Source organism: Parafrankia discariae (assembly GCF_000373365.1).
In the GTDB taxonomy this organism is placed as follows: domain Bacteria; phylum Actinomycetota; class Actinomycetes; order Frankiales; family Frankiaceae; genus Parafrankia; species Parafrankia discariae.
In genome coordinates, this window is the sequence record NZ_KB891115.1 from 1 (window position 1) to 55505 (window position 55505).

Genomic DNA, 55505 nt, shown 5'->3' on the forward strand with positions numbered 1-55505 from the left:
AACCTGAAGATGGTCTCGGTCGAGAGCGGCATCGGCTGGATCCCCTTCATGCTCGAGGCGATGGACTACGAGCTCGAGGAGAACGCGCCGGAGTACTTCCACAAGCTGCAGAAGCTGCCGTCGGAGTACTTCGCCTCGAACTGGTACGCGACCTTCTGGTTCGAGAAGGGCCGCGGCGACCTCCAGCACCTCGTCGACACCGTCGGCGAGGACAACATCATGTTCGAGACCGACTTCCCGCACCCGACGAGCCTGCACCCGAACCCGCTCGAGATGGTCGCCGAGCAGGTCGGCTCGCTGCGTCCGGAGACGCAGCGCAAGGTCATGGGCGAGAACGCCACCAAGCTCTACCGCGTCTGAGGCCCTACCGCGGCTGAGGTCCGAGGCCCGGCCGGGATCCGGCCGACCGGCTCCGTGCCGGCCGGATCCCGGATACCGGCCGCCTGCCGTCCGACGCCCGGGGACCACCGCCCGGTGGTCCCCGGGTTCGGTCAGACCGGTGGGCCCGCCTCGATCCTGCGCAGGGCGGCGTCGTACTCCCCCGGCGCCGGGCGGAAGCCCTCCAGCCACCAGGTCGCGCCGGCCGCCGCGATCGACTCGACCGTCTCCCGGGCCGCCGCCGGCTCGTCCGGCCCGGTCCGGCCGGTGATCACGACGTCGAACTCCGCGCCGCCGGGCCGCTCCCCGCCGACCCGGCACTCGGCGCCGGCCCGGTAGTCGCCGGCGGCCCGGTACTCGCCGACGGTGGCGACGATCTGGGCCACCGCGGCGGCGGTCGGTTCCGCGGAACCGTCCCGCGGGTTGACGATCATCGGCGCGACGCCGTCCCACCGGGCCGCGCGGCGCAGCGGGAGCCGGTTCGGCCAGTTGCAGCCGACCCACACCGGCGGCCGTGGCCGCTGCGCCGGCGTGGGCCGGAACGTCACGTCGGTGGCGGTCAGGTACTCGCCGCGAAAGTCCACCCGCTCCCCCGACCAGAGCCCCGCCAGCACGGCCAGGCCCTCGTCCAGCCGCAGCGCGACCTCCCGGGGCTCGACCGGCTCACCCCAGGTGCCGTACTCCGCCGGCAGCGTCCAGCCGAGCCCCGCGCCGAACACCAGCCGCCCCCCGGAGAGCCGGTCCAACGACGTGGTCTGCCGGGCCAGCGACCCGGGACGCCGCCGCGCCACCGGCGTGACCAGCGGACCGAACCGGATCCGCTCGGTCGCCAGCGCCACCGCGGTCAGCAGCACCCAGGGATCGGCCACCTCCAGCGCCGGCCCGTAGGGGAAGACCACGTGGTCCCAGGCGAAGAAACCGTCCCACCCGGCGTTCTCCGCCCGCCGCGCCAGGTCCGCGACCCGACGCGGATCGACGAACTCCCCGATGTTGGGCACGCAGACGCCGGAACGCACGGGGGGAGGCTACATCGGGCCGGACCGCCCGCGAGCGGTGTTCCCACAGCCGGTCAGCGGCACCGGTGGGTGTTGAGCCGGGCGGCCTGGCGGGTCAGGTGTTCGCGTTCGGCGAGGTTGGGTGCCTTCCGGGCCGCCTCGGCGTAAAGCCGCGCCGCGGTCGCCAGGTCGCCGTCACGTTCGTGCAGGTACGCCGCCACCGCGGTATGGCGGGGCAGTGCGGCGTCCAGCGCCGCGAGCGCCGCCAGGCCGGCGCGCGGCCCGTCCGCCTCGCCGACGGCGACCGCCCGGTTGAGCCGGACGACCGGGCTGTCGGTCAGCCGCACCAGCTCGTCGTACCACTCGACGATCTGCACCCAGTCGGTCTCCGCGGTGGTGGGCGCGTCCGCGTGCAGTGCCGCGATGGCGGCCTGGGCCTGGAACTCACCCAGCCGGTCACGGGAGAGGGCCCGCTGGAGGATGCCGACACCCTCGGCGATCGACCGGGTGTCCCACCGGCCGCGGTCCTGCTCGGCGAGCGGGACCAGGCTGCCGTCGGGCGCGGTCCGGGCGGCGCGCCGGGCGTGGTGGAGCAGCATGAGGGCGAGCAGCCCCGCCACCTCGGGGTGGTCGATCACGGCCGCGAGCTGCCGGGTGAGCCGGATGGCCTCGGCGGCGAGGTCGAGGTCCCCGGAGTAGCCCTCGTTGAAGACCAGGTAGAGGACGCGCAGCACGGTGGCGACGTCGCCGGGCTGGTCGAACCGCACGGCGGAGACGGTGCGCTTGGCCCGGCTGACGCGCTGCGCCATGGTCGCCTCCGGCACCAGGTAGGCCTGGGCGATCTGGCGGGTGGTCAGCCCGCCGACGGCCCGCAGGGTGAGCGCGACCGCGGACGACGGTGTCAGCGACGGATGGGCGCACAGGAAGTAGAGCTGGAGTGTGTCGTCGACCGCGGGCGCGGGGCCGGGCGCCGGCTCGGTGTCAACGAGGTCCTCACGGCGGCGGCGGGCGGCGTCCGCCCGGGCCGCGTCGAGGAACCGGCGCCAGGCCACGGTCACCAGCCAGCCCTTCGGATCCCGCGGCGGGTCGGCCGGCCAGACCCGGACCGCCTCGACCAGCGCGTCCTGCACGGCGTCCTCGGCCGCCGCGAAGTCGGCTCCGCGGCGGACGAGGATCCCGAGCACGCCCGGCGTGAGGCTCCGGAGCAGGACCTCGTCCACCCCGGAGGTCCCTTCGGGACAGTCCACCCCGGAGGTCCCTTCGGGACAGTCCACCCCGGAGGTCCCTTCGGAACGGTCCACCTTGGCGGTCACTCCGTGATGGTGGGCGGCGCGGTCAGGAACGGGCGTACCTCCAGCCACTCGTGGATCGGCTTCCCACCGGCCCCGGGGGCGGCCGACAGCTCCCCGGCCAGCTCGACGGCGCGTTCCTGGCTGTCGACGTCGATCACCATCCAGCCGGCGATGAGGTCCTTGGTCTCGGCGAACGGGCCGTCGGTGACCGGCGGACGGCCCTCGCCGTCATACCGGACCCACATCCCCTCGGGGGCGAGCGCCTGGCCGTCGACGAACTCGCCGGTCCCCTCCAACCGGGCCGCGAAGTCGTTCATGTACTGGATGTGGGCCGAGATCTCCTCCGGCGTCCACTGGTCCATGGACACGTCGTTGGCCGAAGCCGGGGCACCGCGGTAGTGCTTGAGCAGCAGGTACTTGGCCATCGTGCTCTCCTCCATGCTGGTGCGAGCCATTGTGGTCGCGTTCATCCCGGGGACGGAGCCAGCCACGGGTTCTCGACATCGCCGGCCGAGTTTTTTCGAGTCGTCCGAACTTTCTCAGCTGACCCATTTGTCCTGGTAAGTACTACCTGTGAACCTCTTCCCCACGCACCGCATCGACTGCACCGTGGCCGGGGCGTTGTACGCGCTGGCCGCCGGGGTCAGGCGGCGCGGCGCACCGTCCCGGCGCCCGGGCACGGGCCCGCGGCCAGACGCGGGCGCGGACCCGGGCGCCGAGACCGACCGGGCTGACGGGCTGCTGTGCCTGTCCGTGCGGTCCGCGTTCCACCTGCTGCTCAGTGCCGCGCGCCTGCCGACGGGCAGCGATGTCGCGATCTCCGCCGTCACCCATCCGGACATGGCCCGGATCATCCGGCTGCACGGCCTGCGCCCCGTCCCGGTCGACATCGATCCACGCACGCTCGACATCGACCCGGCGGCGCTCGACGCGGCGATCACCGAGCGGACCCGCGCGCTCGTCGTCACCCACCTGTTCGGCGCGCGCTCCAGCCTCGACGCCGCCGCCCGGGCCGCCCGCGCGCACGACCTGCTGCTCATCGAGGACTGCGCCCAGTCGATCCAGGGGCCCGACGACCGCGGTGACCCGCGCGCCGACGTGTCCCTGTTCAGCTTCGGCCTGCTCAAGACGGCCACCGCGCTCGGCGGCGCCGTGGCCTGGATCCGCCCGCGTGACCTCGCCGCCGACATGCGGGCCCGGCAGGAACAGTGGCCCGAGCAGTCGCGGCGCGAGTACGCCAGGCGGGCCCTCGTCTGCGTCGCCGCGCTGGCGCTGTCCCGTCCACTGCCCTACGGCCTGCTCTTCGGCGGTGCGCGGCGGCGGGACCCGCAGGCGCTCCTGCGCTCGCGGGTGCCACGGGACGAACCGGGGTTCACCGGCTGGCTGCAGCGCCGGCCCTGCCCCGCGCTCGCCCGCACGGTGACCCGACGCCTCGCCCGGTTCCCCACGGACCGGCTGCGCCGGCGTACCGCCGCCGGCGAGACGCTCGCCGCCGCGTTGCCACCGGTGGTGTTCCGTCCCGGCGGCGCCGCGGAACACCACACCTACTGGCTGTTCCCCGTCGTCGTGGACGACGCGGCCCGCGTGGTCGAGGCGTTGCGGACGGCGGGCGTCGACGCGGCACCGACCACCAGCCAGATCGGCGCCGTCGAACCCGCCCCGCCGGGTGCCCGGCGGGTTCTGAACGGCCTGGTGTTCCTGCCTGCCTACCCGGAGCTCCCCGCGCCCCGGCGGGACCGGCTCGTCGCCGCGTTCGTCGCCACGCTCACCACCGGACCCGACGCGCCCCCGGTATCCGACGGCACCCGGTGACGATTTTCCCTACAGTCACGACTACCCGAGACCTGGAGGACGGAAATGCCGCTGAGCGGTGTGTCGCATGTGAGCCTGACAGTGCGGGATCTGGACAGCAGCTGCGGCTGGTACGCCGAGATCCTCGGCTGGAAGGAGCTGGTGCGAGGCCGTGGTGAAACCACCTCCTTCGCCCACGGCGTTCTCCCCGGCGGCCTGAGCGTCGTGCTGCGTGAACACGACGGCGGCGGCGCGGAGCCGTTCGACGAGACCCGGCCCGGCCTCGACCATCTGTCCTTCTCCGTCGAGGACAGGACCGATCTCGAAGACCTCGAGGAGCGGCTGACCAGGGCTGGCGCCACTTTCACCCCGACCCAGGAGCAGCCGTTCGGCTGGATTCTCGCCTTCCGCGACGTGGACAACATCGCGCTGGAGGCGATGCTCGGCCGGTAGAACACGGACCCGCCGGCCGAGCACGATTCGCCGTGGGAGGCCGGCAGGTCAGACGATCCGGTCGCCGGTGGGCACCTCGACGAGATAGTTGTTGTCGAGCAGGTACTGGACCTGCAGGTTCCCGGTCGTCTGGTTGCACAGCGGCGGGAACGCCGCCCCCGGGACGAGCGAGCACACGACCTGGTACTGCAGGCCGTTGCCAGGCTGGTCGAACCACGGGCGGATCGCCCCGGCGAACACCCGGAACTCCCGGACCACCTGATAGACGTGGTAGTTGCAGTCACCCGGATCGGCGGTGTCGTCAAGGTTGGACGGCGGGATCGACCGGTTCTCGTAGTCCGTTCCCCGCGGTGAGAGGAAGCTGCCGCGGGGCAGACCGAAGCGGTCGATCTGCTGGCCCGGCAGCAGCGACACCTCGGTTCTGATCGGCGAGCCGTCCTGGTTGATGAAATAGCCGTCCGCCGGCGGGAAGACCCAGTTCCCCGGTATGGCCGGGAACGGCGAGAAACCGGCGGACGGATCCCACCAGGTGCCCAGGAACTGGTCGGTCGAGTGGCCGCCGGTCCGCGAGTAGTCGTCGACCTCCCCGCCGACCTCGCCGAAGAACGGAAGCTTCGCCGGCCCCAGCCGGGGATCGTTCTGGTAGTCCGCCGCCGAACATTCGTCGAAGGGCTGGATCTTCGGCGGTGAGATCGCGCCGGCGGCGACGGCCGGGGCCGCCGCGGAGCAAAGAACTCCTCCGGCCGCCAACGAGACAAGTGTCCTGCGGAAACGCACCTTTTCCTCCCGAAGTCCTGCGCCTGATGCGGCGACTTCGGACGGTAATTAGCTGATCTTCACCTGGAGCGCGGGGCCGGACTGGAGCACTGCGTCGCGTGTCGTCACCTTCGGACGGGTAGGTCGACCGGCCGGATGCCACGTGGCTCACGTCGCGTGAAGGACGTCGCACAGTGGCCGGCCGGGCCCGGGACGTAATCAGAGTGCTTCGCGCGGAGTCGGCGCGGCTTCAGGCTCCGGGCACGACAGGCAGGTGCCCGGGCCCTGGCACAACGAGAGGGAAGCGGGACGATGAGCAGGAAGATGTACAGCGCTCAGGAGATCAAGGAGTTCATCGAGGAGTTCCGGGCCAACGGCGGCCGGCCCGCCGGGAGGTTCGAGGGCGCCACCCTGCTGCTGTTGGACAGCGGTCCGGCGGCCGACGGGTCACCGCACGTGAGCCCGCTGAACTTCCTCGCCGACCGCGGCCGCTACTTCGTGTTCGCGGCCAACGACGGCGCCGATGAGGACCCGCACTGGATGGAACAGCTGCGGGCGAACCCGAACGCCACGATCGAGGTCGACGGCCAGGTCCTCAAGGTCACGGCCACCGAGCTGCACGGTGCCGAGCGCAGCTCGATGTACGCCCGCCAGGCGCGGCGGTACCCGCAGTTCGAGATCCTCCAGGAGGCGACGTCCCGGGTCATCCCCGTCGTCGAGCTCGTCCCCGCCGACGGTTCCTGACCGACCGGTCCGGGCCGCGGGAAGCCCGTGGCGGCCCGCCACGGGCTTCGGGGCGGCCGGGATGTTCACCTTGAGCCCGGTGGGGCCGGGGAGCCCGGTGGGGCCGGGGAGCCCGGTGGGGCCGGCAGCTCGACGGCGATCTCGACTCCGAGGCGGTGACCGCCGACGAGCGGCAGGTCGTCGCCGCTCCAGAACCGGCCCGGATCGTACCAGTTCGGCCGGCGCCCCGGCGCCAGCAGCCCCATCGCCTCGTAGGTGAGCGCGACGACCTCGGCGCAGTAGGCGGACTCCAGCCCGGAATCCGGACCGGCACCGGAATCCGGACCGGCACCGGAATCCGGGCCGGCACCGGAATCCGGGCCGGTTCGGGGCCGCCGGCGCCGGAACGTCCGCGGGGCCGGCAGACGGCCCCCCAGCCACCGGGTGGCGAGCCGGGCCGTCGACGGGAACGGGGTGCCGTCCAGCCGGGCCACCGTGCGCAGGACGGCGTCCTCCGCCGCACGGCCCACGGTCGGCTCGAGCTGGCGCAGCCAGGCCCGCTGGCCGTACCGCGCGCCCCACACGACGACGGCCTCGCGCAGGTCGTGCAGCTGCACCCCGCGGTGGTGGCCGCCGGACCAGACGTCACGCAGCGACCGGCCGAGCTCCGCGTGCCACATCAGCGGCGGCAGGTCGTCGAGGCCGACGGCCATCCCGACGTGGTTCACCGGGCTGTTCGTCGTCAGCTGGATCGCCCGGTCGGCGGGGCTGCGGCCACGGAAGATCCACAAGTCGCCGGTGCGGCTGAGTTCCACCGCCTGGTCGAGGGTCAGCGGAGGTCCGCCCATGTCTCCCAGCGTAGAGGTCACGGCCGTCCGTAGCCTGGACGGATGCAGAGGTGGAAGCCCGGCTTCGGATCGGGCGCGGGCCGATGGTGGAAGGTGCTGGGGCTGGCCGGTGTCGTCGGGGTGGCCGCCGGCGGCGCCGTGCTGGCCCGTTCCGAGCGGACCCGCCGCGCCTACACCCCGGACGAGGTCCGCGCCCGGCTCCTCGAGCGGCACACGGAGGCGTCCGGTGGCGCACCCGGGGCGCCTCCGGCGACCGATCCCCCGCCGGCGTCCTGACCGTGGCGCCGGTGCCGGCGCCCTACCCCCCGGCGCCGCGGCACCGGCGCGCCGTCAGGTAGGGCGGACCAGCCCCTGAACGGAGGCCCAGCGGCCGACGTCGTCGCGGCGCAGCGCCGTGGCCAGCAGCTCGGGGAACCTGTCCGGGGTGCAGGCGAACGCGGGCGCCCCGAGTTCGGCACAGGTCGCGGCGAGCCGGTGGTCGTAGGCGGGGGTCCCGTCGTCGGACAGGGCGAGCAGGACGACGACGCACACCCCGGCGTCGACGAGCGCACGCAGCCGGGCCACCAGCGACGACTGGTCACCGCCCTCGATCAGGTCGCTGATCAGCACGAGGACCGTGTCGGTGGGCCGGGTGACGAGCGAGGCGCCGTAGCCGACGGCGCGGTCGATGTCGGTCCCGCCGCCGAGCCGGACGCCGAACAGCAGGTCGACGGGGTCGTCGAGCTGGTCGGTCAGGTCCACCACCGAGGTGTCGAAGACGATCACCCGGGTGGACACCGCCCGCAGCGTCGCCAGTGACGCGCCGAGCACGCCCGCGTAGACGACGGACGACGCCATCGACCCGGACTGGTCGATGAGCAGGATGACGTCCCGCAGGGCGGCGGTGCGCCGCGCCCGGGTGTGGCCGACGAGCCGATCGACGATCACGGTGCGCTGCTCGGGCTGGTAGTTGCGCAGGTTCGCCAGGATGGTGCGATCCCAGTCGACGTCGGGCAGGCGGGGCGTGCGGGTGCGCGACGTCCGGTCGACCGCGCCCAGCACGGCGCTGCGCAGCGACTGCTCCAGCCGCCGCTCGATGTCCTCGACGACGCGCCGGACCACCACGCGGGCGGTCTCCCGGGTGCGCTCGGGCAGCGCCGAGCGCAGCGAGAGCAGCGTCCCGACGAGGTGGACGTCCGGTTCCGCGGCCGCGAGCAGCTCCGGTTCGAGCAGGAGCTGACCGAGCCCCAGCCGGGCCACCGCGTCGCGTTGCAGCACCCGCACGACCGAGGTCGGGAAGTAGGTCCGGATGTCCCCCAGCCAGCGGGCCACCGACGGCGCCGACGCGCCCAGCCCGCCCGAGCGCCGCCGGCCACCTTCACCCGCGGCGTCCGCGTCGTAGAGGGCGCCGAGCGCGGCGTCGATCTCCCCGTCGGGGCCCGTCAGGGAGATCCGCCCGTCCAGGGCGGGTGCGGCCGGCGCGCCCAGCACCAGGCGCCAGCGCCGCAGCCGCTCCGCGTCGTCGGCGTCGGCGTCGGTGGGGCCGGCGTCGGTGGGGCCGGTGCCGACGGGGCCGGCCTCGTCGACCACCGGAGTGCGCTCAGTCATGGGGGGCCGTCCTTTCCGGACCGGGGATGGCGAGCAGCGCCGCGACGACGGGCAGGACGAGCGTGACCCGCTCGGTGTCCCACGCCGCCGGATCGCCCACCGCCGGGCCGCCGGCCGCCGGATCGTTCGTGGGTGTCGCCGGGCCGGTGGATTCCCCCGCGGTGCCGCCGCCGGGCCGCGGCAGCCCCGACCGGGCCCGTTCGGCGATCATGCGGCGTTCCGGTGCGGTGAAGGCCGCGAACACCCGCCGCAGCGGGGCCAGGACCGCGGTGAACCCGCCGGCGGTGAGCGAGGCCAGCCAGGCGTCGACCAGGCCGAGCAGCCGCGGGTCCCTGGCCAGCACCGATCCGGTGGAGCCGAGGAACCCCTCCAGCCAGCGGGCGGCGGCGGCCGGCGCGACGCCCGCCGCGGACAGCGCCCGGTCGAGGCGGCGGGCCACCTCGACCTGGTCGAGGTCACCGGCGTCCGCGAGGATCCGGACGCACCTGCCGTTGACCAGGCTGTCGGCGCCGTGGACGTCGGCGGCCGCGCGGACGGCGTCGTGCCAGCGCTCGACGTGCCCCGGGTCGGCGATCAGCCGGAACGCACCGTCGGCGCTGTCGATGGCATTGGCCATCGCGTCCGCGGCGTCGTCGCCGAGGCTCACGCAGGCCGGCGGGAGCCCGGCGCAGATCCGCACCATGAGGCTCACGGCGAGGGCGGTGACGCCCGTCGTGTCGGTCGCGCGCACGTCGCCGTACCGGTGGATGCGGGCCAGCGGGGCGAGCGCCGCCATCAGGTGGGCGACGTCGCCGGTGCCGGCGGCGCGGCGTTCCAGCCCGGCCGCGACGACCGCCATCGCCGCGGGCAGCCCGGCGAGCACCGCGGCCTCGAGCAGGGCGGTGACGGCCGGCAGGTCCGCGGCGGCCCGTGTGCGCTCGGCGATGACGGCGGTGGCCGCGTCGGCGACCGTCGAGCCGTACCGGGCGGCGGCGACCACCGCGACGGAGAACTCCGGCTCCCAGCGCAGCGTCCACGCCTCGGCGAAGGTCCCGGTGCCCGACGTCGCCGCGGGTGTCCCCCACGGGACGTCCAGCAGGCGCAGCCGGCGCAGCAGCTGGCCGCGCTCCCGGTCGACGTCCTTGCGCAGGTCCAGCCGGACCCTCTGGTCGTCGGCGGCGGGCCGCAGCCGCAGCCGGCGCTGCAGGCGCGCGAGGTCGGCGGCGAGCGGCACGGTCGGGACGTCCGCGCCGACGGCGCCGAGCACCCGCCCGACGACGAGCTGCTCGCGCACCACCGCCAGCGGCACCTGGTCACCCCCGCACAGACCGGCGAGCACGGCGTCGTTCAGCTCGGTCAGCCCGGGGACGGCCCGTTCGCGCACGGCGGCGAGTGCCTCGGCGAGCCGGACGGTCTCGATCACCGACGCGGAGGACGCGGGCAGGTCGGCGGCGCGCAGCAGCCCCGCCACCCGGGTCACCCAGCGGGTCGTGACCTGGTCCCGCGCGGTCCACAGATGGTGGTACCAGCCGGGTGAGGCCACCCCGGCGCCGTAGCCGGACTCCGCGGCGAGGCGCGCGTGCGTCCACGGCACCCACGTCGTGTCGGTGCGCACCGCCCGCACGCCGCGCAGCGTGCGCTGGTCGGCGGTGGCTGACGTCCGCCCGAGCGCCCCGGTCAGCGCCGGCACGTGCCAGGCGCCGCAGACGACGGCGATCCGGGTGGCCGCGGCCGGCCCCGAGCCGGCCCGGCGGATCTCCAGACGCATGTGCGCCTCGCGCATCTCCTCCCGCCGCCGGTGCTCCGCCCTCGCGGGGGACGTCGGGTCGCTCGGGCCCGCCTCGTCGCGCAGCCCCGCCATCGCGTCGGCGACCGCGGCGAACAGGGCGAGGGCGCCGTCGCGGGCCGGTTCACCCGCGGCGACCCTGGCGAGCCGGCGGTGCTCGACGAGGTCCTCCCAGAAGCGCTCCGGGTCGTCGTGCCCGGCCGCCCGCGCCAGCCAGCCGAGCGGATCGTCCTCGATCAGGTACGCGGGTGTGTCGGTGTCAGTGGTGTCGGTGTCGGTGTCGGCACCGGTGGTGGCGGCGTCTGTGGTGGCGGCCTCAGCCTCGGCCTCGGCCTGTTCCTGACGGCGCAGCGCCAGGGAGAGCCCGAAGGGCAGGTCCATGAAGCGCACCGGGACACCCGTGGCGGCGCCGTGCAGCAGCGCCCGCCACTCCGGGGAGAACTCGGCGAAGGGCCAGAAGGCGGCGTCGCGCGGCTCGTCCCGGGCGTAGACCGTCAGCGCGACCGGCGGGGTGAGCGAGCCGGTGTGCGCGAGGGCGGCGTCGCCCTCCGCCGGGCCCTCGACGAGGACGAGGTCCGGGTCGAGCTCGGCGAGCGCCGCCTCGACGGCCCGCGCGGAGCCCGGCCCGTGGTGGCGGATCCCCAGGACGGTGACACTCACTGGCCACGCGCCTCCGTGTCGAGTTCCCAGCAGGCCTGGTACAGGTCCTTCCAGCCGGCGCGGTCCCGCATGACGCCCTCGAGGTACTCCCGCCAGACCACGGGGTCGGTCGAGGGATCTTTGACCACAGCCCCGACGAGCCCGGCGGCGACGTCCTCGGCCGCCAGCCTGCCGTCGCCGAAGTGCGCGGCCAGGGTCAGTCCGCCCGTGATCACGCTGATCGCCTCGGCGGTGGACAGGGTCGACGACGGGGTCCGCACCGTGGTGCGGCCGTCCGTGGTGACCCCGGAGCGCAGCTCCCGGAAGATCTGTACGACCCGGCGGACCTCGGCGCCCGCCGGCGGCTCGGCCGGCAGGTCCAGGGCGCGGCCCAGCTGGGCGACGCGGCGGCTGACGATCTCGACCTCGACGTCCTCCGTGGCCGGCAGCGGCAGCACGACGGTGTTGAATCGCCGGCGCAGCGCCGAGGACATCTCGTTGACACCCCGGTCCCGGTCGTTGGCGGTCGCGATGATGTTGAAACCCGCGACGGCCTGCACCTCGCCGGCGAGCTCCGCGACGGGCAGCGTCTTCTCCGACAGGACGGTGATCAGCGCGTCCTGCACCTCGGCGCCCATCCGGGTGAGCTCCTCGATCCGGGCGAGCGAGCCCCCGGCCATCGCCCGCATCACCGGCGAGGGCACCATCGCGGCCCGGGACGGCCCCTCGGCGATGAGCCGCGCGTAGTTCCAGCCGTAGCGGACGGCGTCCTCGGACGTGCCGGCCGTGCCCTGCACCACCAGGGTCGAGTCGCCGGAGATCGCGGCGGCGAGGTGCTCGGACAGCCACGACTTCGCCGTGCCCGGGCTGCCGAGGAGCAGCAGCGCCCGGTCGGTCGCCAGGGTGGCCACGGCGACCTCGACGAGCCGCCGGGAGCCGATGTACTTCGGCGTGACGACCGTGCCGTCCTCCAGCGTGCCGCCGAGGACGTAGGTGACGACGGCCCAGGGCGAGAGCCGCCAGGACGGCGGCCGGCGGCGCCGGTCGGTCGCGGCGAGTGCCGCCAGCTCGTCGGCGAACGCCTGCTCCGCGTGTGGGCGCAGCAGCTGGTCGCCGGAGCCCCGCGGGGCGGCGCCGACCGGCCGCGGCGGGACGGCGGTGGCCTCGGGCGCGATCCCGGCGGGCGGCTGGGTCCATGTCGTCATGACGGGCCTTTCCTCGAGCTCGAACGGGAGAGCAGGGTGTCGCGGCGGGCTCGCCGCCGGGCGAGCCCGGCCGCGAGGCGCTGGTAGCCGGCCACCGTCTCGGCCGGCATGGTGGACGGGTCCAGGTCGGGGATGCCGGCGTACGGCTCCAGCCGCCAGGCGAGGTTGGCGAGCAGCGCCCGCACCCGGGCGTGCAGCGTGCGGGCCGTTGCCCGCTGCTGGGGATCGGAGCCCGGTTCGTCGACCGGTGCGGTGACGACGGCCGTGATGGCGGGCCCGGCCGCCCGGGTGAACTCCGCCGACCAGGGCCCGGGTATCCCGGCGAGGAGCGTGATGAGGTTCCCCAGGGCGGTGGGGCCGAGGGCGGTGGGGCCGAGGCCGTGGCCGCCGGACCTGCCGAGGAGCAGGTCCCGGCGCCGCGTGGCATGGCCGGTCCCGCTCAGGGCGAGGTCGAACGCGCGCAGCCGGTCGGGATCGGGCAGGCAGCCGATCAGCACCGCCTGCGAGCGCGGCTCGACCTTCGGGATCAGCGCGAGGACCCATTCCGGGTCACGGTGCCGGACGACCGGGCCGACGAGGTAGGGCGCCAGGGTCAGCGCGGGGAAGCTCGGCGCGGGCTCCCAGATCGCCCTGGCGCTCAGGAACTTCTGCGGGGACAGGCCGGTCCGTTCCGGCCACAGCCGCGGGTCCACCCGGGCGATCTCCGCGAGCAGCATCCGGGCCGGCCCGTCGGCCTGCGATCCGGCGCGGGACGGCCCGTCAGGCGAGACACCGTCCCGCGCCATCTCGTCGGTGAGCACCGCCGGCGGGTGCACGCGCAGGGTGCCGCGATGCACCGTGAAGGCCCGCTCGGTGCGGGCGGCGGCCCGCGCCGCGAAACGGGTGCCGGGAAGTTCCAGCAGGGCCTGGACCACCGCCTCGCGCACGTCGGAGCGCCGGTCGTCCAGGGCCGCCTCCAGCAGCTCCTCGTCGTATGGGCCGAGCCCGGTGCGCAGCGCCTGCACGAAGGCGAGGCGCTCGGCCCCGCCGGCCCGGCGGAACGGGGTGAAGGGAGCCTCGCCGCCGCCGCGCAGCAGCCCGGCGGCGGCGGCCGGGTCGGTGTGCCGCAGCGCGGCGATGAGCGACCGGCGCTGCTGCGCGTTCGCGACCGGCCAGTCCGCGACGCCGACGTGGGTCACCCAGCCGGCGTCCGGGTGGAGCGCGGCGAACCAGCGGCCGCGCGGGCCGAGGGCCCGCAGCAGGCGGGGGCGCAGCTCGGTCGAGCGCCGGCCGAGCTCGACCAGCGCGGGAAGCAGGGTGTCCGGCGGGCGCCAGCCTCCCTCGGCCAGCAGGTCCAGCCATTCCGTCAGCTCGGCCGTCTCGGCGGCGCCCGCCTCGGTCGGCACGGGCACGACCGCGCCCGGCGGGCACGGTGGGTACTCGTCGGCCGCGGCGGGAGCCGGCGCGGGGGCCGCGGCGGCGGCGCCGGCCAGTTGGCCGGCCCGCCGGGCCACCGCGGCCAGCGCCGCGACCCGGAGCAGACGCTCCGGCTCTCCCGGACGCCCGCCGGGGTCGGGCAGCCCGGGAGGCACCGGCGCCGCGCGGCGGCCCACCCCGATCACCGCGCCGTCGACGAGGTCCGCCCACCCCGGTGTCGGCACCGGGGTCACCGGCGCGGCGGCCGCCGCGGCCTGGTCTGCCGCCGCGGCCCGCCCGGCCTCCGCGGCCGGTCCGGACCCGGCTTCCGCCCGGGTGGTGCGCGACGGCGTGGCGGCCAAAGGGGTCAGGGCGAACGAGTCCCATTCGGCCACCACGTCGAGGCCGGCTCCCCCGCCGGCCGCGAGCAGGTGCCAGCCCCACCGCGCCACGGCCTCGTCCGCGAGCGGCAGCGCCTCGCCGGCGGAATCCCGCAGCAGCCACGGACCGCTCCTGGGCAGCGGACCGGCCCCGGTGCCCGGCGGCAGCACCGTGACACCGCGGACGGTCAGCGCGGCGACGTCCGCGAACGGGTCGGCCGCCAGGGTCGACGCGACGCCGGCCAGCGCGGCCCGCCAGGTGGCGGCGAAGAGATCGGTGCCGACGAGGCCGACGACATCCGCGACGCCGACCGGCGCGCCGGGCGCCACCCGCGCCGGGTGGCGCCCGGGATACGACGCCAGATCAGCCCTGACCCGCGACCCCGCGGGCAGTGGCGGGGGCATCCCCTGGCCGTTCACCGCGAAGTCGACGAGCACCACCAGCCGCCCCGACTCGACCAGGCGTAACCACTGCCGGCGCCCCCGCGCCCGCCCCGCGCCGAACTCGCGCGCCCCCAGGACGTCGACGTCACCCACGACGTGCTCGCCGGCGAGCACGGTGGTCACGGGGACGGTGAAACCGATCCGGTCGCGCAGGACCGCCACGACGTCGGCGGGCAGGTCGGCGCGGCGGGCCCACCCCTCGCACAGCAGGTGCAGCAGCCCGAGGCGGTCGACCAGCCGGGCCGGCCAGTCGGGTCGCCGGGCCGCCGAACCGGCGATCTCCGCGGCCTCGCGGATCATCTCGGCGAGGCCGGGTGCCTGCGCGTCGACCATGCGGGCGGCGGGCGCCAGCCACCAGTCGGCCGGCCTGGCCTGGGCGGCTCCGAGCCCCTCCCCCGCCAGGTCGGACAGCCAGCGGGCCAGCTCCGCGACGCCGGCGTCGACCTTGGCCGCCCGGCTAGCCTCGCGCCGGGCCGCCCCCGCCGCGGAGCGCTCGGCCTCGGGCCCGGTGGCGGCCCGCGGGCCCGCGCTCGCCGCCGCGACGAAGCGCGCCGCCCGCCGGTCGAGCCATTCCGCGGCCCACGGCGGNCNCCCACCGCCGGCACCGGCCACGCCGCCGGCACCCGCCACGCCGCCGGCACCCGCCACTTCGCCGGCCGCGGCGAGCAGCATCAGGCCGAGAGCGTGCTTGCAGGGGAACTTCCGGCTCGGGCACGAGCACTTCGAGGCATGATCCGCGAGCGCCACGACAACCCGGTAGGGCGACTTCCCGCTGCCCCGGCACTCGCCCCACAGCGCCTCGGCGTCGCCGCCCGCCAGCGGCCAGGACCCGGCGACCGCGAGCCTCTCACCCGCTTTCACGGACGCCTGGTCCGGCGCCAGGGCGAGCGCCTGCCCGCGCTCGACGGGGGGCCTGGTGGTGTTCGACACGACGGCGATTCTGCCGGCGGGGTCCGACAGTTCCGTTTCGCGGCCGGGACCCGCACATCCACCTTCGAACCGGCGTTCGAAGGCACGGCGACGTCGACGGTGACATCCAGGCCTTTTCAAGCCCTGGAGCTCACCATCATCGACAAATGAAGGCAAACGGATAAAAATTAAAAGAGCCCACTTATTGACCCTAAGTGAGGAGAGCATCACATGATCTCCGGCGCGGCACTGCCGACCCCGTCCGCCCTCGGGAGGGCCGTCGAGCTCCGGCAGGTGATCGACGGAGTCGAGCTGCAGGTCCGGCACCTCAACGACACACTGGCGCAGCTGAAGGAAGAGGTCCGGCGGTGGGAGGCCGGCGGGCGGGCCGAGCAGGGCGTCGCCCGCGCGCTGGTCGAGATGTGCGACGCCGGCTGGCACCTGCTGCCGGACCGGCGGTGGCCGGGAACTCGTCGGGCGAACATCGACATGATCGTCGTCGGGCCCGGCGGCGTCTTCGTCCTGGACGTGAAGAACTGGCGCGAGTTCAGCATCGAGCAGGGTCACCTGCGCCGCGGCGAGGCCGACGCGGACGACGATCTCCGCAAGCTCCTGGACCAGACCCTCGCGGTCGAGGACGTCCTCGCGGACGCGGGCCTGCCGCCGACCGAGGTGGTGCCGCTGCTGGTGCTGGCCGGGCGGTCCGGCCTGCGGGAACGGATCGACCGGGTGACGGTTCTCGGCGCGCGCGACCTGACCCTCGAGTTGGCCCACCACGGCGCACGCCTGGCACCGGACCTCGTCGAACGGCTGCTCACCTGCCTCGCGGACGGCTGCCCGCCGATGCCCCGGGCGACCGATCCTCCCGCACCGGCCGCCCGGCCCGTCCGCCGTCAGCGGGCTCGGCAGGCACACCTCCAGGCAGCTCTGCCGGGCCTGCCGACGCCGGCCGCCCGCCCGACCGGCCGCGAGGGCGCGGCGGCCACGGACGCACCAGCCGCGCGGCTCACACCGGTGTCACCGGTGACACCGCTCATGCCGCTCATGCCGGTCACGCGACTCGCGGCGGTCCCGGCGGCCCCGTCCAGCCCGGCGGCCGGCGGCCACGGGGGGCAGACGGAGTTGCTGAGCCACGAGGACCTCCTGCGCGAGCTCCTCGACGCCGCGGACCGCGAGCCCATCGAATCCTGGATGACCTGGCTGCACCCGAAGCAGGCCCGGCTGGCCGGACGGCAGTGGTCGGGGCCGGCCCGCGTGCGCGGCGCGGCCGGCACCGGCAAGACGGTCGTCGCCCTGCACCGCGCCAAGTACCTGGCCGCGCGCGGGGAACGGGTCCTGTTCACCACGCTGGTGCGGACCCTCGGCCCGGTCTACCGCGCGCTGCTCGCCCGGATGGCCCCCGACCAGGTCGACCGGGTCGAGTTCGCCACCGTGCACGCCGTCGCCGCCCGCCGCCTGCGCGAGCACGGCCTGACCGACCGGCACCGGCAGGACATCGCCGACACCTGCTTCTGGCGCGCGTGGGGCCAGGTCGGGCAGTACTCGGCCCTGCCCGGGCTCGGCCTCGCGACGGGCTACTGGAAGGACGAGATCTCGACAGTCATCAAGGGCCGGGGCCTGACCGACTTCGCCCAGTACGCGAAGCTGGCCCGGGTCGGGCGCAGCACCCCGCTGCGGCCGGCCCACCGCCGCGCGGTGTGGGAACTCTACGAGCGGTACGAGCGGCTCCGGGTGGAGCGCGGCGTCCTCGACCGCGACGACGTCCTGCTACGCGCCCGCGACCTGGTGCGCGAAGGCTCCCGCGAAGGCTCCGACGCCCGGCACGACACCCGCTACGACGCGGTGATCGTCGACGAGGTACAGGACCTCACCTGCGTCGGCCTGCAGATGCTGCACGCCTTCGTCGGTGACCGGCCGGACGGCCTGCTCGTGGTCGGCGACGGCCAGCAGTCCATCTATCCCGGCGGTTTCACCCTCGTCGAGGCCGGGGTCGCCGTCGTCGGGCGTTCCACCGTGCTCGCGCGGAACTACCGCAACCGCGAGCGGATCCTGCGCTACGCCCAGGCGGTGCTCGCCGACGACGGCTTCGAGGATCTCGACGGCGTCCGGGAACAGGGGCGCCGCGAGGTCGACGTCGAGCGCCCCGGCGGCGAGATCCACGAGGTCACCGTGTCCGGCGAGGCGGCGCAGGACACCGCGCTCTGCGACCATCTCGTCGAGTTCCGGCAGCGCCGGAACGTGCGTTACGGCGACATGGCCGTGCTCGTGCCGACGAACGACCTGGAACGGCGTTGGCTGCGGGTGCTCGCCGAACGGGGAATTCCCGCCGTCTCCCTCCTGGAGTACGACGGGACCACCCGCGAGGCGGTCAAGGTCGGGACGTACTTCCGCGCCAAAAGCCTCGACTTCGCCCACGTCTGCATTCCCGACCGTAATCTCTTCCCGCGGCCGCGACGGTCGTCCGAGTCGGCCGACGCGTTCGGCGAACGCGTCCAGCTGGAGCGGCGGCAGCTGTACGTCGCCATCACGAGGGCGCGGGACAGTGTGTGGGCCGGCATTCACGCCCGGCCCGGCCCGGAACACCAGGCCGTCCGGCATCGGTCGGCTACCAGTCCGGACCGGGACGAGCGGCCCGCGGACGGTCTACTCGGACGGGACCGGTCCTCGACGTGACCGCGGTCCGGTCGCCAGCGGCACGGTGGCCGACGGGTCGGCGGCACCGTGGGCCGGGATCCCCCGATCCGGGCTCCGGCGCCCCTGGGTGGCCGGGCTCGGGATCCCGTGACCGGCGGCACCGCCGTCCGGGCGGTGTGGCTCCGGAGTGGCGGGCCGCTGGATGTCGCCGCGCGTGACGGTGAGGTAGGCGACGAAGGCCACGATCAGCACTGTGGCGACAGCGGCGACGGCACCGTCACCGAGACCGACCCCGGACTTCGAGCTCGGCTTTCCGAGCCAGTCCGCGAAGGACGCGCCGAGGGGGCGGGTGAGGATGTAGGCGAGCCAGAAGGCCACGACCTCGTTCAGGCCGAGCCGCCATCCGACCAACGGCACCAGGATCGCCGCCGCGAACAGCAGGCCGGACCCGAGGTAACCGAGACGCAGGGTGTCCGCCGTCACGTCGCCGGCGGCGGTGCCGAGCGCGAACGTCGTCACCACGGTCAGCCAGTAGAGCGTCTCCCGGCGCCGGGTCACGATGCTGTGGATCGACAGCGTGCCCTCACTGCGATGCCAGTAGTGGAGGACACCGGCCAGGACGGCGATGTAGAAGAACATCGAGCCGAGGTGCCCGATGGGCGGCCCGTCGGCGGCCATCGTGCCGAAGACCGCCACCATCATCACCGCGAACCAGTACACCGGGGCGGTGTAGCGCGCCGCCCGGAACTGCAGCGCCAGGCCGACGACGAAGCCCACGACACCGAGGCCGGCCGCCAGGACGAGACTGATGTGCGCGAGAAAGTCCGCGGCCGCCTCGCCCATCCCGGTGGTGAGGATCTTCACGGCCCAGAACATCGCGGTGATCTCGGGAACCTTGGCGGCGAGGGGCTCTCGGCCCCGGGCCCGGCTGGGGGACGAGGGAGGCATCGACGTCCTTCTGTCAGCGGCAGCGGCTCGTTCACGACACCACCACGACCGTGTGAAAACGGTGTGAGCCCACCGATCCGGCCTGCGCCGCCGGCCCGAAGCCGCCCGCCGCCGGGTCGGCCGCGCCGGGGTCTCCCCGCTGCCGGCCCACGGGCAGTTCCAGGCCAGGGGCGATCCGACCACGCGCTGGCTGGGTGGCCGGCGTCGGGCTCCCACGGACCTCGGGAATCCAGACACCCGGGATCCGGCTACCAGTGATGCCGCCGCTGGTCGTCCAGGCTCGGCGGCTCGGGTGCCGGGGATCAGGCCCCGGGGTCCAGGGGCCCGGGTGAGGTGAGGTCGTGGGTTCGGCGCTGAGTTCGCTGGTCATCATCGGGACGTGGTTCCTGCTGCTCCTCGGTGCGCTGTCGGCGGTCTGCTGGGCGGGTTGCGTGTGGGTGGCCCGCCGGCGGCGTGCCGTGGCCGTCGGACTGGGCCTCCTGGCCGCGCTGCTCACGCTGGCGACGGCCGCGGACACCGTCAACGCCCATTACGGCTACCTGCCGCGGGCCGCCGACGTCCTCGGGCTGACCTCCTGGCCGACCGCGTCGGTGCGTGAGGTCGTCGCCACGTCGCCGCGGCCGAACGCCGCGGGCGGAGAGCAGCCTGCCGGTGGACGGCATCCCGACGGCGCGGTCGTCCACCTGCCGGTCGCCGGCGTGCGCAGCGGGTTCGGCACGCACAGCGCGCTGGTGTACGTCCCGCCGCAGTACTTCACCGACCTGAAAGCCCGGTTCCCGGTCGTCTATCTTTTCCACGGCTCCCCGGGGATTCCGCTCGACTGGTACCGGGCCGGGCAGGCGGCGAAGATCGGCGCGACCCTGGCCCGCGAGGGCCGGCCGGCGATCCTCGTCGCCCCGGCGCTGGGTCACGGCTGGCTCGATGACAGTGAATGCGTCGACCGTCCCGGGGAACGGATCGAGACCTACCTGCTCGATGATGTGATCCCGACCGTCGACAGGCTGCTGCGCGCCGTTCCCGACCGGGCCGACCGCGTCTTCGCCGGGATCTCCGCGGGCGGGTTCTGCGCGCTGAACCTCGGGCTGCGCCACCGTGATCTCGTCGAGACGATCGTGGACATCTCCGGCCTGGCGAAGCCGACCCATTCCGGTGGGATGGCCGGCCTGTTCGGGAACCGTCCGGACCTCGCCGCCGTCACCGCGGCCAACAACCCGCAGCGCTACGCCCCGACGCTGCCGCCGAATCCGCCGACCAGGGTCTGGCTGAGCGGTGGGCTCATGGACTTCGGAACGCTCGCCGACCTCAGGATGATCGCGCTGGCCCTGCACGGGCGGCCCGGATTCACCACCGTGCTGCGCCCGCGGCCCGGCGGCCACGACTTCGCCGTCTGGCGGCCCGCGCTGCGCGACGGCCTGCGCTGGGCGCTCCCCTGATTCTCCGGTGACTCCTCGGCCCGCCGACGGGACGTCCACCGGCTCTCCGTCCCGACGACGGGACGTCCACTCAGGCCGGTCGGTCGGCGACGGCGACCCGGCCGCTGCGCAGCGCGGCCCGCCGCGGCGTGGGGGCCGCCAGCCGGGTGGCGATGGTGAGCAGGTCGTCGTCGCCGTGCACGATGAAGCCGTCGCCGCCGAGCAGGTCCCGCATCGCGGGCGCCGTCCAGCGGGACCGCCACGGCTCGTCCGCCCAGATCCCGCGGCGGCGGGCCAGGACGTCCAGCGAGCGGGCGATCAGCCGTCCGGCGGCGATCGCGGCCTGCGGCGCCTGGTAGTTGACGATCAGCCGGCTGCCCGGGGCCGACAGGGCGGCGACGGCGGCCACCGTCCGGGCGGCCTCGGGCCGGGTGAGGTAGGGGACGACCCCCTCCCAGATCCAGGTCGTGGGCGTGGCGGTCTGATGGCCGGCGGCGGCCAGCGCGTTCCCGAGCCGGTCGCGGCCGAGGTCGACGGCGACGAACCGGACGTCCGCCACGGGCCGCGCCGCCGCGGGTGACTCGGCGAGCCGCTCACGTTTGTCACGCGCGGAGTCCGGGTGGTCGACCTCGAAGACGACGCGGCCGGCGAGTTCCGGCATGCGCCACGCCCGGCCGTCCAGGCCGGCGCCGAGGAGCACGACCTGTGGGGACGGCCGTTCGCGCACCGCGTCGTCGATCGCGATCGTGCGCGGGACGAGGACCGCCGCGCAGGCCCGCACCGACTCGTAGTCGACACGCTCCAGCCAGCCGGCGGGCGGTGCGCCGGCGCGGACCTGTTCGACGGTGCGCCGCTCGTCGGCCCGCAGCAGCGAGACCGCGACCGGGTCGGTGAACCGGCCGGGGGCGATCCGCCCGTCCGCGACCGCCCGGCCCTGGCAGACGAGCACGGCTGTCCGACTGCCCCCGGTCGCCCTCATGCCACGCCCACCGCCCGGTTCGTCAGGTACCTGCCGTCGCCAGCATCCTCGAACCGGCGGTCCGCGCGCCAACGCGGCCGGTCCGGGACACCAGACGGTGATCGCCGGTTCCCGGCGCGGGCTGCGGGGACGGGCGTTCGTGGCGGACGGGGAGCGGACGGGGAATGGGACCGGACGGCGGGGACATTGACCCTGAGGTGGATGTCGTTGAGGGTTCGCTCCCGCTGGCGGTGCTCGACTTCGTGGGGATCGAGCACGGTGAGAGTCCGAGCGCGGCGATCGCCGGGGCGGTGGACATCGCCCGGACCGTCGAGGCGGCCGGGTACCGGCGGTACTGGGTCTCCGAGCATCACAACATGACCAGCCTGGCGTGCAGCTCCCCCGAGCTGCTGACCGCGCACGTCGGAGCGCAGACGTCCCGGATCAGGGTCGGCGCGGCCGGGATCATGCTGCCCAACCACGCGCCGCTGAAGGTCGCCGAGACGTTCCGGACACTGCTCGCAATGTACCCCGGGCGGGTCGATCTCGCGCTCGGCCGGGCACCGGGAACCGACCCGCTGACCGCGCACGTGCTGCGCCGTGGGGCGTCCGCCGACGCGGGCGCGGAGTTCCCCGGTCAGGTCGGCGAGCTCCTCGCGTTCCTCGGCGACGGTTTCCCCTCCGGCCATCCCTACGCCCAGCTGGTCGCCGCGCCGGTGGTCGACGAGCGCCCGGAGCTGTTCGTCCTCGGGTCGAGCCCGTACGGCCCCAGGTTCGCCGCCGTCAACGGCCTGAGCGCGGTGTTCGCCCACCACATGAGCCCGGAGCTGGCGTTCGACGCGCTGCGGGCCTACCGGCGTGAGTTCACCGGGCGGACCGAGGGCGCGCGGCCGTACTCCGCGATGTCCGTGCTCGCCTTCGCCAGTGCGGACGAGGAGGCCACGCTCGACTTCGAGGCGGCCTGGACCCTGACCATCGAGAACATCAGCCGCGGGGTGCGCGAGCCGCTGCGGCCGGAGGACATCCGCGGCTATGCCCGTTCGGAGCGGTTCCGCGCCGCGCGCCGCCCCGAGGACGGCCGGATGGTGACCGGCGAGCCGAAGGCCGTCGCCGAGCGGCTGCTGGAGATGAAGCAGCGGGCCCAGGTGGACGAGATCGTCGTCGTCACGCCGAGCCTGGACCGGGCCCGGCGCCAGGGCAGCTTCGCCGCGCTGGCCGCGGCCTGGCGCCAGGCCGCGTGAGCGAAGCCGCACCGATCCCCGAGCCCGTCCCGCGCGGTGGTCCACCAGCGGGCGCGCGGACGGGAACCGACCGCACCGACTCGACCGCGGGACCCGGACATCTCTCAGAGCGACCTGTCGACCGCACCGGTGAGACCGGCCGGCAATAGGTAGTTGATGCCGGCGTCATGGTCTGGTCCTTGACTGGACCGGCTGTAGTTCGTGTCATCGGCGAAGGGTCCTGGCCAGATGTCCGCGGTTTCCCCTCGATTGCCACTGACCTCCACCCGGGTTGCGATCACCGCTGATCGCCGAGGTGCCGAACTCGCGGCGTCCCTGGAACGGCTGGGTGCCACCGTCACCTGGGGTCCGACGATGCGGGCGGTGCCACCCGAACAGGACGAGCTCCTCGAGGTGGAGACCCGGGCGATGCTGGCCGCGAAGCCGACCTGGCTGGCCGTCTCGACCGGCAGCGGACTGCGCGCCTGGCTACAGGCCGCCGAGGGCTTCGAGCTGCGCGCGGAGCTCGAGACGTTCCTCGGCCGGACCCGCACGGTAGCGCGTGGCTCGAAGAGCCACGGCTCGCTGCGGGGGCTCGGAGTCGAGCCGGAATTCGTCTCCCGCAAGGAGACCATGGACGATGTCTGTTCCTGGCTGGGGGAACACATCGACCCGGCGGATGTGCTGGGCGTGCAGGTCCACGGCGGAGAGGTGGTCGGCACCCTCGACGCGCTGCGGCCACGGCTGCGGGCGGTCGTGACGGTGGCGCCCTACCGGTGGGTGCTGCCGCTCGACACCGGTCCCGCCGAGCGGGTGGTCGAGCGCCTGGTGGCCGGCGAGGTCGATGTCCTGGCCGAGACGAGCGCCCCGAGCGTGCGGAACCTGTTCGTGATCGCGAAGCGGATGGGTGCGCACGCGGACCTGCTCCGGACACTGCGCGGCCGGGTCGTCGTCGCCTGCGTCGGACCGGTCACCGCCCGCGCGTTCGAGGAGGTGGGCGTGCCCGTCGACCTCATGCCGACTCGGCCGCGCACCGCCGATCTCCTCCGGTCGCTGGTTCACCGGGTCGAGGCGGGGGATCCGGAGGGCCCAGAAGACCGCGGGCCGGGGGCACCGCAGCCCTTGTCGGCCGCGCTCGAACTGGTCCCCGGGGCGTGCGCGGTCAGGATGGGCCCGACGGTCGTGCGACTGGGCCGGCAGGAGTTCGCTGTGCTGGCCGCCCTCGTGCGACGCCCGGGGGTGGTCATCGGCCCGGATGACCTCGCGGTCCAGGCGTGGGGCCATCGGGCTCCGGACGACGCGACGAAGATCCGTCACTACATCGCTCGCATTCGCCGCAAGCTCATGGCACAGGGCGAGCGCCTGCAGACGGTCCGGAGCGTGGGCTACCGCTATCAGCCCCTCCCGGACCCCGACGCCTGAGGCGTTTCCGACCTCCACTCTCCGGTGTGTGCGCTAAGCATGTGACGAGACCTTGTCAGCGCGGATATCGCCACGTAACACGAACGAGACCTCACTCCTTAGATTGAGAACATCGAAGGAATGAGGATCGATGGAGAGCAGAGGCCATGCGTAGCGCACCGCCCAAGACCGCCTCGACAGCGCAGGAACCAGCCGAACTCTCGCCGAACCGCGGGCGCTGGATCACGGACTGGCGACCGGAGGACGAGGCGTTCTGGGCTGGTACAGGGAAGTCGGTCGCCCAGCGCAATCTCGTCTTCTCGATCCTCTCCGAGCACATTGGATTCTCAGTCTGGACCGTGTGGTCGGTACTGGTTCTCTTCATGGGCCCGAACTACGGGATAAGCCCCGCCGACAAATTCCTCCTCACGTCACTTCCGGCCCTTGTCGGCTCAGTGCTCCGAATCCCCTACACCTTCGCGGTCGCACGGTTCGGGGGAAGGAACTGGACGGTCTTCAGCGCGGCGCTCCTCCTGGTGCCGACCGTTGCCGCGGCCATCGCGATGAAGCCGGGCGTCTCCCTGACGACGCTGCTCGCCGTCGCCGCCCTGGCCGGGGTCGGCGGAGGCAACTTCGCCTCGTCGATGGCCAACATCAACGCCTTCTACCCGGATCGCGCCAAGGGCTGGGCCCTGGGCCTCAACGCGGGTGGCGGCAACGTGGGTGTGGCGGTTGTGCAGCTCGTGGGCCTGCTGGTCCTCGCCGTATGGGGCAAGGAGCATCCACGCTACGTGCTCGGCGTCTACCTCCCGCTGATCATCCTCGCCAGTCTCGGCGCGGCGCTCTTCATGGACAACCTGGCCGGTGTGCGCAATGACAAGCGCGGCATGCACGATGTGCTCAGGTATGGCGACACATGGTTCGTCTCTCTGCTCTACATCGGCACGTTCGGATCGTTCATCGGGTTCGGATTCGCATTCGGACAGGTTCTCCAGGTGCAGTTCAAGAGCGATTTTCCGACTCCGATCGACGCAGCGTACGTCACCTTCCTCGGCCCCCTCGTGGGATCGCTCATACGACCGGTCGGCGGCCGACTGGCGGACCGTTTCGGCGGTGGAACGATCACCTTCTGGAACTTCGTGGCCATGGCGGCCGCGGGAGGAGTCGTCCTGACCGCGTCGTTGCGGAACTCATTGCCTCTGTTCCTGGCCGGTTTCGTCGCGCTGTTCGTCCTGAGCGGGATCGGTAACGGCTCGACCTACAAGATGATCCCCGCGATCTTCCGGTCCAGGGCCGACGTGGAGATCATGGCCGGTGCCGACGCCGCCGCCGCCTGGGCGAAGGCTCGGCGCCTGTCGGCGGCCCTGATCGGCGTCGCCGGCGCGATCGGCGCCTTCGGCGGCGTCCTGGTCAACCTCGCGTTCCGGCAGTCGTTCCTCGAAACGAGGAACGGGAACGCCGCCTACATCGCTTTCATCGCCTTCTACGTGTTGTGCTTCCTTGTCACCTACCTGGTGTACATCCGCCCACGGCGCGCCACCGTGGATTCCTGACGATGCACGACAGCGTCACCGGTCCCGGTCCCGGGACCGGGCCGGTCCGGACCCACTGCCCCTACTGTTCCCTGCAGTGCGGCATCACCCTGGACGCGTCGGTGCGGCCCGTGATCCTCGACGCCCAAAGCGACTTCCCCACCAACCTCGGCGGCCTGTGCGCCAAGGGGTGGACCGCGGCCGAACTGCTCGATCACCCCCAGCGCCTGACCGCGCCCCTGGTACGGGACAGCCGCGACGAGCCGCTACGCCCGGCCAGCTGGGACGAGGCCCTCGACCGTGTCGCCACGGCCATCCGCGGGGCCCAGGACCGGTACGGCCGTGACGCGGTCGGCCTCTTCGGCGGGGGCGGCCTGACCAACGAGAAGGCCTACCAGTTCGGCAAGTTCGCCCGGGCGACGCTGCGCACCGCCATGATCGACTACAACGGCCGGTTCTGCATGTCCTCGGCGGCCAACGCCGCCACCCGGGCCTTCGGGATCGACCGGGGCCTGCCGTTCCCGCTGGCCGACATCGCCGGAACCGACGCCCTCATGCTCGTCGGCAGCAATCCGGCCGACACGATGCCCCCGGCGATGCAGTTCATCGACGCCGCCCGGGCTCGGGGCGCCCGCCTCATCGTCGTCGACCCGCGCACGACCCGGACGGCCGCGGGCGCGAACCTGCATCTGCAACCGGTTCCCGGCACCGACCTGGCCCTCGCCAACGGACTCCTCAACGTCGCGATCCGGGAACGCCTGATCGACGTCGACTACATCGCCGAGCGCACCACCGGGTTCGACGGCGTCCGCCGAGCGGTGCGGCAGTACTGGCCCGACCGAGTCGAGCGGATCAGCGGGGTCCCCGAGGCCGACCTCGTGCGCGCGGCGCACATCCTGAGCGCGGCCGACCATGCCGTCATCCTCACCGCTCGCGGGGCAGAGCAGCACCGTTCCGGCTCCGATACCGCCCTGGGCTTCATCAACCTGGCACTGGCACTCGGCCTGCCCGGCCGCCCGTTCTCCGGCTACGGGACCGTGACCGGTCAGGGCAACGGCCAGGGCGGCCGCGAGCACGGCCAGAAGGCGGACCAGCTCCCGGGCTATCGCCGGCTCGATGACCCGGTCGCCCGCGCGCACGTCGCCGCGGTCTGGGGCATCCCCCCATCCGAGCTTCCCGCGCCTGGACTGTCCGCCTACGAGATGCTCGACGGGTTGGGCACCGAGGGCGGAGTCCGCGTGCTGTGGGTGGCCGGGTCCAACATCGCCGTCTCCGCTCCGCGTGCCGGCCACATCGCCGACCGTATGCGATCACTGGACTTCCTCGCCGTGTCGGACTTCTTCCTGTCCGAGACCGCGAGGATGGCCGATGTCGTGCTCCCGTCCACGCAATGGGCCGAGGAGACCGGCACGATGACGAACCTTGAGGGACGTGTCATCCTGCGCCGAGCGGCCGTGGCACCGCCGGCCGGGAGCCGGTCGGATCTGTGGGTGATGCGGGAACTGGCCGCCCGGCTCGGCCGGCCGGCGCTGTCGGACGATCCGCAGGAGATCTTCGAGGAGCTGCGGCGAGCCAGCGCCGGCGGGAAAGCGGACTACTCCGGGATCACCTATGAACGGATCGTCGCGGAGAACGGGCTGTTCTGGCCGTGCCCCTCGACCCGCCATCCGGGCACCCCCCGCCTGTTCACCCAGGACTTTCCCACCCGCGGCCGACAGGCCAGGTTCCATCCCGTCGAGCATGTGGGCGCCGCGGAGACACCCGACGCCGAATACCCCTACTACCTCACGACCGGGCGGCTCCTGCGCCAGTACCAGTCCGGCGCCCAGACCCGACGGGTCGCTTCGCTGTCCGAAGCGGAACCGGACGCGGCCGTCGAGATCCATCCGACCCTGGCCCGGCGGATCGGCGTCCGGGCCGGCGATCTCGTGTCCCTGCGGACCCGCCGCGGACGTGCCGTGATGCGGGTCCGGATCGCCGACGGCATCCGCCCCGACACCGTCTTCGCTCCCTTTCACTACGGCGGAAGCGGTGCGGTCAATCTGTTGACGAATCCGGCGCTGGATCCGTATTCACGGATGCCCGAGTTCAAGGCCTGCGCAGTATCCGTCGACGCCGTCGTCGACGGTCCGGGCGTAATACCACCCGAGTCGCCTCCCCCTCAGAAGGATCTCCATGAATGACCGCAGCACACCGCGCTTCCTGCAGGGCGTCTTCTCGCTGGAAGGTCTCGGTCTCGAAGCGCCGGGGCTTCTCCATCCAAGCCTCACCTACGTCGTCCCACCGGGCGCGTCGACGCAGCCGGTCTATTTCCGGGGCGGCAACAGCAGCGACGAGGTCATCTATCTGACCCTGGTCCGCGACGGCGTCGCGATGCGGTACTTCCCGATCGCCGCCCGGGGATCGACACATGTGTCGCTACGCGTGGTCGAGGATCTGTTGTCCGACTCCGTGCTCGAGGTCTTCGCCGCGGCGCCCAAGGGCGTCACCGCCACCGTCATCGTCGATGTCGGACTCGTAGAGGTCTGAGCTCACCCCACGCGGCCAGGAGATTCCGATGACCATGATGAACCACCTGCCCACGCTCTCACCCACACCGTCCGACAAGGCCACGCTGGTGGTCATCGGCAACGGCATGGCCGGTGCGCGCGCGCTGGAGGAGATCCTGCGCCGCGGCGGCGCGGCCCAGTTCGACATCACCGTTTTCGGTGACGAGCCCTACGGCAACTACAACCGGATCTCCCTGTCCAACGTCCTCGCGGGGACCGAGGACACCTCGGAGATCTACCTCAACCCGATCGACTGGTACGCCGACAACGACATCGACCTGCGCGCGGGCGTCCGGGTGGTGCGCGTCGACCGGTTCGCGCGTGTCGTGGACGCCGACGACGGCACGTCCCTGCGCTACGACCGGCTGCTGATCGCGACCGGGAGCCGTTCGTTCTTTCCGCCCATGGACGGTCTGTGGGCCGACGACAAGACCCTGACCCCCGGCGTGTTCGGGTTCCGGAGCATGGACGACTGCACCGCCATTCTCGAGTACGCCCGGCAGGCCCGGCACGCCGTCGTCCTCGGCGGCGGGCTGCTCGGCCTCGAGGCCGCGCGCGGCCTGCAGAGCCGGGGGCTGCGGGTGTCCGTCGTACACCTGGCCCCCACCCTGATGAACGCGCAGCTCGACGACACCGCGGGCGCCATCCTGCGCCGCTCCGTGGAGGGCCTCGGCATCACCGTCCACACCGACGCCCGTACCAGCGGAATCGTCGTCGCGAACGGGCGGCTCACCGGACTCGGGCTGGCCGACGGAACGTCCATCCCCTGCGACATGCTGGTCGTGTCCGCGGGGATCAGGCCCAACGTCGGGCTGGCCCAGCGGGCCGGGCTCTCCGTCGAACGCGCCATCGTCGTGGACGACCGCATGCGCTCGGTCGATGACGACGACATCTATGTCGTAGGTGAATGCGCCCAGCACCGTGGCCAGGTCTACGGGCTCGTCGCCCCGTTGTGGGAGCAGGCCGCGGTGCTCGCCGATCACCTCACCGGCAGCGACCCCACCGCGCGCTACACCGGGTCGCGGATGGCGACGAAACTCAAGGTCGCCGGAGTGAACGTGGCGTCGATGGGGGTCAAGAGCCCCGAGCGCCCCGACGACGAGTTCGTCCAGTTCTCCGAACCCGGACGAGGGATATACAAGACCATCATCGTCCGGGACGGAAAGCTGATCGGCGCCACCCTGCTGGGCGACACCAGTAAAGTCGCGTTCCTCATGCAGGCGTTCGACCGCGGTCTGCCGCTTCCCGACGAGCGCATCTCCCTGATGTTCGACCTCGGTACGCCCGAGGTGGCGGTCGGCGCCGCGGAGCTCGACGACGACGCGCAGGTCTGCAACTGCAACGGTGTCAGCAAGAAGACCATCGTCGCCTGCGTCCGAGGTGGCGAGCGGAGCGTGTCGGGCGTCATGGCCAGGACTCGGGCCGGGAAGGGGTGCGGCTCCTGCCGGGGCCTGGTGGAACAGGTCGTCGAATGGGCCGCCGGCGGCAGCGTCGAGGTCGACCCGTCGGCGAACTGGTACGTCCCCGGCGTGCCGTACGAGAAGTCCGAGCTCATGGAGAAGATCCGCGAGCTTCGGCTGTACTCCGTGTCCTCGGTGTTCGCGGCGCTCGTCCCGGACGGCAAGGAGGACGCCCAGTCGAAGATGGGCCTGGCCTCGCTGCTGGAGATGATGTGGGCCGATGAGTTCGTCGACGAACGCGACGCCCGTTTCATCAACGACCGTGTGCACGCCAACATCCAGCGGGACGGGACGTTCTCGGTGGTGCCGCAGATGAAGGGCGGTGTCACGAGCGTCGAGCAGCTACGCGCTATCGCCGACGTGGCGGAGAAGTATTCCGTCCCCATGATCAAATTGACTGGCGGACAGCGGATCGACCTGCTCGGCCTACGCAAGGAGGACCTGCCCGCCGTCTGGGCCGATCTCGGGATGCCGTCCGGCTACGCGTACGGCAAGAGTTTCCGCACCGTTAAGACGTGCGTCGGGAGCGATTTCTGCCGCTTCGGGGTCGGCGATTCGACCGCGCTCGGCATCAGGATTGAGGAGAGATTCCAGGGAATAGCCGGGCCAGCCAAGATGAAACTCGCCGTCACCGGATGTCCACGCAACTGTGCCGAGGCGCTGTGCAAGGATCTCGGAGTGGTGGCCGTGGACGGCGGAAAATGGGAGATCTATGTGGGTGGAGCCGCCGGGGCGCACATCCGCAAAGGCGATCTCCTCGCCACTGTCGACGACCCCGACATCGTCGTCGAGCTGGCCGGACGCTTCCTCCAGTACTACCGCGAGAACGCCAGGTGGCTCGAACGCACCTACGCCTGGGTCCCCCGCGTCGGTATCGAACGCATTCGCGCGGTCGTCGTCGAGGACACCGACGGGATCGCCGCCCGGCTCGACGAGCAGATGGAAAAAGCGGTCAACGCCTACCGGGATCCGTGGAAGGACGGCGCGGAACCGGCGACTCCCGGCCAGTTCCGGACCGCTCTGCCGCTGACCGTCCTGCCGAGGGCAGGTGACAGATGAAGGCGGCCGAGATACCGGCCGGGGAAGGCCGTGCCGTCGTCGTCGGCGACGAGCAGGTCGCGGTGTTCCGCCTCCGGGACGGGACGCTTCGCGCCCTGTCCGCCGCATGTCCGCACCGCGGTGGCCCGCTCGCCGACGGCCTGATCGACGACAACGTCGTCGTCTGCCCGCTCCACGGCCTCACCTACGACCTCCGGACCGGCGCCGAGACCAGCGACGGAGGCCCGTGCGTAAGCGCGTACACCGTTGACACGGACTCCGACGGCGAGCTTGTCGTGAAGCCGAAGGATGACGGCGAAAGCCGAGTGCCGGACTCTGGGCGGTCATCGGCGCGCGGCGACCAGCTCCGGGAGCGGTAGCCCGCCGGCCTCATGGCGCGCTCCGACGACGCGGTGGCGGCGCGCCGGGCCGTTGTTCCCTCGACCGCGTCGCGACCGTCCGGTGCGTGCCGACCGGTGCGTGCCGTCCGGTGCGTACTGTCCGCCCGGCGCCTAGCCGCGCCGGACGGTCGGGACCATGCTCTGTACGGAGCGCTCGACCTGTTCCGGGGTGGGCGCGGCCGGCACCGGATCGGTGCGGGCGGCGCCCTCCGCGCGGAACGCGTCGAGCAGGTAGGCGGCGAAGCGGCGCCAGGCGTCGGGCGCCGCTTCCCGGGTCGCGGTGACCAGGCCGGCGTTGGCGAGCAGCAGGATGCCGATGTCGGCGGCGACGAAGTCCGGCCGCAGCGTGCCCTCCCGCCGGGCCCGCGCGATGAGCTCTTCCAGGCCGGAGTGCGCCTGCGTCTTGAGCTCCTCGACCGCGCTGGACGGCGGGAAACGCAGGGTGATCAGGTCACGCAGGCCCGCGTTGGACGCCTGCGCGCCGCACAGGTACTCGACGAGCTGCCGGAAACCCGCCCAGGCGCTCGGGTTCTCCAACGCCTGGTCCACCGCCGCCAGGTATTCGCGGATCTTTCCTTCGAAGCTCGCCTCGAGCAGGTCGGCCCGGGTCGGGAAACGTCGGTAGAGCGTGGCGATCCCGACTCCGGCCCGGCGGGCGATCTCCTCCAGACCGACGTCGATACCGCGCTGCGCGAAGACCTCTTCGGCAGCCCGCAGAATGCGTTCGCGGTTACGTTCCGCGTCGACCCGCAGTGCGGGGACCACCTTCCCGGCTCGCCCAGCCGTCGCCACACGGTTTCCGCCGCGTCGCGCACTGTCCATGTGACGAGCCTACCTTTATATACGGAGGTATCTCTCCACTTAACCTGCTAAGGTTATCCGGAAGATCTCCTCCGTTTATCCCGATCGGCACGGCCACCCGCATGTCCGGCGAAAGGATTTCCGCAATGTCACAGCCCGTCATCGCCGACGATCAGCGGACGCGGTCCGCGCGGGCGGAGGACGCCGGCGGCCGGCGGGGCAATCCCTGGTGGACACTGGCGAGCGTCGCCCTCGGCGTGATCATGGTCGGCCTGGACGGCACGGTCGTCTCGATCGCGAACCCGCGCATCGCCGAGGATCTCGGCGCCTCACTGACCGACCTGCAATGGATCACGAACTCCTACCTGCTCGCCCTGGCCGCCCTGCTGGTGTTCGGCGGCAAGCTCGGCGACCGGTACGGCCGCAAGCGGATCTTCCTGATCGGCGTGGTCGGGTTCGGGCTCACCTCGCTGGCCATCGGTCTGGTCGGCGACATCGTCGGGATCATCGCGCTCCGGGCGCTCCAGGGCGTGTTCGGAGCGATGCTGATGCCGAACACGCTGGCCATCCTGCGCGGCGCGTTCCCGCCCAGGGAGCTGAACCGGGCCATCGGCATCTGGAGCGGCGCGTCGTCCATCTCGATCGCCGGCGGACCGATCATCGGCGGCCTGCTCGTCGAGCACGTGAGCTGGGAGTCGGTCTTCTACATCAACGTGCCGATGGGCGCGATCGCGCTGGCCGTGGGTCTGGCGGTGCTGCGCGAATCCCGCAGCGAGAGCACCGGGCAGCATCACGACATCCCCGGCATCATCACCCTCTCCGGCGGCCTGGTCGCCGTCGTGTTCGGCCTGATCAAGGCGTCGACCTGGGGCTGGACAGACCCGAAGACCATCGCCTGCGTCCTCGCCGGGCTGGCCGTGCTGGCACTGTTCGTGGTGATCGAGATCCGGGTGGCCGCTCCCCTGCTGCCGATGCGGCTGTTCGGCAACCGGTCGATCTCGGTGGGCAGCGCGGTTCTCGTCATCAACTTCTTCGCGCTGTTCGGCGTGCTGTTCTTCGTCACGCTGTTCCTGCAGAACGTCCAGCACACCTCGCCGATCGAGACCGGCGTCCGCATCCTGCCGCTGACCCTGGCAATGATGATCATGTCGCCGATCGCCGGCAGCGCCACCGAGCGGTTCGGGCCCCGCCCGCCGATGGTGATCGGCCTGCTGCTGTCCGGGACGGCGCTGCTCCTGCTGACCGGACTCGACCCCGGTTCCGGCTTCAACGCCGTGTGGCCGTCGCTGCTGATGCTCGGCATCGGGATGGGGCTGGTCATCACGGCCAGCGCGGAGGCGATCGTCGGCAACGCCCCGGTCGACGACGCCGGGGTCGCCGGCGGCCTGCAGACCACGGCGTTGCAGCTCGGCGGGGTCGTCGGAACGGCCGTCCTGGGCTCGGTGCTCAGCAGCCGGGTGGCATCGGTCATGGTCGACAAGCTGACCGGCGCCGGCGCCCCCGCCGAGGTCGCGAGCCGGCTGACCGACTCGGAGCAGCTCATCAGCCAGGGAGTGGCGCCCCAGGTGACCGGGGCGCCGGAATCCGTCCAGGCCGCGGTGACCGCGGGCAGCCATGCGGCCTTCATGAGCGGCCTGCACGTCTCTCTCGTGGTCGCCGGCATCGCGACGCTCGTCGCGGCCGGGCTGGCCCTCCTGGTCCGGCGCGGGGACAACAGCGACGGAGCCCCGGTCGTCGTGCACTGATCGTCGCGCCGAAATGGGCCAGCGGTGGCGGGCTGGCCGCGGGATGATGAAGGCATGCGTTCCGATGGTTCCGGTAACGGCTCACGATGGTCGGTCGGTTTTCAGGATTCCGTCCTGTCCCTGTGGTCGCAGGGCCCCGTACTCTCCATCGGTTCGATCGGCTCGGTGCTGTCGATCGGCTCGGTCGGCTCGGCCGCGTCCGTTCTCGGCGTGGGTTCCTTCGCCGGCATCGGGTCCGTTCTGAGCGGCGCTTCCCACTGATCGCCGCTGTCCTGGCGGGCCCGCCGGGTCTCGATGTCCGCTCCCTGACGCCAGGAGGGCCCCGCCGCGGCCGCGGCCGGAGACGGCCGTCCCGCCGGGCCGGCGGCGGGACGGTCACTTCTCGGGCGTGGCGAGAATCTTGAACAGCATGTTGTCCGCGTCGGTGAGCGTCTGCAGGTCGACTCGGCGCAGGCACTCCCCCAGGCCGGCCTTGGCCACGAACGTGACCAGACCCATCACAGCCCACTGCCCCTCGCCGAGATCGACGCAGAATCCCTCGGCGGTGGCGTGCTCCACGACCATGGCGACCAGCACGGTGGGCTCACCCACGATCTCGTTGTAGATCGTGGAGCTGATGACCAGCACCGCCTGTGGTGCCGAGCCGGTGGCCACGGTCCAGATCTCACCGCGGCGCGGCGATCTCACTCGGCGGTACCCGCGAGGTTGGGGAGCCCCGCCGCCCCGAGAGACCGCTGATTGGCCGCGCCGAAGGAGAGAGCCGCGCGGGTCACCGCCGGGTTGGCCTGCATCCAGGCCCCGTGCGCGGCGCAACGTCGGCGCATGTCCTCCGCGTCGAGCAGGCCCTCCACCCAGGCGTTCATCGACGTGTGCTCAGCCTCGGCGTACCGCTTGACCGCCTCGTAGGCCTCGTCCGAGAGCCGGAGTGTGATCGTGCGCGTCATTCCCATTCACCCGAAGATCACCAAGAGAGAGATCCGGTCGCCGCTGGCGGTGTCAAGGACGACAGGCTGCACAGCGCCGGCTCAGGCGACGTCGCGTCGACGCTCGGCGTAGGTGAGGACGAGGAACTCGTCGAGCTCCTCGTCGGAGTCGAAGGTGTCGGCGGCAAGGTCGTCGAGGGACCGGATGGGCTGGGTACCCTTGGCCGCCAAGAGCTCCTCGACGGTGTTCTGGGGGCGTGGCGGGTACAGGGGACGGGCGGCTTCCGGAGCGTTCACGACGAGGGCCTCCTCGTTGGTATCTCCGACTGGCGGCGGACTGGGCTCGTGATACGGCGGCGCGCTGATCCCCACCCGTGACCGTCTGTTGTCGGGCGAGACGGCCACCTCCCCCACACCGCAGATGCGTCAGCGCCACTGGCGTGCGGCAGGGAGCGCCCAGATCTATGAATCTGACGCCAGAGCCTCAAGGGACCGCAGCTGCGCGGCGGTGCCGGAGGCGGCGGCGTAGTCGAGCAGTTCGTCGAAGGTGGGGACCAGCACCTCCAGCAGGTTCGCCACGGAGGCGACCGAGTCGTCGAACTCCCCCCGGCTGATTCCGTACCGGCGGGAGATCGACAGGGCCCGTTGACGCACCGCCGCCGCCCGAGCCCGTTCGTCGTCGCACCACAGCTGCAGAAAACGGGTGTTCCTCACCTGGAAGGACCCGAGCCGATGCAGGGGCTGGCGGGGTGCCGGGCCGAACGCGTGGGCCGGGAGGGTCGCCCGCCAGATCCCGTTCGGCAGGTCGGTCAGCCGCGCCTGGCCCAGGCCCTGCGCGCGCAGCCATTCCACCCAGGTCTGGCGCGCGTCGGCGCCGCGCTCGTTCGCAAGAGCGTGCACCACCTGCGGCGCGTACCCACACAGCTCCTCGAGGAACCGGTCGCGATCCTGCGCGGCCTGGGTGAAGGCCAGCACCCTGGCCCCTTCGGCCAGCACGAGATGGGCCGGCAGCCAGGCGGCGACGGCGTTCACCGGATGCAGGTTCCGCAGCCTGCCGGGCACGTTGAACCGTTGCCGGTCCGGCCGTGATCCCAGCGCCCGCACCGCGTCGAACTCGAACGGCCGAAGGGACGTCAACGGTCGGAACCAGTCACGTCCGTCTCCCGTGGTCCGTTCCCCGTCCAGCACGACGCGCACCGCGCCGTCGTAGTGCGCCCGGGGGAAGGGACTGTGGGTGAAGGCGTCGAACATCAGAAGCTGGCGGCTTTCCTTCAGGACGTAGCGCACGCCGTCCCGGACGGAGGCAGCCCCCAGATCCGTCGGTCGCAGCACCTCCCGGTCCGGGCCGTCCCGATGCAGGTGGCCGATGTGGACGAGATGCTCGATCCCGCGGGCCACGAGCGATCCGGACAGTCCGAAAAAGCGGGCGAGCTCGGCCTCCGTGCTCAGCCGGCCCTCGACGATCCCCCGCAGCAGGTAGTGGTCGACGACGTCGAAGGGCTGGCTGTCCTCGAACGTCGCCTGGGCCTCCACCTGCCACAGCGGCCAGCGCACCGAGAAGATCCGCAGCGGGCGGATCCCCGGCATCGCCATGACCAGCTCAAGGGCCCGATAGTCGGGAAACACCAGCCAGTCGCCGGCCCCGCCGGCCGCGGGGCGGGTCACCGTGTGCTCCCGGCGGCACCGTGCAGCCACGTCTCGATCTCCCGGGAGCCGCGCAGGTCACCCACGGTCGACAGCGTGGCCCGCAGCTCCCCGACGAGGTCACGGAAGCCGTCGTCCCGCGATCGCCCGAGCGTGTCCAGATCGCCGACGAGGACGAGCTGCTGGCGCGTACGGGTCATCGCGACGTTGAGGCGGCGCAGCTCGCTGAGGAATCCGACCGTCCCGTCGCGGTTGCTGCGGGTGAATCCGTAGACGATCAGATCACGCTCGTTGCCCTGGAACGCGTCCACGGTGCCGACATTGTCCTCGACCGCACCGGGGCCGCCCAGCCGCCGGATGAGGGTCCGCCGCAGGAGCTGGACCTGCTCCCGGTAGGGGACGATCACCGCCCAGTCCCGGTGATGGCCGGCGTAGCGGGCGAGCAGAGCCGCGATCAGATCCGCCTCCAGCCGGTTGCTGATGCCCCCGTTCGCGCCGGCGCGTGTCTCGGACCGCTGCGGGGGCGGCCGGTCGGAGGTGTCGATGAACGCCAGTGGGCTCGTGAACAGCGGGTCGGGTCCAGTGCCGGGATGGTCCGTGGCGAGCACGCCGCCGTAGAAGGCCCGCGAGATGAACGTCGCGACCGTCGCCGGCATGCGGCGCTGGGTCGTCAGCGTCACGCCGTGCTCCGCCCCGATCCGCTCGAAGAGCCGCTCGAACTCGCTGCGCCCGACGATGTCCTGGGTCTCCGCGACCGCCGCGGCGGACAGGTCCGTCCCCGGCACGAGCCCCTGCGCCCACTGGGCGACATCGTTGTCCAGGTAGGGCGGCAGCTGCTTGTGATCTCCGACGAGCACCGCCCGCCGGGCCCGGACGAGAGGGACCAACAGGTCGGGCAGGGCGATCTGCCCCGCCTCGTCGACGATGGCGAAGTCGAAATCCAGCCCGCTGAGCAGCTTCTTCGTCGAGACTCCGATGCAGGTCGCGGCGATGACGTCGGCGTAGCCGACCAGTTCGTGCTTGAGCTCCTCGTCCGCGGTGGGAATCCGGTCACGCCAGTCGTCCAGCAGGATCGCGCGGGTGCGGGCGAGCTCGACCGCGTCGAGCAGGATCCGCTCGCGCTGTTCCCACCCGGCGACGCCGTCGGCCTCGCCCCCGGCGGCGCTGCCGGTCGCGCCGTCGGGCAGGACCGGGCCGCAGCCGGCCAACTCCAGTTGGGCGCGCAGCGGCTCCGCGGTCCGCATGGCCTGGGTGAGCGCCCGTTCACGGCGTCCCCACGCGTACTCCCGCTCAGCCAACAGCCGGCCGCCGGTGCTGTCCCGGGTGACGAGCACCATGACCCGCTCCAGCATGCCGTCGTGCTCCGCCCGGGCCGCCGCGAGCTCGCGCTCCGCGGCGTCGACCCGGACGTCGGCAGCGGCCAACGCGCGCCGGCGCCGGTCGACACCGCGACGGTGAAACGCCGCCCACCAGCCAGCGACCCGCCGACCGGCAGACTTCTCATACCGGCGCCGGGCGCGGCCCTGCCGGTCCCGCTGCCGTGCCGCCGCCGCCTCGAACCGGTCAGCCTGGGCCTGAGCCTGGGCGATCTCCGGTTCGAGCGGGGCCCGCAGCCGCCGGGTGACCTCGTCCAGCTCGGCGTCACGGCTGTGGACGTCCCCGTCGGCCTGCCGTGCCTCGACGAGGTGCGCGCGCAGCAGCGCCAGCGGGCCCCGGCGTCGTCTTCGGAGGCTCTGGTGCCGGCGCTGGTGAACGGCGCCAGCGCCGACCCGATCGGTTCGGTGTACCGCAGGATGTCGTCTTTCAGTGCCTCGACCTGGACCTCGGCGGTGAGTTCGCGAGCCGGGCCGGTGAGCGCCTCCGGGTTGCCGACCCGCACGCAGCGCAGCTGGCCGGCCAGGCCCCTGAGGACGTTGTCGACGGCCCGGTTGCTCTGCGAGGTGACCAGGACACGGCGCGGACCACCCGTGCCGCCTCGGGCGGCCGCGGCCTCGGCGATGGCCATCTCGGTGATGGTCCAGGTCTTCCCGGTGCCCGGCGGGCCCAGCACCAGCAGCAGGTCCGGTTCGCCCCGCGCGCGCTGGTACGCGTCGAGCTGGCCGCCGTCCAGTGGGCGGCTCGGCAGCGCCGACCGGTCCGGCGGGGGCGACCGCAGGACGCGGTGCTCCGCCAGCGTCGCCAGCAGGCGGGGATTGGCGGCCTCGCCGTCCCGCAGGACGGCCACCGCCCCCAGCTGCGCCCGGTAGACGACGTCGCTCGGGAGCACCTTGAGTGTCCCCTGGGCCGGGATGCGGGCGAAGTCCGGGACGCCGTCGAACCGGACCGTCACGTCGAGGTTCTCGGCGCGAAGGATCACCCCGCGCAGGTCCCGGTCGTCGTTGATCTGGATCTGCGTACCCTCGGCGAGCTGGCACCTGTCGACCAGCCGGAACTCGTAGACACCGCGGGCGGAGTACCGCTGTTCCCGGGTCGCCCGCCGGGCCCGGTAGAGAATCCGGGTGGCGGCGAGCCGCTCCCGTTCGAGGTCCCTGGTCCGCAGGATGATCCGCTCGACCGTGTCGAGGTAGTCCTGGTGCCGGTCGGGCATCCGGCCGGCCGGCTGCGCCGACGCACGTAGCGCCGCCCAGGCCTCGGTCAGCGCACCGAGGTGGTTTCTGCCGCCCGCCGGCATGTTTCTGACCTGTGGAAAGAGGGTCCACCGGGGACAGCGGACGCGCAGGAAACCCTGGGCGAGGCTTCGGTGGTCCTGGAAGCTCCACCGGCCCACGTGCACCAGGATGTAGCCGTCGTCGCGGCCGGAGGGGCGCAGCAGCGCGATGTGGGTGTCGGTGTACACCCGCAGCGTCACCGAGCCCTGCTTCCCGTTACCCGGCCCGCTGCTCGTCTCCAGCCGGGCCGGGACACCCGAACCGGCCATCCGACCGAGCTGGTGAACGAAGCCTTCCGGGTCGAGGTCGTCGTCGCCCCGGACGCGGGCGCTGGCCATCTTCTCCACCATCCGCGCGCTCGGCGCCACCGCGATCCCGCTCGGCAGCGTGACGTCGGCGATCGCCATCAACGCCCGGCCCGCGAGAGGTGGTCGGTACCGGCCCGCAGCGCCGGGAGGAGCAGGCCCGGCCGGGACGGCCGCCGGTCCGGATCGGGATCGAGGGCGGTGCGCAGCGCGTCGTCCAGCTCAGCGGGGAGGTCGAGCCCGAACGCTCGCAGCGGCGCCGCACCCCCGAGGGCCGGCGGCCGTCCGGTCAGGCAGTGGTAGGTCATGGCGGCGAGCCGGTGGATGTCGGTGCGGAACCCGACCTCGGGGCGGTGGAACCCGAGACGCTCCTGCTCCGGCGCGCGGTACTCGGCGGGCCCTTCACCGGGCTGGCGAGGAACGGCGGCCAGGCCGACGTCCCGCAGCACGGGCGCGCGCCCCGGGCCGGGGAGCACCACCCCGTCCGGTGTGAGGGCCCGGTGGCTGTGCCCGGTCTCGTGCAGCCTGGTCAGGACGTCGGCGACTCCCGTGGCAACGGCGAGGAGGGCGGCGGCGGTCACGCGGTCCAGCGGGCGGGCCCGGGCCGGATGCACCGGGCCGAACACCTCCCGCCACGTCCGGCCTGCCGGCCGGGCCGAGACGACGGCGGCCTCGGTCGGGCCGACCCGGCCCTCGACCAGCCGGGGCAGGCCGTCGCGGCCGCCGATCCGGCCGAGGAGACGCCGCTGGGTGTCGATCGCCGCCGCGTGTGCCTCCGCCGCCGGATCGGGCCGTCGGATAAGTACCTGACGAAACCGGGCCGGGCCGGACGGCGCCGACATGACCATGGCCGCGCCCGTGCGCAGCACCCAGGCGTCACCGCCCCGCCACTCCTGCGGATCGCCGTGCAGCAGGCACCGGCAGCCGGCGATCCGGACTGTCTCGCCGGCACGGGGGCGGCGGTCGATCGAGTGCGCAGGCGCCGTCGCGCCCGCTCCGGTATCCAGGGACGGCACGGTGATCCCAGCATTCGGGCCGGGGGACGGCGATCGCGGCCCGCCGGGCGGCGGGTAGTACGCCGTGAGCACCGAGGCCGCCGGCGGCCTCGCGAGCAGGCTCCGAAGTCTGGTCTCGTCCCAGATGTCAATCTCTGTGGATGTCTCGGTCTGCCGGGCCCGTCGCCAGCCATCCCACCAGAGTGTGGTGGGATGATCCATGGAGCTGGGAACGCACAGTATCCACTCGTCGATCCGATAGCCGTGCGTGCGGGCATTCTTCTGCGCGGAAGCAAAAGACTCTCTGATCTGCCCGCGGTGAGCGTGCGCGACCTGCGGCATGAAGTACTTCGACTGCCAGACGACGATCCGGTCGTCAAGCCGGCCGTGAAAGACATCGATGCCGCCGTCGCCGGGATTGGCGCTCACCTGCCGGGCGCCGGGATGGAAGGCATCCACCAGCTGGGCGATCATCTGCTCGAAGTCCGCCCGGGCACCCGCGGCGCTGCCGGTGTTCACCTCGTGCGAACGGAAGTTGACCATCGGGTTCTCGCGCGATCCTGACACGGCGAACCGTTCCTCCTCGGGCCAGGGAGTCGGATACCGCAGGAAATCGTAAACCTAACCGAACGACGGCGCTGTCAGCCGTGGCCGGAGTTCAGTGGCGCGAGTTCCGTTCTTCCCAGGCAGGCCCCTCGGCGAGGAGGGACGCCCGCTGCCAGATGAACAGATACTGATCCCCCCCCCCGGAGAAATTGCCGTTCCGGCGGGAACGCTGTGCGTCGTGGCGGCGGTAGCGCAGGGTGGGAACGTCCAGCAGCACTCCGGTGGCGAGCGCGGAGCCGGCGATGAGCGTCGCGGTGTCCTCGACGCCGCGCAGCGCCGCCCAGCCCCCGACGGTCAGGAGCAGACTGCGGCGCCACATCACCCCGGCCGGGTGCACGGGCGGCAGGGTGCGGTCGGGCAGGGCCGCCGCCCATGCCACCGCCAGCGCGCCGCGGGCGAGCGGCCCGGGCCGCACCGCCAACGGGGCGGTGTGCAGGGTGCCGTCCAGGTGCAGGTCGCGGGCGTGGCCGACGGCGTAGCCGGCCACCGGATCCGCGGCGAGCGCGCCGCTGAGGGCGGCGAGCGCGCCGGGCTCGAGCTCGTCGTCGGCGTCGAGGTTCTGGACCAGCGGCGCGGTGCACGCGCCGAGAGCGATGTTGCGGGCGACCCCGGGGCCTTCCCGCGTACCGTGCGCGGAGATCCGGACCCGGCCGTCAGCCGCCGCCCCGCAACCGGTCAGCGCGTCGAGAACCGCGCCGGGCGGCCCGTCGACCTGGACCCGCCACGTCCAGTGCGGATGGCGCTGCCGGTGCAGCGAGTCCCACGCCGCGGGCAGGTAGTCCGCGTACTCGGCGTGCGCCGCGGTGACCACATCGACCCGCATGTTCGCAGTATGTACCGGTCCGACCCGCTTCCGTGTGGTACATATCCCGGGAAGATCCGACGGAGGGGGCTCATGGACGTCGCATCGATCAACGCGCGGCTCGGCCAGGCGGCCTCAGTCGACTCCCGCGAGCTGGACCGGGTCTGCGAGGTCGTCGCCGCCGAACTGATCGACGCGGACCTCGAGCCGCCCTTCCGGATCCCGTCAGCGGACTTCGGCACCGACCCCTGGCTGATCTGCGCCGACCGGTACTGGCGCCGCAGGTTCCTGCGCGAGCCGACCGTCGAGGTCGCGGCCCGCTGCGCCCGCTGGCTGTACGACCACACCGACGACGCGGCGATCCGGCCGGACATCATCGAGAAGTGGTCGCTGGGCTACGCCTTCATCACCAAGGACACGGTCGAGTCCCGCCACGACCTCACCCTGGCCACCGGCCGGATCGTCGAGGCGTTCCAGGGCTCCGCGGACATCTGCTACTTCGCCACGGTTTACCACGCCGGCAAGCTGCGCGCGAACTTCATGTTCGACGAACTGCACCAGTTCCTCGGATCGTCCCTGCTCGCCGTCGCCGCCGGCCACCACCAGGACGACCCGCTGTTCACGGCGCTGCGCGCCTTCGCCGCTCTCGGCAGCCGCACCATCACCACCGCGCACGCCCTCGACCTGCTCGACACGGCCTGGGACGCCGTCCCCCGGTCCCGCACCGTCGTCGACGTCTGCCTCAACGCCCTGGCCGCCGCCCCACCGTTCCCCGAACGGGGAGAGCAACTGCGCCGTCGTGCCACCGCGGCCGTCACGGAGTTCCCCGACGACCATCTCTTCTTGTTCCGCCTCGCGTGCGGCCAGCGCCTGTGCGGCGACCACGCCGACGCTCTGGCCAGCGTCGACAGTGCGCTGCGCCTGCTGCCCGCGATCGGGACCCGGATCAGCCACGCCCTGCTCCAGGAGCAGTACCTGCGCGAACGCGACATCATCGAAAAGGGTCTGGAGTTCACCGCGTGGACCGCCGGCCAGCAGGCCCGCTGGCGCGACCAGGACACCGCCAACCGGGACCTCCGCCGGACGCTGCAGGCCTCCGCCATCCGCGCCGTGGAGCTCGTCACCGTCTTCACCGCGGCCATCGCGTTCGCCGTCGGCTCACTCCAGATCACCCTCGTGGGCACCCTTCCGCTGCGCGACCGCGCGCTCCTGCTCGTCCTGTTCGGCGCGGGACTGCTGCTCTTCGCTCTCCTCATCATCGCCGGCACCTGGATCGTCTCCGGGCGGCACGAGCCAGACCCTCGGCCCGGCCCCCGGTAGTCCCCTGGAGTTCGGCGCCCGCCGCACGGTACGAACTCCCGCGGATTCATCGAGGACGCAAACCTGCCCGCCGTGCGCCTCACCGCGCGGTCACGGTTCGCGCACCAGGTCCGCGGGCTCCGTTCGACCTGACCGATACCCCGGTAAGATCAGTAACGTGATGCGTCGCCATGAGCGCGGAAGCTCGCCGGGAGATGGGGCGAACTGACGACCATGTCGGGCGAGCGACGGTGCAGCATGGGCGAGACAAGGCACTACCGACGAAAAAGAATGTGGACCTTCGGACGAGGGCGGGAGCTACCGCCCCCACTGCATGGTGCCACTGGACGGGATACCGACGGAGCGCGGCAGGATACGCGATGTCCTCCGGACGCACCTCGGCCTCGACCAGCCCGTATAACCAGATCATCATGCACCGCACCCTCGACCGCGGAGGAAGCTGGATGACATCCGCATCGGAGCCGTGGATCACCCTTGACTACACAAACCATCGCGGCGAACGGAAGGAGCGACTGGTCCGGCCCGAGCGGGTCTGGCACGGTCGGACGGACTGGCATCCAGAGTACGACCAATGGCTGTTGGAGGCATTCGACAAGGATCGACAGGACATCAGAAACTTTACGCTCAGGAATATTCACAACTGGCGACCATCGACCGATCCGATACGACCATCCGGTGTCGGCACCGGAGTCTACCGTCACTTCAAGGGCGGACTCTACCTGGTGACAGCGGTCGCACGACACAGCGAGACGGAGGATTTCCTCGTTGTTTATCGAGCACTCTACGGCAAGTTCGACCTGTGGGTTCGACCGCTGAAACATTTCCAGGAAGTCGTTGCCGATCCCGCGGGAAACCCAGTCCCAAGATTTGACTTCACAGGCCCGATATAGGGTCCCACGGGCGATTTCCCCTGGAGATTCGAGCGTGCCGCCCCCGGCGCGGGTTGACGCCGGCACCGGCACCGGCCGTCCCCAGCAGGTCGGGCCTCGGGGTTACGCAAGCCCTCGCCGGCGATGGCTTGCGACGCTGGGCGCAGGACACTACTGTGCCCCCGAGCTCCACTGTTCACCGACCGCTCTCGGGCGTTCTCTCGACGAGCCGCTCGACGGGCCCCTGACGCGGCGACAGGTCAGAGGACGCGCAGCCGTCGGGCTCCGCGCAGGGCGGCGTCCCAGGCGGCCCCGACAACCGCGCCGGTCACGAAATGGCCGATCCAGACCACCAGGAAGGTGGCCAGGATCAGCATCGGCGCCCAGTTCCAGGACAGCTGGAGGACGGTCCGCTCGAACGCGCTGTGCGGGTTGACGACCGGTTCCCAGCTGTTCAGCCGGGCCCACCGTCCCAGGAAGATCCCGACGGCGCACAACGCGTGTGCCGCCACGGTGACCCGGCCGCGCCACTGGGCTCGGCCGATGTGCCCGAGATACCGGCGCAGCCCGGCCAGCGCCAGGTAGTAGGCGAGGAACCCCGACCCGATGAACATCGCGTAGACCGGCAGCACCACGGTCACCACGGCACCGTCGCCGCCGGCCAGCAGCACGTCGTCCCGTAGATGGACGAGGTCGGTCACGACGTACGGGGCGTTGGGCAAAAACAGCGCGAACAGCACGAACCCGGCCCACCACAGGGGCGGGCGGAGCGGACGCCGGTCGGCGCCGCCCCGGAACAACCCGCAGGCCAGAACGACCGGTACCCAGGCCAGCAGGGTGTTCCACATCATCCACCGCGCGTTGCCGCGGACGACGACAGTCAGACTCGGCGCCACCACTTCCAGCACACCCATGGCCACATTGTCGCTACCAGGCTCGCCCGCGCGGCCGTTTTCACGGCCGCGCGGGCAACCGGTGCTCGTGCGTCGACGGACCTACCCGACGCCGTCCTCCTGATCCTCGGCGACGCCGGCGCGCTGGACGCGCTGGATCGACTCGGCGATGCCCTTGATCCGCCGCAGTCGCGCGTCCCACGCCGACCCGACGGACGACAGCTGGGCCACCGCGCGGGCGAGCTGGGCGTCATCCACCCGGTACTGCTTCTCCCGGCCCGCCGGAGTCGCACGGACGAGGCCGACCCGGTCAAGGACGACGAGGTGCTTGGCCACCGCCTGCCGGGTGACCGGCAGCCGCTGGCTCAGCGTGGTCGCGGTGCCGTGGCCCTCGCTGAGCAGCAGGTCGAGCATCCGGCGTCGGGTGGGGTCCCCGATCGCGGACCAGAGGTCGTCGTCGACGCCCTCGGTCACGATGGTTCTCATGGCCGCAGCTGAAGCGTCGCCACGTACGGCGCGAGCCGCGGCAAGTAGAAGTCCCAGCCGGAGACGTGGTCCTGGTACTGCTGCTCGAGAGTGGCGATCTCCCAGCCCATCTCACGGAAGCCGGTCTCGGTCATCCGCAGCAGCGTCCCTGCTCCCGACGGGGTCAGCTCGAAGGTGACCAGGAGCGAGTTGCCCTCCGCCGCGGCCTCGCCGGCCGGATGCGTCCAGCGGAAGGAGAACGTCCGCGGCGGTCGGGCGTCGACGACGGTGAACGCCACCGCCTTCCCGCCGGCGTCGCAGTCACCGAAGACGATCTCTCCCGTCGAGCCGGGCGTCGGCTCGTAGCGGGCGTCGTCCGGCCACCACCGCCTGAGGTGGTCGGGGCTGCTCACCACCTCGAAGACGATCTCGGGCGCCGCCTCGACGTAGACCTCGCGCTCGACTGTGCCGAGTTCCATGACATCCTCCCGCAACGTTTGGTTGCTCGTGAGGCTATCCGGCGAGCCGAGACAAAGCAACCATCGGTTGCTCCTCGCGCCTGTCGAGGCCGCAGGTGACCGTGCGGGTGCCCCGGCCGGGCCTGATCCGGCCGGGGCACCCGCACGGTGGGATCTAGGAGAGGTCGTACCGGTCGAGGTTCATCACCTTGGCCCAGGCCGCGACGAAGTCGTGCACGAACTTCTCCCGCGCGTCGTCGCTCGCGTACACCTCGGCGAGCGCCCGCAGCTCCGAGTTCGAGCCGAAGACGAGGTCGACGCGGCTACCGGTCCAGGTCAGCTCGCCGGTGGCGGCGTCCCGGGCCTCGAAGACGTCGTCGTCCTCGCCGCTCGGACGCCAGGTCGTGCCAAGGTCGAGCAGGTTGGCGAAGAAGTCGTTGGTCAGCACCCCGGGCGTCGCGGTGAGGACCCCCAGCGAGGACTGCCGGAAGTTCGCCCCGAGCACCCGCAGGCCACCGACGAGGACCGTCAGCTCCGGGGCGCTCAGGGTCAGCAGGTTCGCCCGGTCGACCAGCAGGTACTCGGCCGGCAGGCGCTGGCCCTTCCCGAGGTAGTTGCGGAACCCGTCGGCGGCCGGTTCGAGCGCCGCGAACGACTCGACGTCGGTCAGCTCCTGCGACGCGTCGGTCCGGCCCGGGGTGAACGGGACCTCGACGTCGAACCCGGCGTCGCGGGCGGCCTGCTCGACGGCGGCACCGCCGGCGAGCACGATCAGGTCGGCGAGCGAGACCCGTCGGCCGTCGGTCCGGCCGGCGTTGAACTCCTCCTGGAGACCGGTCAGCGTCCCCAGCACGGCCGCCAGCCGGTCCGGCTCGTTGACCTCCCAGTCGCGCTGCGGCTCGAGGCGCAGGCGCGCGCCGTTGGCCCCACCGCGCTTGTCACCACCGCGGAACGTCGAGGCCGACGCCCACGCGGTCGCGACCAGCTGGGAGACCGACAGCCCCGAAGCGAGGACCCGGGCCTTCAGCGCGGCGACGTCCGCGGCGTCGACGAGCTCGTGGTCCACCGCCGGCACCGGGTCCTGCCACAGCAGCGTCTCGGCCGGGACCTCCGGGCCGAGGTAGCGCGCGACCGGCCCCATGTCACGGTGGGTCAGCTTGAACCAGGCCCGGGCGAACGCGTCCGCGAACTGGTCCGGGTGCTCCAGGAACCGCCGCGAGACGGGCTCGTAGACCGGGTCGAACCGCAGGGCGAGGTCGGTCGTCAGCATCGTCGGGGCGTGGCTGCGCGCCGGGTCGTGCGCGTCGGGGACGGTGCCGGCGCCCGCGCCGTCCTTCGGCTTCCACTGGTAGGCCCCGGCGGGGCTCTTCGTCAGCGCCCATTCGTAGCCGAACAGGATCTCGAAGAAGCTGTTGTCCCAGCTCACCGGAGTGGTGGTCCAGGCGCCCTCGAGCCCGCTGGTGATCGCGTCGGCGCCCTTGCCGGTACCGAAGGCGTTCCGCCAGCCGAGGCCCTGCTCCTCCAGGGGGGCGCCTTCGGGTTCCGGGCCGACGTTGTCCGGGTCGCCCGCGCCGTGGGTCTTGCCGAACGTGTGGCCGCCGGCGATGAGCGCCACGGTCTCCTCGTCGTCCATCGCCATCCGGCGGAACGTCTCGCGGATGTCGCGGGCGGCGGCCAGCGGGTCCGGGGTGCCGTTCGGGCCCTCCGGGTTGACGTAGATGAGGCCCATCTGGACCGCCCCGAGCGGATTCTCGAGCTCCCGGTCACCGGTGTAGCGCCCGTCGCCGAGCCAGGTGGTCTCCGGGCCCCAGTAGACGTCCTCGTCGGGCTCCCAGACGTCCTCGCGGCCACCGGCGAAGCCGAAGGTCGTGAAACCCATCGACTCCAGGGCGACGTTGCCGGCGAGAATCATCAGGTCGGCCCACGAGAGCGCCTGGCCGTACTTCTTCTTCACCGGCCACAGCAGGCGACGCGCCTTGTCCAGGTTCCCGTTGTCCGGCCAGCTGTTGAGCGGCGCGAAACGCTGCTGACCGGCACCGCCGCCGCCGCGACCGTCGCTGACGCGGTAGGTGCCCGCGCTGTGCCACGCCATCCTGATCATGAACGGGCCGTAGTGCCCGTAGTCGGCCGGCCACCAGTCCTGCGACGTCGTGAGCACCTGCGTGATGTCCCGTTTGACGGCGGGGAGATCGAGGGTCAGGAACGCCGCCGCGTAGTCGAACTCCGCGTCGAGCGGGTTCGCCACCGCGGGATTCTTGGCGAGGATCCTCAGGTTCAGCCGGTTCGGCCACCAGCCGCGGTTCCCGCCGCCCTGGGTGGGATGCGGGGCCCGCTCGTGCGCGACCGGGCAGCCGCCACCGCTCTCCTCGTTCAGCTCGGAAACAACTGTCTCGTGATTCTCGGACACGGGATCCTCCGTCGTTGGCGGATCAGCAGCGGATCGGGGGGTCAGGTTCGGTCGGGGTCGGGTCGGAGCCGGTCGGGCGTCGCCGGCGGGGAGCAGTCGGGGCAGCGGCCCCAGTAGAAGACCTCGGCCTCGTCTATCGAGAAGCCGTGGTCGTCGGAGGCGACCAGGCAGGGCGCCGAGCCGACGGCGCAGTCGACATCGGCGATGGCCCGGCAGGACCGGCACACGACGTGATGGTGGTTGTCCCCCACCCGCGACTCGTAACGGGCCACCGAGCCGGCCGGCTGGATGCGCCGGACCAGGCCGGCCGTGGTGAGAACCCGCAGCGAGTCGTACACCGCCTGGTGGGACACCTCGGGAAGCTCCTCGCGCACGGACCCGACGATCGAGTCGGTGTCGGCGTGCGGATGGGCGTGGACCGCCGTCAGCACCGCCACCCGCGGACGGGTGACGCGCAGCGCGGCCCCGCGCAACATCCGCTGGATCTCCTCCGCTGTGGTCACCACCACATGGTCACCCCTTTTCTTGAATCAGTCAAGAAAAGCAGAAAGTAGCTATTAGATCACCCAGAGCTTCCGGCCTGCCCCGGAGAAGCGGACGGGCCACGCGGATCCAGGTCACCCGACTCATCGAATGCCACGATGCGCCACAGTTCGTATCGAATGCGTAGTATTCGGCTGGCTGACGCCACCGTCCCCCGCCCGGAGCATCCGATCAGCGGTGTCCGGTGCGATGCCCGACGGATGCTGGAAGGGAAGAACAACTTCGCGTTGGCGGAGACCACCCGGCGCAACACCGCGGTATACCGGCGGCGCGGCATCTCGCTCCAGGCCCGGGACCGCGCGCAGGTCGCGGCGCTGGTCCCGGCCGCGATGGTTTCCGCTGGCTGCCCCGGAGGTTCAGGCGGTCGGGTTCCAGCGGGTGATGACGTCGAGGGTGGGCGCGGTCGCGGTGCCGCGTGGCTCGGCGACGAGGCCGGCGGACTCTGCCACCTCGGCCACGTCGTCGATGGTCTTCACCAGGCGGCCGGTGGCTTCGGCGAGCAGGAGTGCGCGGGTCAGCAGGCCCTTGGTCTGCTTCGCCTGGTAGCTGAGTGGACGGCGGACCCAGCGCCCGTCGACGAGTTTCTCGGTCAGGGCACGCACGGGCAGGGCGCTGGCGCGGATCGGTCCGGAAAGGGATGGCACGGTCGCGTAGTCCGACGAGCGGAGGTCCACGACGAGGTGCTCGCCGACGGCGTCCGGGGCGCAGGCGAGCAGGTCGGGCAGGGCTGGCGTGAGCCGGGCGCGCCAGAAGGCCGCGAGCACGGTCGGTGCGGTACGGCCACCGAGGCCGGGAATCGCCGCCGCCATGCCGACCCGGTGGTCGGGCACCGGCTCGGCCGCGCCGAGGAGGCCGAACGCCCCGTTGGAGACGAACAGGGTGTGGCTGGCCGCAGCTCGCGCGGCGGGTGGCAGCGCCGCCGGAGCCAGCGCCTCGTAGAGCACGCCCACGAATCGGTCGAGCGCTGGCATCGTCGGTGCGTCCAGCATCGCGGTGTTGGCGGCCAGGTCGGCCCGCGCGCGTGAGGCCGGCAGCCGCAGCGCGATGACCGCCGCGTTCGGGTCGGCCCGGCAGAACGCCGCGACCGCCCGCGCGACCTCGGCGCGGGCTCCCGCGAGCGGGCCGTCGCCAAACCCGGCCGTCCGCAGCGACGGCCCGTCGCCGCTCTCGGCCTTCCCCTCGCTCGGCGGCAGCAGGATCCGCACCTGTCCGACCTCATTTCACGATCTCGGCATCCCGGCGTTCTGTGCTGCCAAGCTACGGTGACCTCGAGGTTGATCAGTCCGGCGGCCGCCGCGTGATCGACGTGATCGCCGCGGCTGTTTTGTCGGCCCACCTGTGGTCGAGCGGTCCGACGTCGAAGATCAGTCGGTACCACAGCGAACCGTAGACGAAGTCGACCAGCTGCGTCGTGTACTCGTCGGGGATCTCGCCGCGGGCGACGGCCCGGTCGAGGAGCGTCTCGAGCGCGGCCCGCCTGGTGATGAGGAAGCGGTCTCGGACGTCATGGGCGACCGCCTGATCGGTGGCTGCCGCCGCGGCGACCGCGCGCAGGAGAAGGGCGGTGGTGCCGTCGAGCGCGTCGATCGTGGACCTCAGGAAGGCGTGCACGTCGTCCGGCAGGCTGCCGCTGTCGGGGAGCGGGATGCCCAGCTGCCCGCGTTCGACCATCGCATCCAAAATCACCTCGGTCTTGGACGGCCACCAGCGGTAGAGCGTCTCCTTGCTGACGCCGGCCCGCCTCGCGATGGCCTCCATGGAGAGACCAGCCGGTCCCACCTCTCCTGCCAGCGCCAGGGTTGCTTCGAGCACCGCGGCGCGCGCTCGCTCGCTGCGCGGTCGTCCGGGCCGGCGGGCGGGCTGTTCATTCACCTCCGCATCGTAACCGAACGGTCCGTTCGGTATTGATGGTAGAGTTTGCGAACGGGTCGTTCGGAAATGGAGGTTCGCGATGTCCGCGAGCAGCAGCACGCAAGATCGTCACGTCGCCGTCCTCGGCGGCAGCGCCGGGATCGGGTTCGCCACGGCCCGGCTCCTCGCCGACCGGGGCGCGGCCGTCACCATCGGCGGCCGCAACCGCGACCGGCTCGAGGCGGCGGTCAAGGAACTGGGCGGATCGGCCAGGGGAATCGAGGTGGACGCCGAGGATGTCGGCGCGCTGCGGCGCTTCTTCAGCGAGGCGGGACCGATCAGTGACCTGGTCGTCACCGTCACCCGGCGAGGCGGGGCCGGTCCCGCGGCCGAGCTCGCCGACGCCGACCTGGCCGGAGCGTTTCTTGGCAAGTCCGTCGCTCACCTGCGGGCCGTGGCCCTGGCGATGCCGACGCTTGCCGCGGACGGCTCGATCACGCTGGTGACCGCGGGGTCGGCCCAGGCCGCGCTGCCGGGGACCGCGGGGTTGGCCGCGGTCAACGGCGCCCTGGAGGCCGCGGTGCCGCCGCTCGCCGTCGAGCTCGCTCCCCGGCGGGTGAACGCGGTGTCCCCGGGCGTCATCGAGACCGGCTGGTGGGACGAACTGCCAGTGGACGCTCGACGCGCCGCGCTGGACGAGTTCGCCGGCCGAGCGCCGGTCCGGCGCAACGGCCGCCCCGACGAGGTCGCGGCGGCGATCGTCGCGGTCCTGGAGAACGGATTCATCACCGGCGTGGTCCTGCCCTGCGATGGCGGGCTGCGGCTCGCCTGATCCGGACAGACAGGGGTTGGTCAGTACCTGCCGGGTGAGGTCTTCCAACCGGGTGGCTGCCGACCGGCGGAAGGACGGATCGCTCACTCTGATGCGGCGTCCTTCGATGAAGGCGCTCAGAGGGTCGGTGGGTCGCAAGTCAGTGGCCGGGCTGTGTGTGCGACCAAGGGGTGGTACCGATCGTGCTCGCGCACGCCCGGGCGCTGCTCACCAGCAGCCCGCGGGGCCGCACGGTCCACGTGCACGGCGATGTCCGCCAGCCGGCCGAGATCGCGGATCAGATCGCCCGCTTCTTCGGCGGCTGGGGACTTCTCGACCCCGGCGTCGTCCCAGCGACGCGGTGGCGGGCCGACGAGCCCGAATCCACCGTGATCCGGGTCGGCCTCGGCCACGAACCGGCCTGGCACTCCCGCCGGCCGCGGACGGGCCGCCGCCCGTACGTGACGATATGGGAGTGCTCAACGGAATCCTGCTCGACTTCTACGGCACCGTCGTGGCCGAGGACGACCACACCATCGACATCGTCTGCGAGCAGGTCCGCCTGACCGCCGCCGGACGGTTCGACCCGACCGCCGCGCAGGTCGGCGCCTTCTGGCGCCACGTGTTCCAGGAGGAGACCGGCAGAAGCGTCGCGGAGGCCTTCCGCACCCAGCGGGACATCACCCTGTCGTCGCTGGCCCGCACACTGCGCCGCTTCGGCTCCACCGCCGACCCCTACGAACTGTGCACGCCGCAGTTCGACCTCTGGCGCCAGCCGATGCTGTGCGCCGACACCAGGGCCTTCCTGGACGCGGTCGACCTGCCGGTGTGCGTCGTGTCCAACATCGACCGGGCCGATCTGCGCGCCGCGATCGACCATCACCGGCTGCCGCTCGACCTGCTGGTCACCAGCGAGGACGCCCGCTGTTACAAGCCGCACCCCGCCATCTTCCAGAGCGCGACGCGACTGCTCGGCCTGCCCGCCGACGCCGTGCTCCACATCGGCGACTCGCTGACCTCCGACGTCGCCGGCGCCCACGCCCTGGGCATCCCCACCATCTGGGTCAACCGGTCCGGACGGCCCCGCCCCGCCGACCTGACGTCGATCGCGGAGGTCGCCGACCTCACCGGAGCGCTCCCCCTGCTGCGACGAGCGCGCCGGTAGCGGGCCACGGCGGCAATGGGCCCCGGGAAGGCAGAGGCTCCCGGAAAACGGGGGCCGGGAAATGTGGAAGAGCGGTCATTTCATGCAGTTCATGCCGCCGCTCGACCACAGCAAGGCCACCCGGGAACTCGGCTGGGAGCCGTCCCCGACCCCGGACTCCGTCCGCGCCGGCGCGAAGTTCTACCTCGACCAGCAACACCGGCCCGCTCGCTGACCCGGTCGCCCTGGCGGCGACACGCGTCGGGGCTACGAGACCCGGAGCCTTACGAGGCCCGGAGCCTGTCGACGGGCATGACGTGCGGGCGGTCCTCGAAGGTGTACGAGCGTTCCCCCAGGTACAAAGCCACGCCGGGCACGAACGCGTCTCCGGTCGCGTCGCGGAGCTTGCGCGGGGGAGCACGGATGCCGGAGCTACCGTGGCGGTGCCGCCCAGCACCGATGAGTTCGGTGCCGTCGGATGGTCTGACCAGGGAACGCACCGGGCAGAGCGGAGCCGCGGGCGACGCGGAGCCGGGACGTCCACGGCATGGGTCGACACAGTTGAGGAGAGTTCGGGATGCGCACACTGATCGTGACCGCCTTCGTGTCCGTCGACGGGGTCATGGAGGGACCGGGCGGCGAGGCGGACTACCGGAACACCGGCTGGACCTTCAAGGACATCGACTTCGACCCGGCCGCCTACGAGATCAAGGGCCGGGAGCAGGAGGAGACCACGGCGCTGCTCCTGGGACGGACCAGCTACGAGGCTTTCGCCCCGGTCTGGCCGACGATGGACGACTTCGCCGGCTACAACGCGATGCCGCGCTACGTCGTGTCCAGCACGCTCACCGCGGACGACCCGCGGTGGCCGGCGACGATCCTGCGCTCCGTCGACGACGTCGCGAAACTGAAGGAGACCGAGGGCGGCCCGATCGCGGTGCACGGCAGCGCGACCCTGGGCCGGAGCCTCGCCGACGCCGGGCTGGTGGACCGCTACCACCTGCTGGTGTTCCCGGTGCTGCTCGGCGCCGGGAAGCGGCTGTTCAGCGAGGCCGACAAGGACAAGACCATGCTGAAGCTGGTCGAACAGGACGCCTACCCGAACGGCGTCCAGAAGCAGGTGTTCGAGGTCGTCCGCTGACCGGCGGCGCGCGGGCCTCAGCGGCGGAACAGGCCGGCCTCCTGGATGGCGGAGGCGACGAGCAGTCCGTCCCGGGTGAAGAACATGCCCCGGGAGAGGCCCCGCGCGCCGCCGGCACTCGGGCTGTCCTGCGCGAACAGCAGCCAGTCGTCCGCCCGGAACGGCCGGTGGAACCACATCGCGTGGTCCAGGGAGACGATGTCGAGCCGCCCCGGCACCCCCAGGTACGGCAGACTCGCGGTGCTGGCCAGGGTCAGGTCGGAGAGATAGGTCAGCGCGCAGACGTGTAACAGCGGGTCGTCCGGCAGCAGCTGGTCGACCCGTACCCAGACGCTCTGCCGCGGTATGCCGTCGGCCGGGCCGCCCGCCGCGCCGTCCTGCGGTACCCCGGGGACGCCCGCCGTCGAACGGATGTCGATCAGCAGGAACGGGCGGTACTCGGGGGCCTCGTCGATCGGCCCCCACCACCGGCGCAGCGTCTCTGGACTGGGCACGTCCGGAGCCCGCAGCCGGTGCGCCTCCTCGGTCTCCCGTGGCCGCTGGAACGACGCGGACATCGAGAAGATGGTCTCCCCGTCCTGCACCGCGCTGACGCGACGCGTCGTGAACGACCGACCATCCCGGATTCGCTCGACGAGGTACACGATCGGCGCGTCGGTACGGCCGGGGCGGAGGAAGTAGCCGTGCAGCGAATGCATCAGCCGGTCGGGCTCGACGGTGCGGCCGGCGGCCACCTGGGCCTGAGCGGCCACCTGCCCGCCGAACGCGCGCATCGGAGCGCCGTCATGACACAGACCGCGGAAGATGTCGCGGTCCACGGACTCCAGCGTCAGCAGGTCCGCGAAGTCGGGCTTGCGCTCGGTCATCGACGTCCGCCGCCGGGCATCTCGCCGGCCGGATTCGCGGACAGGGCTGCTACCAGCCGAAACGGCGGGATCAGGGACACCGTGTGAGGCTACGCCGTGCCCGGCGCCCGGCGCCCGGTGCTCGGCACCCGGCGCCCGGTGCTCGGCACCAGCGCTCCGACCAACCGGCCGCCGGGCGGCTAATCGCCCGCGGCCGGCTCGGGGGAACCACCGAAAATGCTGTCGCAGAGCACCAGGTAGAACCGGTCGGGCCGGGGGACGTGATCGATTTTCTCCAGCTCGCTCGAATGGTCCCCCTCGGTCTCCATCGCGAACTTGCCGTAGCCGAGCACCCGGCCGTTGGGATCCAGGGTGTAGGAGATGTCGGTGATCTTCGAAAGCGGGATGCTCTGGACCCGCAGGGAGATGATCCCGGAAACTTTGATCATCCGGGAACTCGTGATCAGCAGGCTGGTGCGATGCCAGTCGAGCAGGTGCCACAACAGTCGCAGGACCGCGGCCAGCACGACCCACCACAGCAGCGTGATCAGAAAACCGGCGCCCGTGTCATGGGCCTCCGAATAGATGGTCAGGGCCAGGACGCCGATGAGGATGGCAGCCGTCCCGAGCACGAATCGGGCGATTACCACCCAGTGCAGTCGAATCCGAACAATTGCCTGCTCATCCGCGGCCAGAAATTCGTAGTTCCGCACGCCGAACCCCCCCGGGTTTCTCTCGACGTACGGTCGCACCGCCAGCCGTGCGGTGACCCTGACAAGAATCGGCTTCAGCGCGACTTTCCGCACCGGTGTCCGGAGGATCAGCACCAGCCGCGACGGTCGCCGGCGCGCGGACTCCCCGGGCGCCCGCCGAAACGCCGAGGGGCCCTCCGTCCCGCCCGCTGCCGCTTGACGCCGGCAGAGGCGGGGGGAGGGCCGCTCGTCAGCGCGCTCTCAACCACCCAGGCGATTCTCAGTCGGCGGCGGTCGTCCCGCCCACGGTCGCCCCACCAACAGCGGTACCGCCACCATCGTCGGCGACGGTCGTACCACCCACAGTGGGCCCGCCAACCGCGGTGCCACCGCCACCACCGGCGACGGTCGTACCACCCACCGTCGGCCCGCCAACCGCGGTGCCACCGCCACCGGCCACGGTCGTACCACCCACGGTCGGCCC

The 55505-nt window shown here is 72.4% G+C and carries 52 protein-coding genes and 1 pseudogene; 23 read left to right on the forward strand and 30 right to left on the reverse strand.

Going from position 1 to position 55505, the window contains the following annotated elements; all coding sequences use genetic code 11:
* Nucleotides 1-360, forward strand: a 360-nt coding sequence (locus B056_RS0105100; RefSeq protein ID WP_026239347.1) for an amidohydrolase family protein, incomplete at its 5' end; no start/stop codon positions are given.
* Nucleotides 361-491: 131 nt separating this feature from the next.
* On the opposite strand, the gene B056_RS0105105 is transcribed toward B056_RS0105100, so the two are convergent.
* The 3 genes from B056_RS0105105 to B056_RS0105115 all read right to left on the reverse strand — a co-directional run bounded on the left by B056_RS0105105 (nucleotide 492) and on the right by B056_RS0105115 (nucleotide 3090).
* A complete protein-coding gene (locus B056_RS0105105; protein WP_018500822.1) occupies nucleotides 492-1394 on the reverse strand; it encodes an LLM class flavin-dependent oxidoreductase in 903 nt (300 codons plus the stop codon).
* A 53-nt stretch (nucleotides 1395-1447) separates the two neighbouring features.
* Entirely contained in the window at nucleotides 1448-2593 is a 1146-nt protein-coding gene (locus B056_RS0105110) for an RNA polymerase sigma factor (protein WP_020572314.1), read from the reverse strand.
* Nucleotides 2594-2682: 89 nt separating this feature from the next.
* On the reverse strand, nucleotides 2683-3090 hold the full coding sequence (locus B056_RS0105115) for a YciI family protein (RefSeq protein WP_026239348.1): 408 nt from the start codon (nucleotides 3088-3090) through the stop codon (nucleotides 2683-2685).
* A gap of 148 nt (nucleotides 3091-3238) precedes the next feature.
* Between B056_RS0105115 and B056_RS0105120 the strand changes: the two genes are divergently transcribed.
* Together B056_RS0105120 and B056_RS0105125 are read left to right on the forward strand one after the other, a co-directional pair.
* Nucleotides 3239-4477 (forward strand): aminotransferase class I/II-fold pyridoxal phosphate-dependent enzyme, encoded by a 1239-nt coding sequence (locus tag B056_RS0105120; protein ID WP_018500825.1) that lies wholly within the window; start codon nucleotides 3239-3241, stop codon nucleotides 4475-4477.
* 69 nt (nucleotides 4478-4546) lie between these two features.
* Complete coding sequence (locus B056_RS0105125; protein ID WP_230202824.1) at nucleotides 4547-4909, forward strand: VOC family protein; 363 nt, start codon at nucleotides 4547-4549, stop codon at nucleotides 4907-4909.
* Nucleotides 4910-4957: 48 nt separating this feature from the next.
* On the opposite strand, the gene B056_RS0105130 is transcribed toward B056_RS0105125, so the two are convergent.
* Nucleotides 4958-5659, reverse strand: coding sequence for a TNT domain-containing protein (locus tag B056_RS0105130; RefSeq protein WP_018500827.1), 702 nt, complete (start codon nucleotides 5657-5659; stop codon nucleotides 4958-4960).
* 318 nt (nucleotides 5660-5977) lie between these two features.
* On the opposite strand from B056_RS0105130, the gene B056_RS0105135 reads away from it, so the two are divergent.
* Nucleotides 5978-6409, forward strand: a complete 432-nt coding sequence (locus B056_RS0105135; RefSeq protein ID WP_026239350.1) for a nitroreductase/quinone reductase family protein — start codon at nucleotides 5978-5980, stop codon at nucleotides 6407-6409.
* 65 nt (nucleotides 6410-6474) lie between these two features.
* Here the strand turns inward: B056_RS0105135 and B056_RS0105140 are convergent, their stop codons facing one another.
* On the reverse strand, nucleotides 6475-7236 hold the full coding sequence (locus B056_RS0105140) for a hypothetical protein (RefSeq protein ID WP_018500829.1): 762 nt from the start codon (nucleotides 7234-7236) through the stop codon (nucleotides 6475-6477).
* A gap of 42 nt (nucleotides 7237-7278) precedes the next feature.
* On the opposite strand from B056_RS0105140, the gene B056_RS35220 reads away from it, so the two are divergent.
* Nucleotides 7279-7512, forward strand: coding sequence for a hypothetical protein (locus B056_RS35220; protein WP_018500830.1), 234 nt, complete (start codon nucleotides 7279-7281; stop codon nucleotides 7510-7512).
* Nucleotides 7513-7566: 54 nt separating this feature from the next.
* On the opposite strand, the gene B056_RS0105150 is transcribed toward B056_RS35220, so the two are convergent.
* The 4 genes from B056_RS0105150 to B056_RS0105165 are packed head-to-tail and all read right to left on the reverse strand — an operon-like array spanning nucleotide 7567 to nucleotide 15788.
* Entirely contained in the window at nucleotides 7567-8823 is a 1257-nt protein-coding gene (locus B056_RS0105150) for a VWA domain-containing protein (protein ID WP_154676841.1), read from the reverse strand.
* Nucleotides 8816-11248, reverse strand: coding sequence for a DUF5682 family protein (locus tag B056_RS0105155; protein ID WP_018500832.1), 2433 nt, complete (start codon nucleotides 11246-11248; stop codon nucleotides 8816-8818). The genes B056_RS0105150 and B056_RS0105155 overlap by 8 nt, the downstream gene beginning before the upstream one ends.
* Nucleotides 11245-12432: an ATP-binding protein gene (locus tag B056_RS0105160; RefSeq protein ID WP_018500833.1), complete on the reverse strand. Its 1188-nt coding sequence runs from the start codon at nucleotides 12430-12432 to the stop codon at nucleotides 11245-11247. Before B056_RS0105160 ends, B056_RS0105155 begins: the two co-directional genes overlap by 4 nt.
* Nucleotides 12429-15788 carry a DUF5691 domain-containing protein gene (locus B056_RS0105165; RefSeq protein ID WP_456095360.1) on the reverse strand — a complete coding sequence of 1120 codons (3360 nt, stop codon included), beginning with the start codon at nucleotides 15786-15788 and terminating at the stop codon, nucleotides 12429-12431. Before B056_RS0105165 ends, B056_RS0105160 begins: the two co-directional genes overlap by 4 nt.
* Before the next feature lie 3 nt (nucleotides 15789-15791).
* On the opposite strand from B056_RS0105165, the gene B056_RS0105170 reads away from it, so the two are divergent.
* On the forward strand, nucleotides 15792-18233 hold the full coding sequence (locus B056_RS0105170) for a UvrD-helicase domain-containing protein (RefSeq protein ID WP_018500835.1): 2442 nt from the start codon (nucleotides 15792-15794) through the stop codon (nucleotides 18231-18233).
* Here B056_RS0105170 and B056_RS0105175 read toward each other — a convergent pair.
* Nucleotides 18204-19142: a COG4705 family protein gene (locus B056_RS0105175; protein WP_026239351.1), complete on the reverse strand. Its 939-nt coding sequence runs from the start codon at nucleotides 19140-19142 to the stop codon at nucleotides 18204-18206. The two genes, B056_RS0105170 and B056_RS0105175, sit on opposite strands and share 30 nt — an antisense overlap.
* A gap of 341 nt (nucleotides 19143-19483) precedes the next feature.
* Between B056_RS0105175 and B056_RS0105185 the strand changes: the two genes are divergently transcribed.
* Nucleotides 19484-20575, forward strand: coding sequence for an alpha/beta hydrolase (locus tag B056_RS0105185; protein ID WP_018500838.1), 1092 nt, complete (start codon nucleotides 19484-19486; stop codon nucleotides 20573-20575).
* A 70-nt stretch (nucleotides 20576-20645) separates the two neighbouring features.
* On the opposite strand, the gene B056_RS0105190 is transcribed toward B056_RS0105185, so the two are convergent.
* Nucleotides 20646-21533 (reverse strand): class I SAM-dependent methyltransferase, encoded by an 888-nt coding sequence (locus B056_RS0105190; RefSeq protein WP_026239353.1) that lies wholly within the window; start codon nucleotides 21531-21533, stop codon nucleotides 20646-20648.
* Between the two features lie 164 nt (nucleotides 21534-21697).
* Between B056_RS0105190 and B056_RS0105195 the strand changes: the two genes are divergently transcribed.
* The 7 genes from B056_RS0105195 (at nucleotide 21698) to B056_RS35230 (ending at nucleotide 31092) form a co-directional block, all read left to right on the forward strand.
* Nucleotides 21698-22753 carry an LLM class flavin-dependent oxidoreductase gene (locus tag B056_RS0105195; protein ID WP_018500840.1) on the forward strand — a complete coding sequence of 352 codons (1056 nt, stop codon included), beginning with the start codon at nucleotides 21698-21700 and terminating at the stop codon, nucleotides 22751-22753.
* A 228-nt stretch (nucleotides 22754-22981) separates the two neighbouring features.
* Nucleotides 22982-24154 carry a uroporphyrinogen-III synthase gene (locus B056_RS35225; RefSeq protein ID WP_084647095.1) on the forward strand — a complete coding sequence of 391 codons (1173 nt, stop codon included), beginning with the start codon at nucleotides 22982-22984 and terminating at the stop codon, nucleotides 24152-24154.
* 146 nt (nucleotides 24155-24300) lie between these two features.
* On the forward strand, nucleotides 24301-25686 hold the full coding sequence (locus tag B056_RS0105205) for a nitrate/nitrite transporter (protein WP_018500842.1): 1386 nt from the start codon (nucleotides 24301-24303) through the stop codon (nucleotides 25684-25686).
* Between the two features lie 2 nt (nucleotides 25687-25688).
* Complete coding sequence (locus B056_RS0105210) at nucleotides 25689-27848, forward strand: molybdopterin oxidoreductase family protein (protein WP_018500843.1); 2160 nt, start codon at nucleotides 25689-25691, stop codon at nucleotides 27846-27848.
* Nucleotides 27841-28194, forward strand: coding sequence for a hypothetical protein (locus tag B056_RS44035; protein WP_018500844.1), 354 nt, complete (start codon nucleotides 27841-27843; stop codon nucleotides 28192-28194). The genes B056_RS0105210 and B056_RS44035 overlap by 8 nt, the downstream gene beginning before the upstream one ends.
* 28 nt (nucleotides 28195-28222) lie before the next feature.
* Nucleotides 28223-30733, forward strand: coding sequence for a nitrite reductase large subunit NirB (nirB, locus tag B056_RS0105220; RefSeq protein WP_020572316.1), 2511 nt, complete (start codon nucleotides 28223-28225; stop codon nucleotides 30731-30733).
* A complete protein-coding gene (locus B056_RS35230) occupies nucleotides 30730-31092 on the forward strand; it encodes a Rieske (2Fe-2S) protein (RefSeq protein WP_018500846.1) in 363 nt (120 codons plus the stop codon). Before nirB ends, B056_RS35230 begins: the two co-directional genes overlap by 4 nt.
* A 132-nt stretch (nucleotides 31093-31224) precedes the next feature.
* On the opposite strand, the gene B056_RS0105230 is transcribed toward B056_RS35230, so the two are convergent.
* Complete coding sequence (locus B056_RS0105230) at nucleotides 31225-31905, reverse strand: TetR/AcrR family transcriptional regulator (RefSeq protein ID WP_230202825.1); 681 nt, start codon at nucleotides 31903-31905, stop codon at nucleotides 31225-31227.
* A 155-nt stretch (nucleotides 31906-32060) separates the two neighbouring features.
* Here B056_RS0105230 and B056_RS0105235 point away from each other — a divergent pair, with 155 nt between their 5' ends.
* Nucleotides 32061-33659: an MFS transporter gene (locus B056_RS0105235; RefSeq protein ID WP_018500848.1), complete on the forward strand. Its 1599-nt coding sequence runs from the start codon at nucleotides 32061-32063 to the stop codon at nucleotides 33657-33659.
* A gap of 24 nt (nucleotides 33660-33683) precedes the next feature.
* Nucleotides 33684-33920, forward strand: coding sequence for a hypothetical protein (locus B056_RS0105240; RefSeq protein ID WP_230202826.1), 237 nt, complete (start codon nucleotides 33684-33686; stop codon nucleotides 33918-33920).
* 114 nt (nucleotides 33921-34034) lie between these two features.
* On the opposite strand, the gene B056_RS0105245 is transcribed toward B056_RS0105240, so the two are convergent.
* The 8 genes and pseudogenes from B056_RS0105245 to B056_RS0105275 form a co-directional block, all read right to left on the reverse strand.
* Nucleotides 34035-34346, reverse strand: a complete 312-nt coding sequence (locus B056_RS0105245) for a type II toxin-antitoxin system PemK/MazF family toxin (RefSeq protein WP_018500850.1) — start codon at nucleotides 34344-34346, stop codon at nucleotides 34035-34037.
* Complete coding sequence (locus B056_RS0105250; RefSeq protein ID WP_018500851.1) at nucleotides 34343-34603, reverse strand: toxin-antitoxin system HicB family antitoxin; 261 nt, start codon at nucleotides 34601-34603, stop codon at nucleotides 34343-34345. The genes B056_RS0105245 and B056_RS0105250 overlap by 4 nt, the downstream gene beginning before the upstream one ends.
* A gap of 81 nt (nucleotides 34604-34684) precedes the next feature.
* A complete protein-coding gene (locus B056_RS35235) occupies nucleotides 34685-34879 on the reverse strand; it encodes a hypothetical protein (protein WP_035750208.1) in 195 nt (64 codons plus the stop codon).
* Nucleotides 34880-35044: 165 nt separating this feature from the next.
* On the reverse strand, nucleotides 35045-36247 hold the full coding sequence (locus tag B056_RS0105260; protein ID WP_018500853.1) for a hypothetical protein: 1203 nt from the start codon (nucleotides 36245-36247) through the stop codon (nucleotides 35045-35047).
* Nucleotides 36244-37578 (reverse strand): DEAD/DEAH box helicase, encoded by a 1335-nt coding sequence (locus tag B056_RS44040; protein WP_018500854.1) that lies wholly within the window; start codon nucleotides 37576-37578, stop codon nucleotides 36244-36246. The genes B056_RS0105260 and B056_RS44040 overlap by 4 nt, the downstream gene beginning before the upstream one ends.
* A gap of 515 nt (nucleotides 37579-38093) precedes the next feature.
* A pseudogene (locus B056_RS45680) lies at nucleotides 38094-39281 on the reverse strand (AAA domain-containing protein); the annotation flags it as partial.
* Nucleotides 39281-40741, reverse strand: a complete 1461-nt coding sequence (locus tag B056_RS0105270) for a protein kinase family protein (protein ID WP_154676843.1) — start codon at nucleotides 40739-40741, stop codon at nucleotides 39281-39283. The pseudogene B056_RS45680 and the gene B056_RS0105270, both read right to left, overlap by 1 nt.
* Before the next feature lie 91 nt (nucleotides 40742-40832).
* A complete protein-coding gene (locus B056_RS0105275; protein WP_018500858.1) occupies nucleotides 40833-41603 on the reverse strand; it encodes a glycosyltransferase in 771 nt (256 codons plus the stop codon).
* 72 nt (nucleotides 41604-41675) lie between these two features.
* On the opposite strand from B056_RS0105275, the gene B056_RS0105280 reads away from it, so the two are divergent.
* Both B056_RS0105280 and B056_RS41665 read left to right on the forward strand, forming a co-directional pair.
* A complete protein-coding gene (locus tag B056_RS0105280) occupies nucleotides 41676-42902 on the forward strand; it encodes a hypothetical protein (protein ID WP_018500859.1) in 1227 nt (408 codons plus the stop codon).
* Nucleotides 42903-43261: 359 nt separating this feature from the next.
* Nucleotides 43262-43792: a DUF1653 domain-containing protein gene (locus B056_RS41665; protein WP_018500860.1), complete on the forward strand. Its 531-nt coding sequence runs from the start codon at nucleotides 43262-43264 to the stop codon at nucleotides 43790-43792.
* Nucleotides 43793-44031: 239 nt separating this feature from the next.
* Here B056_RS41665 and B056_RS0105295 read toward each other — a convergent pair whose 3' ends face one another.
* From B056_RS0105295 to B056_RS0105325, 7 genes are all read right to left on the reverse strand, one after another.
* Nucleotides 44032-44685 carry a DUF1361 domain-containing protein gene (locus B056_RS0105295; RefSeq protein WP_018500861.1) on the reverse strand — a complete coding sequence of 218 codons (654 nt, stop codon included), beginning with the start codon at nucleotides 44683-44685 and terminating at the stop codon, nucleotides 44032-44034.
* An 81-nt stretch (nucleotides 44686-44766) separates the two neighbouring features.
* On the reverse strand, nucleotides 44767-45150 hold the full coding sequence (locus tag B056_RS0105300) for an ArsR/SmtB family transcription factor (RefSeq protein ID WP_018500862.1): 384 nt from the start codon (nucleotides 45148-45150) through the stop codon (nucleotides 44767-44769).
* Nucleotides 45147-45608 (reverse strand): SRPBCC family protein, encoded by a 462-nt coding sequence (locus B056_RS0105305; RefSeq protein ID WP_018500863.1) that lies wholly within the window; start codon nucleotides 45606-45608, stop codon nucleotides 45147-45149. The genes B056_RS0105300 and B056_RS0105305 overlap by 4 nt, the downstream gene beginning before the upstream one ends.
* Before the next feature lie 154 nt (nucleotides 45609-45762).
* Nucleotides 45763-47994, reverse strand: a complete 2232-nt coding sequence (katG, locus tag B056_RS0105310; RefSeq protein WP_018500864.1) for a catalase/peroxidase HPI — start codon at nucleotides 47992-47994, stop codon at nucleotides 45763-45765.
* Nucleotides 47995-48035: 41 nt separating this feature from the next.
* Nucleotides 48036-48470, reverse strand: coding sequence for a Fur family transcriptional regulator (locus tag B056_RS35250; RefSeq protein WP_051105549.1), 435 nt, complete (start codon nucleotides 48468-48470; stop codon nucleotides 48036-48038).
* A gap of 423 nt (nucleotides 48471-48893) precedes the next feature.
* Complete coding sequence (yaaA, locus tag B056_RS0105320) at nucleotides 48894-49742, reverse strand: peroxide stress protein YaaA (protein ID WP_018500866.1); 849 nt, start codon at nucleotides 49740-49742, stop codon at nucleotides 48894-48896.
* A 73-nt stretch (nucleotides 49743-49815) separates the two neighbouring features.
* Nucleotides 49816-50508, reverse strand: a complete 693-nt coding sequence (locus tag B056_RS0105325) for a TetR/AcrR family transcriptional regulator (protein WP_230202827.1) — start codon at nucleotides 50506-50508, stop codon at nucleotides 49816-49818.
* Here B056_RS0105325 and B056_RS0105330 point away from each other — a divergent pair.
* From B056_RS0105330 to B056_RS45280, 4 genes are all read left to right on the forward strand, one after another.
* Nucleotides 50489-51220 (forward strand): SDR family oxidoreductase, encoded by a 732-nt coding sequence (locus tag B056_RS0105330; RefSeq protein WP_018500868.1) that lies wholly within the window; start codon nucleotides 50489-50491, stop codon nucleotides 51218-51220. The genes B056_RS0105325 and B056_RS0105330 overlap by 20 nt on opposite strands.
* 182 nt (nucleotides 51221-51402) lie before the next feature.
* Nucleotides 51403-51765 (forward strand): class I SAM-dependent methyltransferase, encoded by a 363-nt coding sequence (locus tag B056_RS40235; protein ID WP_084647100.1) that lies wholly within the window; start codon nucleotides 51403-51405, stop codon nucleotides 51763-51765.
* Complete coding sequence (locus B056_RS0105340) at nucleotides 51669-52364, forward strand: HAD family hydrolase (protein ID WP_018500870.1); 696 nt, start codon at nucleotides 51669-51671, stop codon at nucleotides 52362-52364. Before B056_RS40235 ends, B056_RS0105340 begins: the two co-directional genes overlap by 97 nt.
* A gap of 82 nt (nucleotides 52365-52446) precedes the next feature.
* Complete coding sequence (locus tag B056_RS45280; protein WP_018500871.1) at nucleotides 52447-52578, forward strand: hypothetical protein; 132 nt, start codon at nucleotides 52447-52449, stop codon at nucleotides 52576-52578.
* A 49-nt stretch (nucleotides 52579-52627) separates the two neighbouring features.
* Here the strand turns inward: B056_RS45280 and B056_RS44050 are convergent, their stop codons facing one another.
* Complete coding sequence (locus B056_RS44050) at nucleotides 52628-52843, reverse strand: hypothetical protein (protein WP_076784641.1); 216 nt, start codon at nucleotides 52841-52843, stop codon at nucleotides 52628-52630.
* 77 nt (nucleotides 52844-52920) lie between these two features.
* On the opposite strand from B056_RS44050, the gene B056_RS0105355 reads away from it, so the two are divergent.
* Nucleotides 52921-53484: a dihydrofolate reductase family protein gene (locus tag B056_RS0105355; protein WP_018500873.1), complete on the forward strand. Its 564-nt coding sequence runs from the start codon at nucleotides 52921-52923 to the stop codon at nucleotides 53482-53484.
* A 17-nt stretch (nucleotides 53485-53501) separates the two neighbouring features.
* On the opposite strand, the gene B056_RS0105360 is transcribed toward B056_RS0105355, so the two are convergent.
* Both B056_RS0105360 and B056_RS0105370 read right to left on the reverse strand, forming a co-directional pair.
* On the reverse strand, nucleotides 53502-54350 hold the full coding sequence (locus B056_RS0105360; protein WP_018500874.1) for an acyl-CoA thioesterase: 849 nt from the start codon (nucleotides 54348-54350) through the stop codon (nucleotides 53502-53504).
* 179 nt (nucleotides 54351-54529) lie between these two features.
* Nucleotides 54530-55156 (reverse strand): PH domain-containing protein, encoded by a 627-nt coding sequence (locus B056_RS0105370; protein ID WP_018500875.1) that lies wholly within the window; start codon nucleotides 55154-55156, stop codon nucleotides 54530-54532.
* Between the last annotated feature and the right edge of the window lie 349 nt (nucleotides 55157-55505).

Bases quoted from the DNA above. Each gene is read 5' to 3' on its own strand.
- B056_RS0105115 (WP_026239348.1), bottom strand. From the start codon at position 3,090: ATGGCCAAGTACCTGCTGCTCAAGCACTACCGCGGTGCCCCGGCTTCG.
- B056_RS0105135 (WP_026239350.1), top strand. From the start codon at position 5,978: ATGAGCAGGAAGATGTACAGCGCTCAGGAGATCAAGGAGTTCATCGAG.
- B056_RS0105140 (WP_018500829.1), bottom strand. From the start codon at position 7,236: ATGGGCGGACCTCCGCTGACCCTCGACCAGGCGGTGGAACTCAGCCGC.
- B056_RS35220 (WP_018500830.1), top strand. From the start codon at position 7,279: ATGCAGAGGTGGAAGCCCGGCTTCGGATCGGGCGCGGGCCGATGGTGG.
- B056_RS0105150 (WP_154676841.1), bottom strand. From the start codon at position 8,823: ATGACTGAGCGCACTCCGGTGGTCGACGAGGCCGGCCCCGTCGGCACC.
- B056_RS0105160 (WP_018500833.1), bottom strand. From the start codon at position 12,432: ATGACGACATGGACCCAGCCGCCCGCCGGGATCGCGCCCGAGGCCACC.
- B056_RS0105170 (WP_018500835.1), top strand. From the start codon at position 15,792: ATGATCTCCGGCGCGGCACTGCCGACCCCGTCCGCCCTCGGGAGGGCC.
- B056_RS0105175 (WP_026239351.1), bottom strand. From the start codon at position 19,142: ATGCCTCCCTCGTCCCCCAGCCGGGCCCGGGGCCGAGAGCCCCTCGCC.
- B056_RS0105190 (WP_026239353.1), bottom strand. From the start codon at position 21,533: ATGAGGGCGACCGGGGGCAGTCGGACAGCCGTGCTCGTCTGCCAGGGC.
- B056_RS0105195 (WP_018500840.1), top strand. From the start codon at position 21,698: ATGGGACCGGACGGCGGGGACATTGACCCTGAGGTGGATGTCGTTGAG.
- B056_RS35225 (WP_084647095.1), top strand. From the start codon at position 22,982: ATGTCCGCGGTTTCCCCTCGATTGCCACTGACCTCCACCCGGGTTGCG.
- B056_RS0105205 (WP_018500842.1), top strand. From the start codon at position 24,301: ATGCGTAGCGCACCGCCCAAGACCGCCTCGACAGCGCAGGAACCAGCC.
- B056_RS0105210 (WP_018500843.1), top strand. From the start codon at position 25,689: ATGCACGACAGCGTCACCGGTCCCGGTCCCGGGACCGGGCCGGTCCGG.
- B056_RS44035 (WP_018500844.1), top strand. From the start codon at position 27,841: ATGAATGACCGCAGCACACCGCGCTTCCTGCAGGGCGTCTTCTCGCTG.
- nirB (WP_020572316.1), top strand. From the start codon at position 28,223: ATGACCATGATGAACCACCTGCCCACGCTCTCACCCACACCGTCCGAC.
- B056_RS35230 (WP_018500846.1), top strand. From the start codon at position 30,730: ATGAAGGCGGCCGAGATACCGGCCGGGGAAGGCCGTGCCGTCGTCGTC.
- B056_RS0105235 (WP_018500848.1), top strand. From the start codon at position 32,061: ATGTCACAGCCCGTCATCGCCGACGATCAGCGGACGCGGTCCGCGCGG.
- B056_RS0105250 (WP_018500851.1), bottom strand. From the start codon at position 34,603: ATGACGCGCACGATCACACTCCGGCTCTCGGACGAGGCCTACGAGGCG.
- B056_RS44040 (WP_018500854.1), bottom strand. From the start codon at position 37,578: ATGCTGGAGCGGGTCATGGTGCTCGTCACCCGGGACAGCACCGGCGGC.
- B056_RS0105275 (WP_018500858.1), bottom strand. From the start codon at position 41,603: ATGCGGGTCGATGTGGTCACCGCGGCGCACGCCGAGTACGCGGACTAC.
- B056_RS0105280 (WP_018500859.1), top strand. From the start codon at position 41,676: ATGGACGTCGCATCGATCAACGCGCGGCTCGGCCAGGCGGCCTCAGTC.
- B056_RS41665 (WP_018500860.1), top strand. From the start codon at position 43,262: ATGTCCTCCGGACGCACCTCGGCCTCGACCAGCCCGTATAACCAGATC.
- B056_RS0105295 (WP_018500861.1), bottom strand. From the start codon at position 44,685: ATGGGTGTGCTGGAAGTGGTGGCGCCGAGTCTGACTGTCGTCGTCCGC.
- B056_RS0105300 (WP_018500862.1), bottom strand. From the start codon at position 45,150: ATGAGAACCATCGTGACCGAGGGCGTCGACGACGACCTCTGGTCCGCG.
- B056_RS0105305 (WP_018500863.1), bottom strand. From the start codon at position 45,608: ATGGAACTCGGCACAGTCGAGCGCGAGGTCTACGTCGAGGCGGCGCCC.
- B056_RS35250 (WP_051105549.1), bottom strand. From the start codon at position 48,470: ATGTTGCGCGGGGCCGCGCTGCGCGTCACCCGTCCGCGGGTGGCGGTG.
- B056_RS0105330 (WP_018500868.1), top strand. From the start codon at position 50,489: ATGTCCGCGAGCAGCAGCACGCAAGATCGTCACGTCGCCGTCCTCGGC.
- B056_RS0105340 (WP_018500870.1), top strand. From the start codon at position 51,669: ATGGGAGTGCTCAACGGAATCCTGCTCGACTTCTACGGCACCGTCGTG.
- B056_RS45280 (WP_018500871.1), top strand. From the start codon at position 52,447: ATGCAGTTCATGCCGCCGCTCGACCACAGCAAGGCCACCCGGGAACTC.
- B056_RS0105355 (WP_018500873.1), top strand. From the start codon at position 52,921: ATGCGCACACTGATCGTGACCGCCTTCGTGTCCGTCGACGGGGTCATG.
- B056_RS0105360 (WP_018500874.1), bottom strand. From the start codon at position 54,350: ATGACCGAGCGCAAGCCCGACTTCGCGGACCTGCTGACGCTGGAGTCC.